This is a genomic window from Chryseobacterium pennipullorum, from assembly GCF_003384725.1.
In the GTDB taxonomy this organism is placed as follows: Bacteria; Bacteroidota; Bacteroidia; order Flavobacteriales; family Weeksellaceae; genus Chryseobacterium; species Chryseobacterium pennipullorum.
In genome coordinates this window covers 1-57,671 of the sequence record NZ_QNVV01000009.1, presented here as the reverse complement: position 1 = coordinate 57,671, position 57,671 = coordinate 1, and the positions used below count along the sequence as shown (strand labels likewise).

55 protein-coding genes and 1 tRNA gene (1 of these 56 running past the window's edge) are annotated in these 57,671 nt (G+C 38.6%); 32 read left to right on the top strand and 24 right to left on the bottom strand.

From position 1 onward, the window contains the following. On the top strand, positions 1-105 hold the 3' portion of the coding sequence (locus DRF67_RS11385) for an NAD(P)H-dependent flavin oxidoreductase (protein WP_228435789.1). The gene continues 885 nt to the left of window position 1, outside the view; only the last 105 of its 990 coding nucleotides appear in the window; its start codon lies off the left edge, out of view; the stop codon is at positions 103-105. Between the two features lie 13 nt (positions 106-118). Further along, positions 119-889 (top strand): alpha/beta fold hydrolase, encoded by a 771-nt coding sequence (locus tag DRF67_RS11380; protein ID WP_115928429.1) that lies wholly within the window; start codon positions 119-121, stop codon positions 887-889. A gap of 36 nt (positions 890-925) precedes the next feature. On the opposite strand, the gene DRF67_RS11375 is transcribed toward DRF67_RS11380, so the two are convergent. From DRF67_RS11375 to DRF67_RS11365, 3 genes are all read right to left on the bottom strand, one after another. Beyond that, positions 926-1,543 (bottom strand): HD domain-containing protein, encoded by a 618-nt coding sequence (locus DRF67_RS11375; RefSeq protein WP_115928428.1) that lies wholly within the window; start codon positions 1,541-1,543, stop codon positions 926-928. A gap of 28 nt (positions 1,544-1,571) precedes the next feature. Beyond that, a complete protein-coding gene (locus DRF67_RS11370; protein ID WP_115928544.1) occupies positions 1,572-1,871 on the bottom strand; it encodes a rhodanese-like domain-containing protein in 300 nt (99 codons plus the stop codon). A gap of 74 nt (positions 1,872-1,945) precedes the next feature. After that, complete coding sequence (locus tag DRF67_RS11365; RefSeq protein WP_115928427.1) at positions 1,946-3,163, bottom strand: porin family protein; 1,218 nt, start codon at positions 3,161-3,163, stop codon at positions 1,946-1,948. A gap of 96 nt (positions 3,164-3,259) precedes the next feature. Here DRF67_RS11365 and queG point away from each other — a divergent pair, with 96 nt between their 5' ends. The 8 genes from queG (at position 3,260) to DRF67_RS11325 (ending at position 12,776) form a co-directional block, all read left to right on the top strand. Next, positions 3,260-4,204, top strand: coding sequence for a tRNA epoxyqueuosine(34) reductase QueG (gene queG, locus DRF67_RS11360; protein ID WP_115928426.1), 945 nt, complete (start codon positions 3,260-3,262; stop codon positions 4,202-4,204). Between the two features lie 353 nt (positions 4,205-4,557). Beyond that, on the top strand, positions 4,558-5,241 hold the full coding sequence (locus DRF67_RS11355) for a TIGR02117 family protein (RefSeq protein ID WP_115928425.1): 684 nt from the start codon (positions 4,558-4,560) through the stop codon (positions 5,239-5,241). 3 nt (positions 5,242-5,244) lie between these two features. Beyond that, the gene (locus DRF67_RS11350) at positions 5,245-5,889 is read left to right on the top strand and encodes a murein L,D-transpeptidase catalytic domain-containing protein (RefSeq protein WP_115928424.1); all 645 of its coding nucleotides are present in this window, start codon (positions 5,245-5,247) and stop codon (positions 5,887-5,889) included. Positions 5,890-6,076: 187 nt separating this feature from the next. Next, on the top strand, positions 6,077-6,529 hold the full coding sequence (locus tag DRF67_RS11345) for an SRPBCC family protein (RefSeq protein WP_115928423.1): 453 nt from the start codon (positions 6,077-6,079) through the stop codon (positions 6,527-6,529). Between the two features lie 168 nt (positions 6,530-6,697). Next, positions 6,698-7,045 carry a hypothetical protein gene (locus DRF67_RS11340; protein ID WP_115928422.1) on the top strand — a complete coding sequence of 116 codons (348 nt, stop codon included), beginning with the start codon at positions 6,698-6,700 and terminating at the stop codon, positions 7,043-7,045. Between the two features lie 59 nt (positions 7,046-7,104). Next, on the top strand, positions 7,105-8,193 hold the full coding sequence (locus DRF67_RS11335) for an efflux RND transporter periplasmic adaptor subunit (protein WP_115928421.1): 1,089 nt from the start codon (positions 7,105-7,107) through the stop codon (positions 8,191-8,193). A 28-nt stretch (positions 8,194-8,221) separates the two neighbouring features. Beyond that, a complete protein-coding gene (locus DRF67_RS11330) occupies positions 8,222-11,344 on the top strand; it encodes an efflux RND transporter permease subunit (RefSeq protein WP_115928420.1) in 3,123 nt (1,040 codons plus the stop codon). Next, positions 11,325-12,776, top strand: coding sequence for a TolC family protein (locus DRF67_RS11325; RefSeq protein ID WP_115928419.1), 1,452 nt, complete (start codon positions 11,325-11,327; stop codon positions 12,774-12,776). The genes DRF67_RS11330 and DRF67_RS11325 overlap by 20 nt, the downstream gene beginning before the upstream one ends. Positions 12,777-13,051: 275 nt before the next feature. On the opposite strand, the gene DRF67_RS11320 is transcribed toward DRF67_RS11325, so the two are convergent. Next, positions 13,052-13,480 (bottom strand): cold shock domain-containing protein, encoded by a 429-nt coding sequence (locus DRF67_RS11320; RefSeq protein WP_115928418.1) that lies wholly within the window; start codon positions 13,478-13,480, stop codon positions 13,052-13,054. Positions 13,481-14,208: 728 nt separating this feature from the next. Between DRF67_RS11320 and DRF67_RS11315 the strand changes: the two genes are divergently transcribed. After that, positions 14,209-14,964 carry an SDR family oxidoreductase gene (locus DRF67_RS11315; protein WP_115928417.1) on the top strand — a complete coding sequence of 252 codons (756 nt, stop codon included), beginning with the start codon at positions 14,209-14,211 and terminating at the stop codon, positions 14,962-14,964. 72 nt (positions 14,965-15,036) lie between these two features. Here DRF67_RS11315 and lgt read toward each other — a convergent pair whose 3' ends face one another. After that, the gene (gene lgt, locus DRF67_RS11310; protein WP_115928416.1) at positions 15,037-15,873 is read right to left on the bottom strand and encodes a prolipoprotein diacylglyceryl transferase; all 837 of its coding nucleotides are present in this window, start codon (positions 15,871-15,873) and stop codon (positions 15,037-15,039) included. Between the two features lie 268 nt (positions 15,874-16,141). Here lgt and DRF67_RS11305 point away from each other — a divergent pair, with 268 nt between their 5' ends. After that, on the top strand, positions 16,142-16,459 hold the full coding sequence (locus tag DRF67_RS11305) for a low affinity iron permease family protein (protein ID WP_115928415.1): 318 nt from the start codon (positions 16,142-16,144) through the stop codon (positions 16,457-16,459). 15 nt (positions 16,460-16,474) lie between these two features. Here the strand turns inward: DRF67_RS11305 and DRF67_RS11300 are convergent, their stop codons facing one another. After that, complete coding sequence (locus DRF67_RS11300) at positions 16,475-17,479, bottom strand: LacI family DNA-binding transcriptional regulator (protein ID WP_115928414.1); 1,005 nt, start codon at positions 17,477-17,479, stop codon at positions 16,475-16,477. A gap of 163 nt (positions 17,480-17,642) precedes the next feature. Here DRF67_RS11300 and DRF67_RS11295 point away from each other — a divergent pair, with 163 nt between their 5' ends. From DRF67_RS11295 to tssD, 9 genes are all read left to right on the top strand, one after another. Next, positions 17,643-19,079: a mannitol dehydrogenase family protein gene (locus tag DRF67_RS11295; RefSeq protein WP_115928543.1), complete on the top strand. Its 1,437-nt coding sequence runs from the start codon at positions 17,643-17,645 to the stop codon at positions 19,077-19,079. Between the two features lie 6 nt (positions 19,080-19,085). Next, a complete protein-coding gene (locus DRF67_RS11290; RefSeq protein ID WP_115928413.1) occupies positions 19,086-20,438 on the top strand; it encodes an MFS transporter in 1,353 nt (450 codons plus the stop codon). A gap of 192 nt (positions 20,439-20,630) precedes the next feature. Further along, entirely contained in the window at positions 20,631-21,551 is a 921-nt protein-coding gene (locus tag DRF67_RS11285) for a carbohydrate kinase family protein (protein ID WP_115928412.1), read from the top strand. A 76-nt stretch (positions 21,552-21,627) separates the two neighbouring features. Continuing rightward, positions 21,628-22,323 (top strand): VIT1/CCC1 transporter family protein, encoded by a 696-nt coding sequence (locus tag DRF67_RS11280; RefSeq protein WP_115928411.1) that lies wholly within the window; start codon positions 21,628-21,630, stop codon positions 22,321-22,323. Positions 22,324-22,523: 200 nt separating this feature from the next. Then, positions 22,524-24,044 (top strand): TonB-dependent siderophore receptor, encoded by a 1,521-nt coding sequence (locus DRF67_RS21940; RefSeq protein WP_115928410.1) that lies wholly within the window; start codon positions 22,524-22,526, stop codon positions 24,042-24,044. Then, on the top strand, positions 24,041-24,688 hold the full coding sequence (locus DRF67_RS21935) for a TonB-dependent siderophore receptor (protein WP_115928409.1): 648 nt from the start codon (positions 24,041-24,043) through the stop codon (positions 24,686-24,688). The genes DRF67_RS21940 and DRF67_RS21935 overlap by 4 nt, the downstream gene beginning before the upstream one ends. A 32-nt stretch (positions 24,689-24,720) precedes the next feature. Then, entirely contained in the window at positions 24,721-25,764 is a 1,044-nt protein-coding gene (locus tag DRF67_RS11265) for an alpha/beta hydrolase (RefSeq protein ID WP_228435788.1), read from the top strand. Between the two features lie 15 nt (positions 25,765-25,779). Continuing rightward, positions 25,780-26,988, top strand: a complete 1,209-nt coding sequence (locus DRF67_RS11260) for a PepSY-associated TM helix domain-containing protein (RefSeq protein WP_228435787.1) — start codon at positions 25,780-25,782, stop codon at positions 26,986-26,988. A gap of 276 nt (positions 26,989-27,264) precedes the next feature. Further along, positions 27,265-27,672 carry a type VI secretion system tube protein TssD gene (tssD, locus tag DRF67_RS11255; protein WP_115928408.1) on the top strand — a complete coding sequence of 136 codons (408 nt, stop codon included), beginning with the start codon at positions 27,265-27,267 and terminating at the stop codon, positions 27,670-27,672. Between the two features lie 67 nt (positions 27,673-27,739). Here tssD and DRF67_RS11250 read toward each other — a convergent pair whose 3' ends face one another. Beyond that, positions 27,740-28,939: a helix-turn-helix domain-containing protein gene (locus DRF67_RS11250; protein WP_115928407.1), complete on the bottom strand. Its 1,200-nt coding sequence runs from the start codon at positions 28,937-28,939 to the stop codon at positions 27,740-27,742. A 255-nt stretch (positions 28,940-29,194) separates the two neighbouring features. Between DRF67_RS11250 and DRF67_RS11245 the strand changes: the two genes are divergently transcribed. After that, positions 29,195-29,419, top strand: coding sequence for a hypothetical protein (locus DRF67_RS11245; RefSeq protein WP_115928406.1), 225 nt, complete (start codon positions 29,195-29,197; stop codon positions 29,417-29,419). Between the two features lie 276 nt (positions 29,420-29,695). Here the strand turns inward: DRF67_RS11245 and DRF67_RS11240 are convergent, their stop codons facing one another. Next, positions 29,696-30,292 (bottom strand): Crp/Fnr family transcriptional regulator, encoded by a 597-nt coding sequence (locus tag DRF67_RS11240; protein ID WP_115928405.1) that lies wholly within the window; start codon positions 30,290-30,292, stop codon positions 29,696-29,698. A 583-nt stretch (positions 30,293-30,875) separates the two neighbouring features. Here DRF67_RS11240 and DRF67_RS11235 point away from each other — a divergent pair. From DRF67_RS11235 to DRF67_RS11210, 5 genes are all read left to right on the top strand, one after another. After that, on the top strand, positions 30,876-31,157 hold the full coding sequence (locus DRF67_RS11235) for a hypothetical protein (protein WP_115928404.1): 282 nt from the start codon (positions 30,876-30,878) through the stop codon (positions 31,155-31,157). A gap of 14 nt (positions 31,158-31,171) precedes the next feature. Continuing rightward, a complete protein-coding gene (locus DRF67_RS11230) occupies positions 31,172-32,494 on the top strand; it encodes a hypothetical protein (protein WP_123912735.1) in 1,323 nt (440 codons plus the stop codon). 922 nt (positions 32,495-33,416) lie between these two features. Further along, positions 33,417-36,479, top strand: coding sequence for a non-ribosomal peptide synthetase (locus DRF67_RS11220; protein ID WP_115928401.1), 3,063 nt, complete (start codon positions 33,417-33,419; stop codon positions 36,477-36,479). 155 nt (positions 36,480-36,634) lie between these two features. Next, the gene (locus DRF67_RS11215) at positions 36,635-38,065 is read left to right on the top strand and encodes a tetratricopeptide repeat protein (protein ID WP_115928400.1); all 1,431 of its coding nucleotides are present in this window, start codon (positions 36,635-36,637) and stop codon (positions 38,063-38,065) included. A 155-nt stretch (positions 38,066-38,220) separates the two neighbouring features. Further along, entirely contained in the window at positions 38,221-38,616 is a 396-nt protein-coding gene (locus DRF67_RS11210; RefSeq protein WP_123912734.1) for a hypothetical protein, read from the top strand. Positions 38,617-38,644: 28 nt separating this feature from the next. Here DRF67_RS11210 and DRF67_RS11205 read toward each other — a convergent pair. Together DRF67_RS11205 and DRF67_RS11200 are read right to left on the bottom strand one after the other, a co-directional pair. After that, positions 38,645-38,724, bottom strand: a tRNA-Leu gene (locus tag DRF67_RS11205). Positions 38,725-38,817: 93 nt separating this feature from the next. Further along, a complete protein-coding gene (locus DRF67_RS11200; RefSeq protein ID WP_115928540.1) occupies positions 38,818-39,585 on the bottom strand; it encodes an MBL fold metallo-hydrolase in 768 nt (255 codons plus the stop codon). Positions 39,586-39,639: 54 nt separating this feature from the next. Here DRF67_RS11200 and DRF67_RS11195 point away from each other — a divergent pair, with 54 nt between their 5' ends. Together DRF67_RS11195 and DRF67_RS11190 are read left to right on the top strand one after the other, a co-directional pair. Next, complete coding sequence (locus DRF67_RS11195) at positions 39,640-41,067, top strand: TonB-dependent receptor (RefSeq protein WP_115928398.1); 1,428 nt, start codon at positions 39,640-39,642, stop codon at positions 41,065-41,067. Positions 41,068-41,078: 11 nt separating this feature from the next. Continuing rightward, positions 41,079-41,528 carry a GAF domain-containing protein gene (locus tag DRF67_RS11190; RefSeq protein WP_115928397.1) on the top strand — a complete coding sequence of 150 codons (450 nt, stop codon included), beginning with the start codon at positions 41,079-41,081 and terminating at the stop codon, positions 41,526-41,528. A gap of 108 nt (positions 41,529-41,636) precedes the next feature. On the opposite strand, the gene DRF67_RS11185 is transcribed toward DRF67_RS11190, so the two are convergent. The 9 genes from DRF67_RS11185 to DRF67_RS11170 all read right to left on the bottom strand — a co-directional run bounded on the left by DRF67_RS11185 (position 41,637) and on the right by DRF67_RS11170 (position 47,223). Beyond that, the gene (locus tag DRF67_RS11185) at positions 41,637-42,104 is read right to left on the bottom strand and encodes a cupin domain-containing protein (protein WP_115928396.1); all 468 of its coding nucleotides are present in this window, start codon (positions 42,102-42,104) and stop codon (positions 41,637-41,639) included. 194 nt (positions 42,105-42,298) lie between these two features. Further along, positions 42,299-43,036, bottom strand: a complete 738-nt coding sequence (locus tag DRF67_RS11180; protein ID WP_115928395.1) for an ABC transporter substrate-binding protein — start codon at positions 43,034-43,036, stop codon at positions 42,299-42,301. Between the two features lie 27 nt (positions 43,037-43,063). After that, the gene (gene mgtE, locus DRF67_RS11175) at positions 43,064-44,386 is read right to left on the bottom strand and encodes a magnesium transporter (protein WP_115928394.1); all 1,323 of its coding nucleotides are present in this window, start codon (positions 44,384-44,386) and stop codon (positions 43,064-43,066) included. Positions 44,387-44,773: 387 nt separating this feature from the next. Next, positions 44,774-44,917 (bottom strand): bacteriocin-like protein, encoded by a 144-nt coding sequence (locus DRF67_RS21565; protein ID WP_165851789.1) that lies wholly within the window; start codon positions 44,915-44,917, stop codon positions 44,774-44,776. 473 nt (positions 44,918-45,390) lie between these two features. Further along, the gene (locus tag DRF67_RS21560) at positions 45,391-45,534 is read right to left on the bottom strand and encodes a bacteriocin-like protein (RefSeq protein ID WP_165851788.1); all 144 of its coding nucleotides are present in this window, start codon (positions 45,532-45,534) and stop codon (positions 45,391-45,393) included. A gap of 183 nt (positions 45,535-45,717) precedes the next feature. Continuing rightward, positions 45,718-45,858 carry a bacteriocin-like protein gene (locus DRF67_RS21555; protein WP_165851787.1) on the bottom strand — a complete coding sequence of 47 codons (141 nt, stop codon included), beginning with the start codon at positions 45,856-45,858 and terminating at the stop codon, positions 45,718-45,720. Between the two features lie 132 nt (positions 45,859-45,990). After that, a complete protein-coding gene (locus DRF67_RS21550) occupies positions 45,991-46,134 on the bottom strand; it encodes a bacteriocin-like protein (RefSeq protein WP_165851786.1) in 144 nt (47 codons plus the stop codon). 145 nt (positions 46,135-46,279) lie between these two features. After that, positions 46,280-46,435, bottom strand: coding sequence for a hypothetical protein (locus DRF67_RS21545; protein WP_165851785.1), 156 nt, complete (start codon positions 46,433-46,435; stop codon positions 46,280-46,282). 239 nt (positions 46,436-46,674) lie between these two features. After that, positions 46,675-47,223 (bottom strand): pyruvate decarboxylase, encoded by a 549-nt coding sequence (locus DRF67_RS11170; RefSeq protein ID WP_115928393.1) that lies wholly within the window; start codon positions 47,221-47,223, stop codon positions 46,675-46,677. A gap of 172 nt (positions 47,224-47,395) precedes the next feature. On the opposite strand from DRF67_RS11170, the gene rpsO reads away from it, so the two are divergent. Then, on the top strand, positions 47,396-47,665 hold the full coding sequence (gene rpsO / locus DRF67_RS11165; RefSeq protein WP_027375047.1) for a 30S ribosomal protein S15: 270 nt from the start codon (positions 47,396-47,398) through the stop codon (positions 47,663-47,665). Between the two features lie 723 nt (positions 47,666-48,388). Here the strand turns inward: rpsO and DRF67_RS11160 are convergent. After that, on the bottom strand, positions 48,389-48,748 hold the full coding sequence (locus DRF67_RS11160; RefSeq protein ID WP_115928539.1) for a DUF4260 domain-containing protein: 360 nt from the start codon (positions 48,746-48,748) through the stop codon (positions 48,389-48,391). Between the two features lie 121 nt (positions 48,749-48,869). Continuing rightward, complete coding sequence (locus DRF67_RS11155; RefSeq protein WP_228435786.1) at positions 48,870-50,288, bottom strand: sugar MFS transporter; 1,419 nt, start codon at positions 50,286-50,288, stop codon at positions 48,870-48,872. A 434-nt stretch (positions 50,289-50,722) separates the two neighbouring features. Between DRF67_RS11155 and DRF67_RS11150 the strand changes: the two genes are divergently transcribed. After that, a complete protein-coding gene (locus DRF67_RS11150) occupies positions 50,723-52,990 on the top strand; it encodes a polyribonucleotide nucleotidyltransferase (RefSeq protein WP_115928391.1) in 2,268 nt (755 codons plus the stop codon). Positions 52,991-53,093: 103 nt separating this feature from the next. Here DRF67_RS11150 and DRF67_RS11145 read toward each other — a convergent pair whose 3' ends face one another. The 3 genes from DRF67_RS11145 to DRF67_RS11135 all read right to left on the bottom strand — a co-directional run bounded on the left by DRF67_RS11145 (position 53,094) and on the right by DRF67_RS11135 (position 57,003). Then, entirely contained in the window at positions 53,094-55,511 is a 2,418-nt protein-coding gene (locus DRF67_RS11145; RefSeq protein ID WP_115928390.1) for a TonB-dependent receptor, read from the bottom strand. Positions 55,512-55,513: 2 nt separating this feature from the next. Next, positions 55,514-55,954: a MarR family winged helix-turn-helix transcriptional regulator gene (locus tag DRF67_RS11140; RefSeq protein ID WP_115928389.1), complete on the bottom strand. Its 441-nt coding sequence runs from the start codon at positions 55,952-55,954 to the stop codon at positions 55,514-55,516. A gap of 101 nt (positions 55,955-56,055) precedes the next feature. After that, positions 56,056-57,003: a M1 family aminopeptidase gene (locus DRF67_RS11135; RefSeq protein WP_115928388.1), complete on the bottom strand. Its 948-nt coding sequence runs from the start codon at positions 57,001-57,003 to the stop codon at positions 56,056-56,058. A gap of 141 nt (positions 57,004-57,144) precedes the next feature. On the opposite strand from DRF67_RS11135, the gene DRF67_RS11130 reads away from it, so the two are divergent. Then, positions 57,145-57,486: a TfoX/Sxy family protein gene (locus DRF67_RS11130; RefSeq protein ID WP_115928387.1), complete on the top strand. Its 342-nt coding sequence runs from the start codon at positions 57,145-57,147 to the stop codon at positions 57,484-57,486. Positions 57,487-57,671 lie beyond the last annotated feature (185 nt).

Sequence of the window (57,671 nt, the reverse complement as noted above, 5' to 3'; positions counted from 1 at the left end):
GAAATCGGACAGGTATCAGCTTTAATTGACGACATTCTTCCCGTGGAAGAAGTTTTTCAAAACTTACTTAAAGAATTCAACGCAGCAAACAATCCGCAATTATAATCATGTAAAGGTAATGGAAGGGAGTATCATCAGTGTAAGTGGTAAAAGACTTTATGTAGAGCAGAGTGATTCATTTGAACATAAACCGACAATTGTATTTTTGCACGATTCTTTAGGTTGCAGTCAGCTCTGGAGGGATTTTCCGGCTAAATTGTCAGGACAAACTGAATGCAATGTTCTGATGTATGACCGTTTAGGATATGGAAAGTCTTTTCCAATGTTTTCTCATCAGAGAGAAAATAACTATATGGAGACCGAGGCGGACATTTTAAATGAAGTACTGAATACGTTAAACATCCAGGAAGTCATTCTTTTCGGTCACAGTGATGGGGGAACAATAGCTCTGCTATTTGCTTCAAAATATCCCGAAAAAGTAAAAGCAATCATCTGTGAAGCAGGACATATTTTTGTGGAAGATGTTACCGTAAAAGGCGTTAAGGATGCTTTGGAGGCATACCATACTACCAACCTTCCGGAACGTCTCCAAAAATATCATGGCGATAAAGTCGAAATGATCGTAAAAGCATGGACAGAAATTTGGCTGAGTGACCGTTTTAAAAGCTGGAATATCGAATATGCATTAAAGAATGTGACAAGTCCCCTGCTTTTTATTCAAGGTGAAAATGATGAATACGGTACTTTGGAACAAATGGAGAAAACCGTTTCTCAGGTGAGTGGTCAATCTGAACAATACATTATTCCCGGTCTGGGACACACCCCACATAAAGAAGCCCCGGAACTGGTGCTGGCAAAAGCGGCTCACTTTATAAATCAGAATCATTAAAATAAGAAAAGACGGCCAGCTGGCTGTCTTTTTCTACTAAAGTTGCTGAAGCTCAGCTTCAATATTCCTTCTTGCCTGGATTTCGTATTTTCCTTTAAAGCTCACGGTCTTAAAGATGCTGTCAAGATCCAGGAAATGTTTCAGGACCCTTTTTCTTCCTGGTTTGTAGAGCATATCAGGATAGATGGAATATTCCTTTCTGATCATTTTGGTGTAGGCAAGGTAGCTTTCAAAATCCTTTCCAAGGATGGAAAGATCGGCATCCAAAAGATAATTGGTGTCTTCATGTTCTGATTTTTGATGAAGCCGGGTTGCCAGAATCTGATCAGAAATATACTGTATGTTATTTTGTGGCAGTCCAAGTGCACTCAGCCTTTCTGCAGCTCTCAAAGCACTTTTTTCTTCGTTGGATTTAGAGGTGGGATTGTAGATGATATCGTGATAAAAGACGGAAAAAGATAAAACTCTGAAATCCGAAATTCTTTCTTTTACGGATTCAAGCTCGAGAAACATATTTTCAAGATGCTCCAGATTGTGATAATGCCTGCCTTTTTCGGTATATTGTTTCTCAATCTCCTTCCACAGACCACCTATTTCCTCATGGTCATTCGTAAAACTGAGACAGAGGTTCTCAAATCGGTTCTTAAGGTTCATGGCCCAAAAAGATATAAAAAAAGGAACTTTAAAAAGTTCCCTGATTTGCTTCCAGAACAGCTTTTAGCTCAGCCCAGCCTCCGCCGTTATAACCATCCTTTAATCCTTGAGAGTTCAGATATTCCAATGCTTTTCCGCTTCTGTTTCCACTTCTGCAGAAAATGATTACCGGTTTTTCTACAGACAGAATCTCTTCTTGTCTGTCTTCCACCTCGCCCAGAGGAATATTCTTGGCCCCGTCAATATTTCCGTCCATTTCGAGCTCCATAGGCTCACGAACGTCGATCAATTCATAGTTTCCGGATTGTATTACTTCTATTAAAGACATATTTGGTATTTTAAACATTAAATTACAGACGAAAGTACGTAATTTTTTTGAAAACCTTCTTCTATAATTACTATTTAAAATAGGGTATACCCCAGTATCAAAGATACGGCCTTGTAATCGGATCCTACACTTACATAATTTCGGGTCAGACCTCTGGCGGTGCCTACTCTCACTTCTGCACTGAATCTGTCATTGTACTTAAACCCGGCTCCAAAGACAAAATTACTTACGGATTTCAGTTCTAATTCCGAGTATCTGAATTTTATAGAGGAATTGATGGCAAAATCCAATACATAGGCAGCATTGATAAAAATTTTAGCCCGGTCATTCAGGAAGAAATTATGTCGCACTCCCAACGGAATCTCTATCGATTTATAATCAGCCGTTGCAGTATACCTGTATTCAAAATACGTATTTTCATCATCAACAATTTCCGTGCTGCCTTTATAATACTGATACGTAGGTTCCACAAAGAGAGCCCATTTATTTTTATTGAAAGGAAGGACGTATTCAAATTCAAGTCCGACTCTGAAGGATGTATAATTTCCAAAATCAATATTCAACGTTTTATTGCCATAATTATAATAATTTGTGGTTTCCAGTGAAGAGGAAGTGACTCCCGGTCTGATGCTCATGTGAAACGGACTTTTCTTTTTACCGTTGTCATCATAGGTGACGGCCTGACTTCCGGAACATGAATTATACTGGGTGAACAATCGGGTAAGATCTTTTTTATTATAATTTGAATTTTGAAGCTGCTTGCTTTCAATACCGCATTTCAGGTGGTCCGCAATTTGTTTTTTGTATTCTTCATTGTAGCCGATACTGCCTTCATCTATATAGTAAGGCTTGTAGATAAGCTGCTGCGGAACAGTATTGTCGGCAGAATAGAAATACCTTCTAATATTACCGTCTTCATAATAAAAAAGCCCGGCCTTTCCTTCTACAACATATTTAAGGAATAGGGTTTCCTCCTTAAAATCAGGAGCTTTGTCATGAGACATCAGATTGAGGTTTTCAGAAGAACGGTCGAGCGGTACGGTGGCCCTGATGTATTTTTCTGCCCCGTCAATACTGAACTCCTGAACATTCTTGATATTTTCTTTATGGATATCCTGGGCATTTTCTAATTTGTATTCAAATTCTACAGGATTGTTTTTCCAGCCTGAATTCTTGATGAGAACTTCTTTTTTTTCACCGGAGTTGTTGATGAAGTAACCTTTTTCAAACTTTATTTGTGCATAATATATACTTGTAGCAAGCAAACCTGCTAAAAGACTTATTTTTCTCATAGTTATTAATATAAATTTATAATTTTTTCATCTTTTGAAAGACAATTCTGTAAACCGCTAATTTATAAAATTATCTTAGTTTTGCAATGTGAAATTATGAATCAAAATGCTGAAAAATATGCTCAACTGATAAAGACCAAGGCCCAAAGTTTTGGATTTCAGAGTTGTGGCATTTCCAAAGCTGATTTTTTAGAAGAAGATGCAAGGCCGCTTGAACAGTGGCTTAAAAATAATTTCAACGGAGAAATGAAATATATGGAAAACCATTTCGACAAAAGGCTTGATCCCAGGCTTTTAGTAGAAGGCTCCAGATCCGTTATTTCGCTTTCCTACAATTACTTTCCGGAAGAGAAGATTTCAGTACTGGAGAATTTCAAAATCTCAAAATATGCCTATGCAGAGGATTATCATGAAGTGATCAAAGAGATTCTTCGGGAAATGGTGGCTGAACTGCAGAAAGAGATCGGAGACTTCGGATTCAGGGTTTTCGTAGATTCTGCACCGGTTCTCGAAAGAAGCTGGGCCAGAAAATCAGGAATCGGATGGGTAGGCAAAAATGCCAACCTGATTACCAAACAAAACGGCTCTTTTTACTTTCTTGCTGAAATCATCTGTGATCTTGAACTGAAAGCCGATCATGAAACGACCGATCACTGCGGGACCTGCAGGAAATGTATTGATGCATGTCCCACGGACGCCATTGTATCGGAAAAAATCATCGATGGCAGCCGCTGTATTTCTTATGCAACCATAGAACTGAAAAATGAAATTCCCGATTACTTTAAGGATAAAATGGAAGACTGGATGTTTGGCTGCGATATCTGTCAGGATGTTTGTCCCTGGAACCGTTTCTCTGCCCCCAATATGCAGAGCCGGTTTACGCCCAATGAAGCTTTAAAAAACTTTAAAAAAGGAGAATGGAAAGAACTGACCCAGGAAATGTTCTCCGAAATCTTCAGAAAATCGCCCGTAAAAAGAACAAAATTCGCAGGACTGAAGAGGAATATTGAATTTCTGGAGAAGTCATCAGAGAAAATTTAACCCAAACTTTTGGTGACAATCCCTGTCCCGGAATTTTTTGAATTTCCGGACTAAAGCTGATAAATGACCATTCCTTAAATTTTTTGTCTTAAGGAAGTAAAGATTTAGAAGGGTAATTTCTTTGAAAAGCCTTTCCTAAAAAGAAAAATTGACTTCTGGGAGATCAGATCTCACCGAAAATCAACGTTTTTTTTGTATTCTTTTTGGAGCCGTTTTTACTCTTACTTTAAATCTTTTTTGGGATTTGGTATTTTTACGCATATTTGTGAATATTTCGTAACTAAATATAGCCATTTTTTCGATTAAAACAAATACTTTTACTAAAAATTAAAGATTAAATTTTCGTAAAAAACATGAATGTGAAAATGATACTGATGTTGACCCTGAAAGTTTTGGGAATTATTTTGGGGATCGTGGTGATCTATGTGATCCTGGGGCTGCTGATCCCGTTTATTCCGGTTTCTGCTAAAGATGACGGACAAAAGAAGGAAATACCTGTCTATATTTACACCAATGGCGTCCACACTGATATCGTGATGCCTGTAAAGAATGACCTTCACGACTGGAGCCTTGCCATACCTTTCGCCAATGTAAAGTCAAAAAGAACAGATTACAAGTATATTGGAATAGGATGGGGGGATAAAGGATTTTACCTCGATACACCTACCTGGGCTGATTTGAAATTTTCTACTGCGGTAAAAGCTGCTTTTTGGCTGAGCGACTCTGCGATGCATTGTACGTATTATCAAACCATGACAGAAGGAGATGACTGTAAAATGATCATGATCAGCAGGGATCAGTATAAAAAGCTGGTAGTGTTTGTTGAAAAGAAATTCGACAGAGATCAGAACGGAAACTTTATGCTGATTCCTACAAATGCGGTGTACGGAGATAATGATGCATTTTATGATGCAAAAGGAACCTACAGTTTCCTGTACACCTGCAATACCTGGAGCAATGACGCCCTGAAAGCAGCAGGACAAAAAGCCGCGCTTTGGACTCCTACTGATTTTGGAATTTTTCAACACTATAAATAAGGAATGAAGACCATTTGTCTTATCTTCCTGGCTTTGTGGCTTTGTTCATGTTCACAGGAAAAAAAGGAACTCATCTCCATTACTGAAACACCTGCTGCTGTCATACGGAAACCGGAAGCAGACCTTTCCAAATTGAAGTTGAAAGCTGAAGAAGCATTGAGATTCTGTACTTCAAAGAATTTAAATACTGATTTCTGTATCCTAATTGACATGAGCCTTCATTCCGGAGTTAACCGTTTTTTTATCTGGGATTTTAAGAATAATGCTGTTGCAGAAAAATATCTCGTAGGCCACGGTTGTGGCTCGAATAGCTGGAGTGGAGACGAATCAAAAGACCATCCGGAATTCAGCAATGAGAATGATAGTCACCTTTCTTCCCTCGGAAAATACAAACTGCAGGGAAGAGGTTACAGTGACTGGGGAATCCATATTAAATATCTGATGCACGGGCTCGAGGAAACGAACAGCAATGCATTAAAAAGATTTATCGTCTTTCATTCCTGGGATCTGATGAGTGATGAAGAGATTTTTCCCAAAGGATCTCCGGAAGGATGGGGATGCCCGACAATTTCCAATAATGCGATGAAAGAAATTGACCCGAAGATTCAGCACTCAGAAAAACCGGTACTGATGTGGATTTACAACTAAAAACAGAAGAAAGTAACGCGCATGAAGTCAATGAAACTGATTGATCCGAAACATCGCAGGAACTCTTAGTCTCCCGTTTTATAGATTGTAGTTCGGAATTTCCTTAATTAGCATAAAATTTGGTGCATTGCTTATAGAAGTTACCTTTCTTTTATTTTAGCAAAAGCAATACACGACTATATCTTATATGAAACATACCCTTTTTCGAGAACAGCAACTCAACTGTGACCTTCCAACTGCCTGGAAGTTCTTTTCTTCTGCCAATAATCTTTCGGAGATTACCCCAAAAGATATGGGCTTCATTGTTCTGACAGAAATGAAAGATGATGAAATCTACGAAGGAATGTTGATTGATTATTACGTCTCCCCATTATTTGGTATTAAAATGAAATGGCAGACTGAGATCATCCATGTCGATTTTCAGAGAAGTTTTATCGATTTTCAGAAGAAAGGTCCATATAAATTATGGCATCACCATCACGAGTTTATTCCCAATGAGCATGGGGTCCTGATGAGGGACAACATAGAATATGAGCTTCCTATGGGATTTTTGGGTGAAGCAGCGCACAAGCTTTTCGTAAAAAAGAAGCTGGAATATATTTTTGATTACCGGTTCCGTGTACTGAGCAAATTATTTTGAGCAGTCCCAGAGGTCTGTATACAGAAAAGTATCTGAACTATTATCTTCTATACCATCAGTAGAGCTGATTTTTGCCCATTGTTTAAGTTTTTTTAACACTATACAGACCATAACTCCACTAAAAAATTCTTATTTTTGCAGGACTATCGTTTTTTTACTAAAAAACTAATGTGTTCTGGTGACATGGCAGGTCTGAGGTCCTTTTTCTTATTCTATATTATACTGGTTTTTTCCCTCTTCAATTCGAATTGGGCAGAAAAATCATTACAGAATATTCCTCATGTTCCGCATGTAACTAATGTTCATCTTCTCGACATCTATGAGGAGGCTGATATGAACACGCATGCACTTCCGGCTGCCTCAAAAATTGTAAAGCATTCGGTCCGTAAAGACGATCATGCCGTTGGTGATTTTTCAGGGATCCTAAAGATTATTCCTAAAATTACTCTTCCGGATATTGCGGTCTCTACGATTTGCGGTGTCAAATCGTTCCTCCATCTCCTTCAGTTGTATTAGATTTAAGTTATTGGAAATCAATTTATTTTAACGAATTTTTATAACTTAAACATTTTAAAATGTATTTTAAAAACGTAATAATTTGCATTCTTGCAACATTATTCGCTGCGTCATGCAGTAAAGACAAGAAAAAAAACAATCAACAGCAAAAAGAAGTTCCTGTACTGGAAATTAAAGAAAAAGATACCTTGGTAAGCAACCAGTTTGTCACCGATATCCAGGCCAAAAAGAATGTGGAAATGCGTTCCAGGATTGGAGGTATCATACAGCATATCTACGTGAATGAAGGGCAGTTTGTCCATCAGGGGCAACCCCTCTTCAAAATCAATGATGCGGAGCTGCAGATGGAGCTTCTGAAAGCGAATGCCACCCTGAAGCAGACAGAAGCGGATGTACGCATTGCTGAAGTGGAACTGAAACAGATCCAAAGCCTGCATGCTAAAAAGTTTGTAGCAAACAACGAGCTGGAGATGGTAAAGGCAAAACTATCATCGGCTAAGGCAAAACATGCCTTCGCTGATGCTGAAAAAAGAACCGTCCTTCAGAAAATAAACTTTACCAGAATTACCGCACCATTTGATGGAGTGATTGATGTAATTCCTCATAAGGACGGTAGCTTAGTGGAAAACGGCACATTACTGACTACTTTATCGCAACTCAATGAAGTGTATGCCTATTTTTCAATTCCCGAAAACCTGTATTTTGAGCTTCTTGCCAACGATAAGATCGGAAATCATCAAAAGATTGAACTGACCTTGCCAAACGGGGTGAACTATCAGTTTAACGGAGCTTTGAAAACGGCCGAGGGTGAGATCGACAGAACCACAGGTTCCATTCGTTATAAAGCATTATTCCCTAATCCCAACCGTCTGATTAAGCACGGTACATCGGGGAAACTGATTATTTCCGAACAGCAGGACAATGCCATTCTTATTCCTCAGAAATCTACATTCTCCATTCAGGATAAGACGTATGCTTTTGTCGTGGATAAGCAGAATAAGGTGAAAATGACGAACATTAAGATCGGTGCTACCCTGAGAGATTCCTATATGGTGGAAAGCGGACTTAAAAAAGGAGATTTAATCATTTACGAAGGCACCCAGTCTTTGAAAGATGGTGATGTTATCAGAATTAAAAAGAAATATTAACCTTTCGTAATCTTTAAATCAACGTATCATGGTAGAAATGTTTATACGACGAAAGGTTCTTTCGTTGGTTATTTCCATAGTATTTGTACTGCTGGGGATCATGGCTTTACTGAAAATGCCCATTACCCAGTTTCCGGATATTGTACCGCCATCTGTAACCGTAACGGCAAAATATACCGGTGCCAATGCAGAAGTATCGGCCAATGCAGTAGCACTTCCTTTGGAACGGGCTATCAACGGGGTTCCGGGGATGACGTATATGTCAACTGTAACCTCTAATGACGGGCTCACGCTCATCCAGGTTTTCTTTGAAGTTGGAACGGATCCCGATGTAGCGGCCGTAAACGTCCAGAACAGGGTAACAACCATTCTTGATGAGCTTCCGGAGGAAGTGATCAGAGCCGGTGTTACTACGGAGAAAGAGGTAAACAGCATGCTGATGTATCTTAATATTACCAGTGCTGATCCCAGCCAGGACGAGCAGTTTATCTACAACTTTACGGATATCAATGTTCTTCAGGAGCTGAAACGTATCGATGGAGTAGGGCGTGCGGAAATTATGGGTCAGAAAGAATACTCGATGAGGGTTTGGCTGGATCCGCAGAAGATGGCTGCTTATCGTATTTCGGCAGATGAGGTAATTATCTCACTCCAAAAGCAGAATATATCAGCGGCACCTGGAAAGGTCGGGGAGACATCCGGGAAAACTTCCAGTCAGTTGCAATATGTAATCAAATACAAAGGTAAATTTTTTGAACCTAAACAATATGAGGAAGTTCCCATCAGGGCAGATGTGGACGGAACGATCTTAAAACTTAAAGATATTGCCAAAGTTGAGTTTGGAGCAATGAACTATGGGATGGTCTCCAAAACGGATGGGCGACCCTCGGCATCAATCATGATGAAACAGCGTCCCGGCTCCAATGCTTCAGAAGTTATTGAAAGCGTAAAAGCTAAAATGGAAGAGCTGAAAGGAACTTCCTTTCCTCCGGGAATGGAATATAATATGGCATATGATGTTTCAAGATTTCTTGATGCCTCCATCAGTGCAGTATTAACCACCCTTATCGAGGCTTTTATCCTCGTAGGAATTGTGGTGTTTATTTTCCTTCAGGACTGGCGTTCCACATTGATTCCGGTGCTGGCGGTACCTGTGGCATTGGTAGGAACCTTCGCTTTTATGAATATGCTGGATTTCTCGGTCAACTTACTTACGCTGTTTGCTTTGGTTCTGGCGATCGGAATTGTCGTAGATAATGCCATTGTCGTCGTAGAAGCGGTCCATGTAAAAATGGAAGAAGGTTTAAATGCACTGGATGCCACCATTACCGCAACCAAAGAGATTGCCGGAGCTGTTGTGGCGATTACCATCGTCATGTCTGCCGTATTCATTCCGGTTGCTTTCCTCGACGGGCCTGTAGGGGTATTTTACAGACAATTTTCATTAACGCTGGCAATCAGTATTGTCATTTCGGGGGTCAATGCCTTGACGCTTACTCCGGCTCTTTGTGCCATTATCTTAAAGCCGCACCATCCTGATAAGAAGAAAACAGTCGTTGACAGATTTTTCCAGAGTTTCAATACAGGTTTTGACCGTCTGACTAATGGTTATGTAGGTATTTTGTCAAAATTTGCGACAAGAACTACTGTTACTTTTGGACTGCTCTTTTTATTTGTCGGGCTAACTTTTGTAACCAGTAAATTCCTGCCGACCGGATTTATTCCGATGGAAGACCAGGGAATGGTCTATGTAAGTGTTACGACTCCTCAGGGAGCTACAGTAGAAAGAACAGAAAAGGTGCTGGACGAAGTAACGGTGATTGCTAAAAAAATAGAAGGAGTGGAAAACGTTACCACACTGGCAGGATATAGTATTGTAACAGAAATTGCAGGCTCGTCCTACGGAATGGCAATGATAAACCTTAAAGACTGGAAACAGAGAAATATCTCTGTCAATGACCTGATCGCAGAGCTTTCTGAAAAAACAAAAGGTATTGCTGATGCCCAGATTGAGATTTTTGCACCCCCAACAGTTCCGGGATTTGGAAATACCAGTGGTTTTGAATTGAGGTTGCTGGACAGAACGGGTGGAAGCATTGAGAATACTGATAAAATCACCAAGGACTTTGTGAAAAAGCTTAATGAATCTCCTGAGCTTCAGAACAGCTTTACCAGCTTTGATGCTACTTTTCCGCAGTATATGATCCATGTGGATTATGATATGGCGGCGAAGAAAGGTATCTCGGTGGATAATGCCATGTCTACCTTACAGACCATGCTGGGATCCTACTATGCCACGAATTTCATCCGGTTTAGCCAGATGTATAAAGTGATGGTTCAGGCAAGCCCTGAACACAGAGATACTCCTGAAAGTATCCTGAATTTATATCTGAAAAATGATAAAGGGGAGATGGTGCCTTTTTCCACCTTCATTACCATTGAAAGAGTATATGGTCCTGAAGTGTTGACGAGGTACAATATGTATATGTCTGCGATGATTAATGGGGAGCCGGCTGATGGATACAGTTCCGGTGACGCGATCGCAGCGGTAGAGCGTATTGCTAAAGAGAGTCTGCCGAGAGGCTTCGATATCGAATGGTCGGGGATGACCAGGGAAGAGATTCTTTCGGGAAACCAGACGGTGTATATTTTCCTGATCTGCTTACTATTTGTCTACCTGTTGCTGGCTGCACAGTATGAAAGTTTCCTGCTTCCGATGCCGGTGCTTTTAAGTCTTCCTACGGGAATCTTCGGATCCTATATCGCACTGGTGCTCGCCGGGTTGGATAATAATATCTATGCTCAGGTTGCTTTGGTGATGCTGATCGGACTTCTGGCAAAGAATGCGATTCTGATTGTAGAATTTGCAGTAGCCAGAAACAAGCAGGGGTTTGATATCGTTCCTGCGGCTATTGAAGGAGCAAGACAGCGTCTGAGGCCTATTTTGATGACCTCTTTTGCATTTGTAGCAGGTCTTATTCCATTATGTATTGCATCAGGGGCAGGTGCTATCGGTAACCGTTCTATCGGAACTGCGGCGGCAGGAGGAATGCTGATCGGAACCATCTTCGGGCTGGTAGTCATTCCGGGGCTGTACATATTCTTTGCGAAACTTGAAAATAAGAAGAAAGATGAAAAAACTGAATTATAAAAATATAGGGTACGTCATCGCAGCACTGAGTCTGATGTCATGTGCTGTCCCGAAAGTAACGGAGCTTAAAAAAGCCCGTACACTGCCAGATGAAGTGATCAGAAAGGAGAAAAATTCGGGAACGGAAGAATTTCAGCAGATCAATCTGAAGGCTTATTTTACGGATCCTGACCTCACGGAACTTTTTGAGAAGGTAATGAAGGCGAATCCTGATTTCCAGATTGCCCAGCAACGGGTGGAAATTGCCAACAGCTTTCTTCAGCGGTCTAAGATGGATCTCCTGCCTTCCCTTGATGTTGGGGTAGAAGCATCCGGAAACCGGTATGGGAAATATACGATGGAAGGGGTGGGGAACTATGATACCAACTTGTCTCCAAATATTGCGGAAAATCAGAAAATCAACAGAGATTTTACCCCCAACTATTGGCTTGGAGCCAGGAGCAGTTGGGAAATTGATGCCTGGGGCAAGCTGAAGAATAAAAAAATTGCGGCCCAGAAAAAATACCTGGCATCTACAGAAGGATTAAGGTTGCTGCAGGTAGAACTTTTTACCGATATCGCGAATCTGTACTATCAGCTGGTGGCTCTGGACAACCGTCTTGCTATTTATCAGAAAAATTATAATCTTCAGCAGCGGGCATTTGAAATTGTTCTTGCACAGCGGGAAGTAGGAAAAGCGACAGAGCTTGCCGTACAGCAGTTTAAAGCTCAGAATAACAACTGGCTGGCAGAAATTGAACATATCAAGGTCGAGATTGTTACCGTAGAACAGGCCATCACCACCCTTACCGGAAGCTATGGCGGAGTGGTAAAACGTGGAAAAACATTAATGCCTACCAATATGGAAATTCTTAATACAGCCATTAATGTAGAAGAGGTTATTCACTCGAGGCCTGATGTAGCAGCAAACTATTATGTCCTGGAAGCATCCCAGGCAGATGCCAAAGCGGCCAGGGCTGCATTCTATCCTAAAATTGATCTGGGTGCCGGATTTGGATTGAATTCTTTTTCCGTGGAGACATTCTTCAAGCCAAGTTCACTTGCAGGACAGCTGCTGGGAGGTCTGATGGTTCCGGTTTTTAATAAAGGGCAATTGAAATACGAATTTAATGTGGCCAGCAAAGAGCAGGAAATTGCCTTTCTGAACTATCAGAAAAGCATAACAACAGCATTTAATGAACTTCAGTCTATCTTGAAGCAGACCAGAATATATGAGCGTGTTCTGAAGCTGAAATCCGAAGAAGTGGGATTTTTGGACCGTGGTGTTGAGGTTTCCAACGATCTTTATCTCACAGGCTATGCCAATTATTTTGAGCTGATCAATTCACAGAAGAGTAAACTTACTGCGGAGCTGGATCTGCTGCAGTTTCAGCATCAGAATACCCGAAATAATGTACTGCTGTTCAAAGCGCTGGGAGGAAAGCTGAATTAAGATCCAGGATTCAATTCACTCAGCAGGATGCAACGCATTTAAAACAGGAAAAAGGTGACTTCCTTATAATGATCGATTGATCTTTATGTAAGGGATGTCACTTTTACCTTATTCTTTCAATGCAATGATTGTCTTACAGGATAACCGGACATTTTACCGGTTTTAGAAACCGGCCATTTTTATTTTTATGATGTACGAAGAAAGCCACCTGAAAAGGTGGCTTTCTGTATGGTCTGAAACAGATATTCTGTACACTACAGATCTCTGTTCGAAAATTATTTAACAATCTGGATATTGACTGCGGAGAATCCTTTAGGAGACTTTTCTTTCTCAAAAGATACTTTATTTCCTTTTTTTACAAGTTCTGCACAGTTGTTATTGTGGAAGAAGATATTTTCTTTCGTACTGTCTTCAGTAATGAAGCCATATCCTTTCTCACTGTGGAAGGTAATAATTCCTGTTTTTCTCGGATCTTCCTCAATAATAGGAGCTGCACCCAGCTGAATTTCTTCAAGGTTTACTTCCTGTCTCTCTTCAGGTGGAGTAGAGGTCAATCTTCCGAATTCATCTACATACATGAATACATCCTCCATGTCCTTCCCTTTGTTGTTGTTCGTTTTACGTTCTTCGCGTCTTAGCGCCTTTTCTTTTTGCTTTTGAATTTTTTTCTTGAAATTTTCCTTTTTAGAAAAAGAATCTGCCATAAATTATTTTTAGTATTAAGTTTCTATATTGTTTTGTTTTCAGTCTGGTCTGTAGAGACCTTACAAAGCCCGTTGATGTTTTCTGTCTTGGATTTCCCAATCATCCAGAGCTTAAAATTCCGACAAGTATTGTTCCTAATAGAAGAATAAAAGTTTAAAATATGGCTGCTCAAAAAGCAAAGACTGAATAAAAAGATATTCGAGCCGTTACAGAAAACAAAGTAGTGACTTGGTTACAATGTACAAATATACAACAATAAAATGAATAATCCCGTTTTAAACAATTGATTATCAGAAATAGTTTCAGGAGAGTTTCTGTAAAAATATGATGATGTAAAAAGACAGTGATGGGAAGTCGTCCTTAAAGCAAAGCGGTAAAAAATCCCCGGCGGGCCGGGGGTTATAAAAAAATATATTATAAAAATGATGTGGTGTAATAATACAGGTGGGGAAGTATCAAATGCTATGCCTAAAATTCACAAATATTAGAGATTTGTTTAATATTTTTAAGGTGAAACAGGAGGTTCATACTCTATCTTGTTGGTAAATAGGATTATAGTGTTAATACTATTTTTGATAAAATTTCACGCGGTATAGCCGGATCTGATTTCCATTGGCATTTATCTGCTGTTTAAATTTTAAAATTGATGCAACTCCCGAAAAATTCACCATATTGAGATGCTTTTTATTATTCATCTTTGTTTCATTAACATTTTAAAATAAGAATCATGTCAACACAAGATGTAAAAGGTAAAGTTGTTTTAATTGCCGGTGGAGGTAAAAACCTTGGCGGATTATTGAGCAGGGATTTTGCTGCAAAAGGAGCAAAGCTGGCTATTCACTACAACAGTGAAAGCTCCAGAGCTGAAAGCGAGAAAACGCTTGCAGAAGTTCAGGCATCAGGAGCAGAAGCATTTCTTTTTCAGGGAGACCTGACCAAGGTAGATCAGATTGCCCGGTTTTTTGATGAAACCATTTCGCGTTTCGGCGGAATTGATATTGCGATCAATACGGTAGGAATGGTACTGAAAAAACCGTTTTCCGAAACCACAGAATCTGAATATGATACGATGTTCAATGTGAATTCCAAGTCTGCCTACTTCTTTTTGCAGGAAGCCGGTAAAAAACTGAATGACCATGGGAAAATCTGTACCATTGTCACATCTTTGCTGGCTGCCTATACCGGACTGTATTCTACGTATGCAGGAGCAAAGGCACCCGTAGAGCATTTCACGAGAGCAGCTTCCAAAGAATTCGGGGCGAGGGGAATTTCTGTAACGGCTGTAGCACCAGGCCCGATGGATACTCCATTCTTTTATGGACAGGAAACCGACGATGCAGTGGCATACCACAAATCTGCTTCAGCACTGGGCGGGCTTACAGATATTAAAGATATCGCTCCATTAGTAGAATTTTTGGTGACTGAAGGATGGTGGATCACGGGGCAGACGATTTTTGCCAACGGTGGATATACCACAAGATAATCCATACTATAACCTATAAAAAAACTCACTGAAAAAGCTTTCAGTGAGTTTTTTTTTAAATAAGTTTCAGAATTAGGAGGTCTTCATTTTCCCTCTTTCCAGTATACTTTTGATGATAAAAAATAATCCCAGAAGGACAAAAGGAATACTCAGAAGCTGGCCCATATTAAGGCTCATACCATGTTCAAATTCAACCTGGTCCACCTTGATAAATTCGATCAGAATCCTCATGATAAAGATGAGTAAGATACTGATGCCGAAGTAAAACCCTTTTCCGATGCTGAAGATGTTTTTTCTGTAGATAAAGTATACCAGCAAAAAGATCACAAGATAAGAAATGGCTTCGTACAACTGGGCAGGATGCCTTGGCAGGTCATCTACCTGTCTGAATACGAAAGCCCAGGGAACATCTGTTGGAATCCCGATGATTTCTGAGTTCATCAGATTGGCAAGCCTGATAAAAGTTCCACCCAGCGGAAGCACGATCGCTATGGCATCCAAAACGGTCATAAACGGAATAGAAAACTTTCTGGAATAGAGCAGGAGCATAATCACCAGCCCGATACCACCCCCGTGGCTCGCAAGACCTGCAAATCCTGTAAAATGATAGATCCCGTCCGGTCCTTTCTGAATAGGTAAGAATATTTCAAGCGGATGCTGAGAGTAGTAATCAAAATCATAAAAAATACAGTGTCCCAGCCTGGCTCCTACCAATATGCCGATCAGTGCATAAGAAAACAGGGCTTCGTGTGCTTGGGAACTCAGATTTTCCTTTTTGTAAATTCTTTTTAAAATATTGAGACACAGGACAAGACCTGCAAGGAATAATAGTCCGTAATATTTTAAGGGAATCCCCAAAATATTGACGATTTCGGGATTAACATCCCAGTTGATGTATAGTAAACTCATTGATATTGTTATCGGATTTTCAGTCTGCAAATATAAGGAATTAGGATTTTCCGGGTATTTACATCCCGTTTTGGTGGTTTATGATCTGAGTCATAAAGTTTTAGCCTGCAATTATTTATATTTGATGATATCCGTCCAAAGACTTTACGGACCATAATTCCGCCATCGCTTACATGATAAAGCGGAGTTACCATTGATCAACTAAAATAATCAGAAATGCCTGTTTTTAGTGGAAAGCATTGAGAAGGACTAACGTAAAAAAACAGTTATGATACACAATATATTCAGCAGATTAGGAGGGAACTGGGCCGATTACTTCAAAGGAAGCGCAGTACTTGGGATTGCCGGATTGGCTGTATTGCTTATACGCAATACACAAAACAGAGATATGAAAGCTCTTCAGATTAAACTCGATGAATTGATCGCTGAGAAGAATACAGTGGACTCGCAATTTGAGGACTTAACAGATGATGAGTTCAATCAGCTTCAGAATTTCTATAAGAATGTTGAAATTCAAAGGATGCGAAACAGGGATAAAAATGATGTTGCTCCAGAACAGGAGATGACCTACTACCGGTATAAATAAACCAGGATAATTTTATCAGGTAGACGCTCTGTAAACCAGTTCTGCATCCATTACAACAGATCTGCTGGAGACTCTGTTGTTTTTGATCTTTTCCAATGCCAGCTCCGCAGCGGCTTCACCCATTTTTTCCAGAGGCTGCTGTACACTCGTCAGCTGAGGATATACCATTGATGACAGCTCTGTACCCGAAAAACTCGCTATTGCCACTTCGTCAGGGACCTTTATCTTTTGTTCGAGAAGAAAATTCATCGCACCCATAGCCAGTGTATCACTGAATGCAAAAATACTGTCAAATCCAATATTATTGTTTAATAGCTGTTTGACTGCCTTTCTCCCATGCTCGAAGCTCATTCCATCGGTTTGTATAATCAGGTTGTCATCAAAAATATTGTATTTCATCATAATACGCTTATAGCCATTGACTCTTTCTACAGCATTTCGGATGGTGGATGGCCCCATAAGATGAACAATTCTTTTTCTTCCGGTCTTAATTAAATATTCCACCATTAAGGAAGCTTTAATGGAATCATCAATGATTACCTTCGATACATCCAGGGACTTATGTGGGATCCTGTCAAAGAATATGAGTGGAATTCCCTGATTCATAATATGCTCGTACAGATCGTTATTATGGGTTTCATGGCAAAGATTGATGATAATGGCATCTACATTAAACTCTTCCATGAGTTGTAAGTTTTTCCTTTCGATAAGGGGATCTTCATCGGATTGGGTGATGATGATCCGGTATCCGAGCGGATAAAGGATATTCTGAATTCCTTTAAGAACTTTTGATGAAAACGGAGTGATCATTTCCGGAACTACAAATCCGATGGTTTTGGATTGTCCCGACTTTAAATTCAAGGCGGTAAGGTTGGGTTTGTAGCCTAATTTTTCCGCAGCCTCCAACACTCTTTTTCTCGTTTCTTCACTTACATTTTTATCATGAAGCAGCGCCCGGGAGATGGTAGAGGTGGATAATGACAAAAATTTGGACAGATCTTTAATCGTAATACGTCTCATCAGCCTTATTTTTTCGCTAAAAATAATAAAAAAATAGGCAATTGGGAACGTTCCCGGACTTTTGGGAACGTTCCCAATTCAAAATGTATAAAAAAAATCTACAGTTAAGTGATTGTTAATTTAGTTTTAACGAATCGGTTAATCTGTTACAAAATTTATGTTTATGAGTATGATTTATTATCATTATGAAGGTCTGGAAATCCGTACGGGGATTTTGCATATCGGAGTGGGAAATTTCCATAGGGCGCATCAGCAATTTTATACCAATCTGGTGTTGAATGACGATGACCAGAAAGATTGGGGAATCTGTGGCGTATGTTTGTTGCCTTCAGATGAAAGGATGGTTACGGGTTTGAGAGCTCAAAATCTTAATTATTCACTCACCGTATGTGGGAGAAGCGGTGAAGATGAGGTCTATAAAATAGGTTCATTACGGGAACTGATCTGGGGAGTGGAAGATCCATCAGCCGTGATAGAAAAAATAGCAGACTGTTCCGTCAGAATCATTAGTTTAACCATCACAGAAGGAGGCTATAATCTGGATAAGGAAACAGGAGAATTTATACTCGATCATGAAAAAATACAACATGATCTGAAAAGACCTGAAGTTCCTGCTACTGTTTTTGGTTTTGTTGCGGAAGGCTTACGCCGGAGAAAAATACAAAACGGGGCTGGTGTTACAATCCTTTCATGCGATAATCTTCAACATAACGGAAATACCGCGAAAAAAGCTTTTATGACTTTTATAGAAGCTCAGGATCAAGAACTGGCAGCATGGGCAGCAGAATACGTTACTTTCCCCAACAGTATGGTGGACCGCATCACACCGGCCACAACTCCGGAAGATGTCGAAAGGCTAAACAAACGCAACGGCACAAATGACCTTGTACCTGTATATTGTGAAGACTTTTCCCAATGGGTCATTGAGGATCAGTTTATTGCGGGAAGACCTGCCTGGGAAAGAGTAGGTGTAGAATTTACCCGGGATGTAACCGCGTTTGAAAATATGAAACTCAGTCTGCTGAATGCTTCTCATACCTTATTGTCTTATCCAGCATTTCTCATGGGATACCGTAAGGTTGATCAGGCTATGAAAGATGAAAATCTTGTGAAATTTATCAGGATTTTTATGGATGTTGATAGTGCGCCATTCGTTCCTGCTCCTGAAAATACAGATCTTGAGAAGTATAAAGAAACCCTTATCGAAAGGTTTGCAAACCCCAGTGTAAGTGATCAGGTAAGCCGTTTGTGCTTTGATGGAATTTCAAAGTTTCCGGTATATATTATTCCCAACCTTGATAAGATGATAAAAGAAGGGAAAGATCTTACCAGGCCTGCGTTTCTTATTGCATCTTACAGGCATTATCTTAAATATAAGAAAGATGACCGTGGCGATATTTTTGAAATAGGAGAGCCCTGGCTGACGGAAAAAGATAAACAGCTCATCAGCAGCGAGGATTCACTGGCCTTTTTGGAACTATCCGCTTTTAAAGGAGTTCGTCTGAAAGATTCGCAAGAATTTATACAACAATACCGCCGGTTTGTAAAGGATATTAAAGAAGTGGGAGTGGATTCCGTGTTAAAATCAATCATACAATAATCAATCATGCAGATACATCCAGGTATAAGCTCCCCGGGCAATAAGACCAATAATGCGATATTGCCGTTTGCAATCATTACGTTTATTTATTTTATCGTAGGTTTTCTGACTACGGTAAACGAACAGCTGCAGGCCCCTTTGAAATTTACTTTTCTGAGCCATGCAGGCAGTCTCAAAAATACACTGACTACGCTGATCTCGTTTTTCTTCTTTTTGGGATATCTCCTGAACGGAACCCTGGGAAGCCGGTGGGTGAATGCCTTTGGATATAAAAATACTATTTTGCGTGGGCTTTTATTTATGATTTCCGGGTTATTCATGTATTTGTGCTCGTCATGGTTTGGAAGCCATTATCCAGATTTGACGTTCAGTATAAAAGATGCGGTCGTCCCTTTTGGGTTTATTATTTTTGTAATAGGATCTTACCTGATGGGAACTGCAGCATCTATTATTCAGGTGGTTGTGAATCCTTATGCAGCGTCCTACCCACTGAGGGGAACGGAGCCGGTACAGCGTCTGAATATTCTTACCGCCATCAATTCGATAGGCACTACCTCTGCACCATTTTTTGTTACGGTAGTGATGTTCAGCGGGATTTCCATTGAAAAGATAGAGATCAGGCAGCTTTTATTTCCCCTTTCTATGCTTATGATTTGTATTGTAGGTGTAATGATCATTACCAAAAGGCTTCACCTTCCGGATCTTGCCGATACCAGACTGGTTGGAGAAGAAAAGCTTGAGCGGAGTATATGGTCATTCAGACATTTCGTGCTGGGAGTTCTGGCTGTATTTTTTTATGTAGGAACTGAAGTAGCTATCGGTGCTAATATTAATTTATATGCTTTTGAACTGATGGATTCCGGTCACCCGATCACATTTTTCGGAAAAACAGATATTATGGTTGGGGGAATGGACCTGGGCATCCATGCTTTATTGTCTACTTTATATTGGGGAGGTTTCCTTGTGGGAAGGGCGGTATCCAGTTTTTTGAGTAAGATTTCCGCAAGAACACAGCTGGTGACAACGACATCAATGGCAGCTATCCTTGCCTTAATATCCATGATGACACAAAATCTATGGTTTCTGGTGGCCATAGGCCTGCTGCATTCGTCGATGTGGAGCTGTATTTATACGCTCTCCATCAAAGGATTGAATAAATACACTTCCAAAGCATCAGGGATTTTCATTTCAGCAGTATTTGGCGGTGCTGTGTTTACCTTAATTCAGGGCGGACTGGCAGATGTCTTAGGGTCATGGAGATGGACGTGGTGGCTTACCGTCATCTGTGAATTGGTGATGCTTGCTTACGCGCTTTTTGGCTCCCGTATAAGAGAAAAAGACATTATTCAATCATCGTAATCATTTTTTAACACTAAGGTTTTGCAAAATTGGATGAGGAAGATGTAAAATTTCCTTAGGCATAAGGGAGTATAAAATTCTCGCAGCAACCGTACGTTTTTTCAGTTTTGTGTACAGGTTTGCTTATTCTGAACAGATAAAATTCAAAATTGAATCTTTTATCAACTCAATACATTTAATTACTTTTATATCATGGAACATATAAAAACCCAAGCCGTTTGTTTCGGAGAGGTTCTCTGGGATATTTTTCCGGGAGAACAGAAGAGAATAGGGGGAGCGCCCTTTAATGTAGCGTATCATCTTTCCAAAATGGGACTGGAGGTCAATATGATAAGCAGTGTCGGTGATGACAAGCCCGGGCATGCGCTGTTGGAGAAAATGAAAGGCTGGAACATTCCTACAGAGCATGTCCAGATCACGACGAGGTATCCTACCAGTACTGTTATAGCTACAGTGGATGAAAATAATGATGCGCATTATGAGATTGTGGAAGACGTAGCATGGGATTTTATTGATGCCACTGCCAAAAACAAGGAAATCCTCACCACCGCAGATGCATTCGTATTCGGAACACTTGCCGCGCGGAACGAAAAATCCAGAAATACATTGTTTCAATTGCTCGACATCGGCAGCTACAACGTTTTTGATATTAATCTCAGAGAGCCGTATTACGAGGTTGGAATGATCAAGGATCTACTGTACAAAACACATCTTGCCAAATTCAACAAAGCAGAAATGCGGATGATGCTGGATTTTTTAGGGAAAGAATATACTACTGAAGAAGATGGTGTCAAATATCTGCAGGACCGGTTTGATCTTCAGGAAATCATTATTTCCAAAGGAAGCAAAGGTGCACTGTATGCCCATGAGGATCATTTGTATAGGTACCCTACGATACCGGTTAAAATAAAAGATACCGTAGGAAGCGGTGATTCTTTTTTAGCGGGTTTTCTTTCCAAAAAACTTGACAAACAAAGTTTTGTACATGAAACCATGGTTCAGGCCGTTTCACTGGGTGCATTTATAACTTCGCAGGAAGGAGCATGTCCGGAATATTCACAGGAAGATTTTAGCAGATTCAAAAATGAACATCCTGTATTGGCGCTGCCATGAGGTGATACAGATATTAATTTAAAACGATTCTTGATGAAATATTGGGTAACTTTAGGCTGCCACCAAATGAAAACTTATGCATTATCAGCTGGAAAAACATTATGTAAACAGGGTAGGCTGGCTTCGGGCAGCGGTATTGGGCGCAAATGACGGCTTATTATCCACCACAAGTATTGTAATAGGAGTTGCCGCTGCCGAACCGGAGCGGCATATCATTATTCTTGCTGCATTGGCAGGGATGATCGCTGGAGCGATGTCTATGGCTGCGGGCGAATATGTTTCCGTAAGCTCTCAGGAAGATACTGAAAAAGCAGACCTGATCCGCGAAAAGCGCGAGCTTGAAGAGATGCCGGAAATAGAGCTCCGGGAACTGGCTAAGGTGTATGAAAACAGAGGCTGCAGCAAAGAAACCGCCATGCAGGTGGCCATTGAGCTGACTGAACATAATGCTTTGGAAGCCCATGCCCGTGATGAACTGGGAATTAATGAAATTACCCAGGCGCAACCTTTACAGGCAGCCATCGCTTCGTTCGGATCATTTGCAGTAGGTGCCCTTTTACCCTTTATCGTTTCGCTGATGGCTCCCATGAAACAAATGGTGTACTTTCAGTACGGCTTCTCTATCTTATTCCTGATGCTTCTGGGCGCTGTGTCTGCCCGGGCTGGAGGTTCCAATATTAAAATTGCCGTTCTAAGAATTTGTTTCTGGGGAACTGTTGCGATGGGAATCACCGCACTCGTAGGACATCTCTTTGGAGTTAGTGTGGCTTAAACAAAAAAAGTCCTTTTCAGGAGCATGCACTTCAGAAAAAATAAAGTCATCATCATAACAAGAGCTTTGGGGTAAGAATTAATAACTCTACTTTCTTTGTCTCTGTATAGGTCTGCAGATAAAATGATGTAAATGATAGAATATTTATTATAATTATTATTTAGAATTAATAAAAATAAATATCTTTGCAGCAAAAAACTATGAAGAAGTTATTGTGCTCAATTTCCTTATTATCAGGAGTATTTGTCTTAGCACAACAAGAAAAGGACACGACTGTTCAGTCAAAACACATTGATGAGATCATTGTTTCCGGGGTGAAAAAATATGCAGAGAAAAAATCTGATTATGTTGCCAAAATGCCTCTTAAAAATCTGGAGAACCCGCAGGTTTACACGGTACTACCCAAAGAACTTATGCAGCAGCAGGTGGCAACCGACCTCCAAAGTTCACTCAATCTACTTCCGGGGGTAAACAATGTATCGGTAAGTGTCGGAAGTGGTGGTGTAGGACTTGGTCTTACCATGCGTGGTTTCAGTTCCAATGCTTCTGCAGGAGCGCTTAGGAATGGGATGGCAACCAATTTTGTTTCGCTGTCCGACCCTGTTAACCTTGAAGCTATTGAGGTCATTAAAGGACCTTCGGGAACATTATTCGGATCTGCTTTATTGGTAGGATATGGCGGATTTGTGAATAGAGTAACCAAAAAACCGCTGCATCAGTTTAAAGGAGAAATAGGATATACAGCAGGGAGCTGGAGCAGTAACCGTGTAACGGTGGATGTAAGCACTCCGCTTAATAAAAGCAAAACTTTTTTAGCCCGTCTCAACGCCGCCTATAATAATGACGGCAGTTTCCAGGACTATGGGAAATCAAAATCAGTGGCTATTGCCCCTTCATTTTCTTTTAAGGTGAACGACCGTTTGGATATCAATCTTGATTTCGAATATTTTGATATCAGCAGGAATACAACCTATATGGGGCTGATCACCGGGAAAGATGTCACTTTTAAGGATAAGAGTATTAACGATTTCAACCTGGATAAAAAGATTTCTTATGCGAGTGATGAGATCCAGAGTAAGGCAAAAATCTTCAATACTTTTGCGACCGCAAATTATAAAATCTCAGACAACTGGGTTTCCCAAACCAGCTTCTCGTCTGCAAAGACAGAGAACGATGCCAATTATCTTTTTCTTAATTTATCCAACAAAGGAACAATACGAAGAGATTATTATCATATTCCCAGCACCTTCAATCTCACCGAGATTCAGCAGAACTTTATTGGTAACTTTAATATCTCCGACAAGATCACGAATAAAATATTAGTCGGAATCGATTATACCACTACAAAAACAACGGACAAGAGGGGAGTAGTATCTGACATTGACCGCAAAATCTATACGATGAAAAGCAAAGACAAAACAGATATTGGTTTTGTTCCTATTGCTTTTAACAATGAAAACTCACCCTACATCTCTCAGGCAGCGTACCAGGAAGTTCTGTGGGAAACAGTCTACAGAGGATACAAGCGTGATTACAGAAACTTCAGTGTGTATGTCTCTGATGTGATCAGTTTCTCAGACCGATTATTTGCCATGGCCTCTTTAAGATTTGATAATTTCAACAGTGTTTCTGATAATTATAGGCAAAATTCCTGGTCTCCCAAATTAGGATTGGTGTATCAGGTGGTAAAAGATAAAGTCTCTTTGTTCGGGATTATATGAATGGCTTTAAAAATATTGCACCAAGCAGTTCCCTTACGGAAGTGAAAACCTACAAACCGGAACAAGCCAATCAATGGGAAGGAGGTGTGAAATATGAGCTTTTGGGTGGAAAATTGTCAGGAACTGTAAGTTATTATGATATACTGGTAAAAGATAAAGTTCGGAGAACACCTACGGAAAATGATCCTACGCTTACCATTCAGGATGGTACCCAAAGAAGCCGCGGGGTAGAAATGGACCTGATTACTTCTCCGTTTCACGGGTTTAATGTGATTTTGGGATATGGCTATAACGACAGTGTTTATGAAAAAGCTGCCGCAGATGTTCAGGGAAGGAGACCTGCAGGACAGGCAAGACATGCAGGGAACTTTTGGATGAGCTATACCCTTCCTTCGGGCAGGTACTCGGGATTCGGGCTTGGAGCGGGTGGAAATGCACAATCCAAGTTTTATCTTGTAGACAGTTCAGATGTTGTATCAAAAGGCTATGCAAAATTTGATGCTTCTGTTTTCTATGACCATTCCTCATACAGAATTGCCCTTAAACTGAATAACATCACCAATGAGACTTATTATCTGGGTGATTCCTGGACTTCGGTTCAGAATCCGCGCCAGCTTTTAGTTTCTTTAAATTATAAATTCTAATCTTACTATTCTACCAGATAATGAACAGATTTATGATCACCAGATTATTATGTATTGTAGTATTCATGACCGGTATAGCGGGTTTCAATGCACAGACTGTACAACAGGAGAATATCAGCATCGGAATCAAAATACCATTGAAATCAGAATTGCTCAACGAGGAAAGATCCATATGGGTATCTCTGCCCGAAGGATATGAGCAATATAAAAAGACCAGATATCCGGTTATTTATGTGTTGGATGCTGAAAATAATTTTAATTACCTCTCCTCAGTATACCACTATCTGAGCAAAGAGCCGTTTGGAGTTTTGCCTCAGGCTATTCTGGTAGCGATAGCCAATACAGACAGAACACGAGATCTTACTCCTACAAAATCTTCTAAGGAAATGACTTTTGCGGGTCAAAAAAAGACCATGTTTGCTGAAAGCGGTGGGAATGTGAGGTTTATGAAGTTTATTAAAAATGAACTGTTCCCTTTTATCGAAGAAAAATACCGGTCAAATGGGTACAAAGTTCTTGTAGGACATTCATTTGGAGGACTTGCTGCCGTTAACAACCTCTTGTCAGAACCTTTTTTTAATGCTTACATCGCGAATGACCCAAGCCTTTGGTGGGATCAGGAACTGATGGTTAAGAAAGCGGAAAACTCAACATCGGATTTTAAAAACATTAAATTTTATCTTGCCCAGGCTAATAATGCTGAAGCAAGGAATGTAAAAGAGGATGAACATGAAATCGCGATTGGGAAATTTAAAAACCTGCTGGAACAACAAAAACTTAAAAACCTGCAGTGGAAATACGGGTTTTACCAGAATGATGATCATGGAACGGTACCGCTTCCGGGAAATAATGATGGATTGCGTTTTATATTCAAATCCAGTAAATGGAATTTCAGAGAGGCTCTGAAAAATCCTGATCTGATCGTTACGCATTATCAGGACCTGTCCCGTGATCTGAATCACCCTTTTAAGCCTACCGAACTGTTTTTCAGAAAAACGATCGATATTGCAAAAGAAAGAGGGACGCCAGAGGCAGTGACGGCATTGGAGAAACTCCAAAAAAAGTATTATCCCTAATCAGAAATAAAACGTATGATGAATACTAACAATAAAGCAAAACTTCCCAGGAAAAAAGGGAAATCTCTCTTCAGTAGGATTGTTGCCTGGCTGCATCTGTGGCCAAGTATTGTTGCCGGAGTAATTTTAGTCGTGGTATCCATTTCGGGAACCGTTATTGTATACTGTGACGAAATCATGGACTTTAGTGCGGGAGAAGCAAAGTACGTACAGGTTCCAGACCATGCACAACGTGTTTCTTCGGATATCCTGAAAGCGAATTTCAGTAAAGCTAATCCCGGGTACGATATTTCGGAATTTGTGTTTTTCAAAGATCCTGGACGCAGTGTACGGATAAGAGCTTTCAATCCCAAGGGACCTAAGCTGGCGATGGTGTATGCAGATCCATATACCGGAAAAATCATCGCAAAGGATGAGTCGCTGCAGTTTTTCTTTGTGATGGCTCATTTTCATGCTTCTTTTCTGGCCGGAAAAACAGGAGGCTGGATTGTTGCCCTCGCTACCATTGTGTTTGTCATCAGTACCATCACCGGGTTGATCCTTTGGTGGCCCAAAAGGTGGAACAAAACCACAAGGCAGGCCAGTTTTACCATCAAATGGAAAGCCCGGTTCAAAAGATTCAATTATGACCTTCACAATGTGTATGGTTTCTATTCTTTGATCGTCTGTTTTATATTGGGGACTACAGGTCTTATCATTTTCTTTGAACCTCTGATGGAGACTACAGTGAAAATGACCAATGGTACCACAGAGCATATGATGGATACCCTGCCTAAACTGGATTCTGCAAAAACGGCTAAAGATATCGTTCCTTTTGCCTATGAAGTGCTTGCTAAAAGCGGGGAAAAAGAAGTGAGCATCTGGAATTTTGAAAGGAAAAAACTGGGCGCTTATATCTTTACTTCCGGAAAAGTGGGGCTTAAAAGTATTGAACATGCGTCTATTGATGTATACGATATGTATACAGGAAAGGAAATTCCAATTGATAAAAAATACTTGCAGCACGAAAAAACGGAAAATGTTGTTTGGCAGCTGCATATGGGACAATGGTGGGGACAGATTGGAAAACTTTCCACATTTCTGGCCGGTATCATTGCCACTTCCTTACCCATCACAGGATTTCTGATCTGGTGGGGGAGAAGGAAGAAACCATCCAAAAAAAAGAAAGAGGTTAAAAACCATCATAAACACAGAACCTCTGTTCATCAAGAACAGACTGTCTGAGGTCTTCACAATTTTTGAACAAAGGTTATCTCTGCTGAGGTAACCTTTTTTAGGGAAAATATCAAGCTTTTTTGAAAGAATGAAGTGCGATGTCTGCCTTCGCGAGTGATCAGTTTTGGATTGATAATGCATTAGTTACCTAACAAGTGTTAGTCGTAAATATACTACACTTTTCCATATTTCTTTTTAAATATTGTTCTGCTATGTTTATTACTTCTATATTTGGTGACATAACAACACTGAATCACAAAATATTAACGAATAAAATTTACAATCATGGCAGAAAGAAATTCAAGAGGAATTCTAAAATTCAACAACGGTGAAGGACAAAAACTATTAAAGCTAAATTATAGCGTAGCAAGATCTACAGACGTTTCCGGGCGTGTAGCATCAGACCCTTCCAATGCATTGATCAAAATTACAGTAGAAGCTACTGAAAAAGCAGATATTCTGGAAAGTCTTCTGAACGGAAAATACAAACCGACAGTAGGGGAAGTGACCTTCAATAAGTCCCATGAAGAAGGAACTTTGACCACATTGAAGTGGAGCAACGGATACGTTATCCAGCACGAAGTAGACTTCGACGCTGTAGACTCAAACAGTATGTACATCAGCTTTGTGATCAGTGCAGAGCAGATTGACCTGGGAGATTCTGCTTATCACGGAGCATGGCCTACGGCATAAGAACGGTCTCTTATAATTAATTATATATAAAGAATGGTATATCCAAAGCGGATATACCATTCTTTGTTCATGATATCAAGGTAGTGCCCGGCTCGGGCTGATAGTTGAGGAAGTATTCTTTTAATTTTACATACCATTCGTATCGGTCATAATACGAGCTTTTCTCATTGTTGGTTTCAATATCCCGGACTAAGGACTCCATCCAGAATCTTCCGTCATCATTCCAGTTATTCACGATGTCCATTGGAAAATAATGATAAGTAGATAATTTTTCAAGCTGATCTTTCGTAATGATCCTGCTTTTCTCCCACCTGGATAGCTTTTTAAAGAAGTACTTCAGCTCTTTAAAAATGTCACCTATTTTATTTTTATCATCATACCAGTCCCAGAAATTGAGATGAGGAACGTATTCTATCATGGCGAGCTTATACTTAGAATGAACTACAATGATAAAAAGGGACATGCTTTCAGGTTCAAGGCAGAAAAATGCATCTTCAATATCTGGATAATAGGTAGTATTCATGATTTTTTCGCTGGCCAGATCTCTGAGCTTCAAACGGGGATATTTTGTACCTCTTCCATGTTTCAGCCAGTCTAAACTGACGCCCATAGAATCTGAAATTTCCTGTAATGTGATCGACGAACATTCAACCTGATTGCTTTCAGTTAAATTTAATTCCCGTTCACTATTGATGTTAACCAGTTCGATAAACTCACTTGGATACAAACCTCTTTCCTCCCGTATTGATTGAAGTCTTTCTCCACAACTGTAATACTTTGTACTTTGGTCTGTTTCTAAAGCGAGATCAAAATGTTTTTTGAGCAGTATAGGATGTTTTACTAGCAAAGAAGTGATCCGGTCAAGAGAGTAAATATCATAATCCCAGCCGAATTCCATAGCTTTCTGTTCGTAAAGAATACGCGAGTCATCCAATGGTGTATTGGTACAGGTGATGACTTTAGATAAGACTTTATTGAAATAACTGGAATGATATAGATCACTGATGTCTTTCAGGACCTTGGCTTTTACATTCCGTTCCTCGGTTACTGTATGATTAAAGGCGATATAAGAGCCGTCTTTTCTTTTAATGTGAGCATCCGGTTTTCCTTTTCTGGTTCCCAGGTTCTTTCTCTGATTGGTTTCCAGGAGGCCTTCCTCGTACAGAAATTCAAGCCTCATGATATCATTCGCTACGGTTTCAAACTCTTTGGATCCCAAATTTCCGACTCTTTCCCTGATTTTATTATGAAACGATAATTCTGCCATAGGTGTGTTTTTTGTTTCAACTAAAATAGAAAAAAAGGAAAACAGATAAAAGACGACGTGTCGGTTTAAGAAAATAAATAAAAGATTAGCCAGTCTTATGATCTGTAACACTTGTAATGCCCTATGCAATGGTATTTTTTAAGACCAGAACGGTACTTTTATGATCATGATCATAATACATTTTTTATTATTTCCCTACGTTTGGATAATAAAACAATACCATGAAATAAGGACAGCATAAAATTATCAATACTTATGATAGACTTATTTTCACTAAAAGGCAAAAGGAAAGATCTTGTTGTTTCATACTTTAAAAAAAAGATGTACAAACTCATTGATGAAGATGGCTCGCTTACTGTCGTGATCAATAAATGGTATAAAACAATGACGATATCGTGTATTATATTACATGGTATAGTTGTTCTCATAATTGTAAAAGCAAGGATTGCTCCCTTTTACGAAAAATATACGGTGCTTTAAATTGTTATTAACTCTGACTTTTATAGAGATAACTATTTGGGAGCTATTTCAGTAAATGGTTAACGGTTAATACGACGCAACAACATACACAGGGAGCAGGTAAAAAAATTGAGGAGAAACGGAATGTTTTTCTATTTATACTTTTGCCTTGAAATTGTAGATGATCTACTTACTCTCCCTAAATGTTATTTCGAGAGATTCAATATAGGATTAAATTGCCTCCCTATAATTTAAGGTAAAGATAGCTCTGCACAATACAAATTATCATGATAGGCTTTAGTAGAATATTTTACTGTTAATCAATTTCAATACATGATCACTTTCCATTTTCTTAATAGCTCTAATCACGGTTTCAATTCGTAAACCTGTGATGGCAGCCATCTGTTTTCTGGTTAAATACACTTCAAATGAGTATTTTCCTTTGTTATTGCTGTAGCTTTTAAAGTAGTCAAGAATACCTAAAAGTCTCACCTCTGGTCTCAATGATAAATTATGCTGCATCATAACAAATTTTTGGTACAATCGTTCGGATATAAACTTGTTGATATCTAAAGATACGTTCGGATGATCAGCAAGTAATTTAAAGAAGTTGCTTTTTGGAATGGTAGTGACTTCACAAGGAGTTAATGTTATCGCATTTACAGGATATTTTTCGGTGATAAAAAGAAGTAACTCACAAACGCTCTGTCCTGAAAACAAAACACTTTGAATAATCTCTTTGCCGTCTTCATCGTAATGATTTAATTTAACTCGTCCCTCTATTATTTGATAGTAACGTTTTGGAGTATCAGCTTCTTGAAATATTGTTTCATGGGCTTTAAACTGTGATGTTTCTGCACCGTATAATTGCAAAAGATTTTGATCGATAATCATAATAATATTGAGTTTTAGAATTAAAGTTAATAGAATATCAAAGATTAAATTTTCCTGATTATACTAAATCTTTTAGCAAGAGAAAGCACAAATGTTTTCTAAAGATACATAAAACCATCAACCTAAAATCTCTTGATTGGATTGATTTACCTAAATTTTTAGATACATATAGGTAAACTTGTTTCATTGACGGATTGAACTTATACTCAACAATAATGCTTACCTAAGATTTACATCTACCAACAAAGACGTAGTTAAATAACGACGATGTCAATTATATAGTAGATACTAAAAAAGGCTTCGTCTCATATTAAAGCTATCTTTTGATACAGCCTTCAATCACTATATTTAATTAGTAGCCTGTCATTTCTTCTTTATCACACTGCATTTACACCTCGCTTAAATTTAAATGTCTGAAAATCAAAACTAAATAAAATGAAGTATAAATGCAGTGCGTATATTTTTTTATAACATAAGTATGTTTGTGATACAATTTTTATTTAAAATCAATTCAACTTGAAGTGTTTTAAATTAAATTGACCAATAAATTAGCTAAACATAAAAGCATAAAATTTATCTTACTATGAGAAAAATAATTAGGCTGTCAGATAGTATTTATCTTTATGCCCTTATGTTTAAAAAAGGTAAGATAGAAAACCAAATATGCAACAGGAGAGATGACCAGAAACATAATCAATTATACCCCGAACTTACTGCATCAGCCCCTCAATTTATTTCAATAGTAGCAGTTCCTGATGGTTCTATTACACACCTGGTGAATAAAGGTATAATTCATAACAATTATGAATTATACCGTTTTTTAACCGACAAATCAGCATTATTAAACACATTTTATATTTATTAATTAAAACATTTATTATGAAGAATTTTTTATTAACCACAGCCTTATTCTTTTCGTCAATGGCTTTTTCCCAAGTAGGAATAAATACTACAACACCAAAATCTACATTGGATGTGAGCGCAAAAAGAAATGCCTCAGGAATTGCAGACAATACGCAGGTATATGGACTAATACCGCCTCGCATTACAAGAGCCGAGCTAACGGATAATACAGCCGTTTATAATGCAGATCAGCGGGGAGCTTTAATTTATGTCGGTGATGTAACAGGAGGGGATACCAACCCGCCTAGAAGTAATGTGAATACTGTGGGTTACTATTATTTTGATGGTACACTTTGGCAGAAAATATCAGCACAATATACAGCAACCAATGGTGTAACGATGTCTGGTAATAATTTGAAGTTGGGAGGAAGTCTTACGGAGCCAACCAGTATATCGGGGGTTACCGGTGTGAATAAACTTACTATCACAGGAGCTGGTGTTGATGCTATTAATTTTGACAGCAATACCTTAAGCATTGATGCATCTAATGATAGAGTTGGTATCGGAACTAATAGTCCATCTGAAAAATTAGATGTTGCAGGTAATATTTCACTTAACACTAATTCGTCAGGCGCAGCTTCATCATTAAAGTTTTATGAAGATACGGCAAACGGAGCTAATTCCATATCAATACAGTCGCCTGCCAGTCTTCCTGCAAATAGAACACTGACACTTCCTTCAAATGCACCAGCCAACGGATATGTCCTTACAACCAATGCTTCTGGAGTAACACAATGGGGAGCAATGAACCCAGCCTCTGCAACCTTAGCCTCTATATCATTGACGAATGAAGCATTAGGCTCTACTAACATCACAAATGGTGGTGTTGACGGCGGGAGCGTAAACCAGAGATTTTTCCAAAAATTTGATACCACAGTTACCGACCCAAATGGACGCTTTAATCTGAGCAACGGAACGTATACAGTAGCACAATCAGGTATTTATTTAATTTCTGCTTATATTATGCCCAATTCTACCCCAGCCAGAAATCTCTCAGGCTTTTTCTATCCTGTAAACCTTGAAATAAGAAAAAACGCAGGTGGAAATGCCTCTGGTGGGACTATTATTATGGATAATGCCACCATAAGATGGGCAACACCTCTACAGGCAGCATTACGATATTCTGTGCTTGTTACCGGAATGGTTTCCTTAAATGCAGGAGACACCCTTAACGCTGTGGTTTACCTTACCGGAGCAAATGCCGCCGCCAGCGCAAGCGGCGGAATTTCATATCCTACTAGTTTTGGCTACGCAAACTTAGCTGAATTTAAGGCATTGTTTAGTGTTACAGCATTATAAGAAAAATCTTGTATAGTATTTCACTAGGATTCATTATAAGACTATACGTCAGTCATTACTAAACTTTAATCTTGTAATCATTTATTTTAAAATAGGATGCAGTATATCATATAGGTAAGTGGAAATTTGACAACAAATGCGGAAAAAAAATCACACTGCGACAGTTGGTCTTTTTTATATTTTTTACAAAGAGTCAGATGATGTGTAGCTAAATGATTAACGAATAAAATAAATATGAAAAAGTCATACTAAGCTTTTTAGTTTTTAAAGAGAATTACTGATAAAATGAAGTTTTTAATTCTTGTTTAATTTGACTTAAACGAATAATCATAGGCAAAGGTTTTTGTATAGCTCTGATCAAGGTTGCAAATTTGCCAAATGGCGTCAACTAAACACAGTTGATGCCATTATTTTGGGAAGGTATAATAGATTTTCAATTACTATCATTCATAAATGTTTCAAGTGGCTTATTACGGATTCGATGTATTGTACAGATAAAAAAAAAGTATTATGATACTACAAAATCTAATAATCTTCATATAGGATTAAGGCTCCTTAACTTATTTAAACTAGAAAGCTTAAAGTATGTTTGAGTTTTGTTATTGATGTATTTTATATTTTGTAATACATTGATTTTATGATTGAAAATAAATAATGTATAGTAACGTATGATTTAAGCCATATTATTGAAATGTTGCCTAATATTATATTTGCTTCATATCAGTATTGATAAATCATATCTCCTCTTAACAAATAGGTAACTATAACAATTTTCGCAGAGAATATCGTCTGATAAATATTTATTAGTTAGGCGCAATCAACTGTATGATTTTCTACCAATCCTAATTTAGAGAGATAGATAATAGTATGACATTTCCGATTAATATTTAAAAATATTTTTAGTAACCCAAAACTTAAACAAATGAAACACCAAATCAATCAAGAAAATCTTTCTACTGATTTTCTCATTCAGAACAATGATTTTAAAAATGTAATTTCAATTTTTAAAGCTGTAAGTAAATCCATTCCCAACAAAACAGCTATAATATCTGAAACCGTAAGTATCTCTTATGGTGAGTTGGACAGACGTTCTGACCTTTTAGCTTCCTACTTGCAAACTCTGGAACTGAAGGCAGGAACCTCTATAGCTGTATGCATGCCACAGTCTGTAGACCGGATTATATCCTTTTTGGCTGTACTTAAAATCGGTGCCGCCTATATTCCATTGGATGGACAGCTGCCCGAAAGCAGAATGAAAATGATGCTTGATAATGCTCATACAGAACTGATTATTACGAGTAGTACTTATATCGATAAAGTTGCTGGAATGGATCTTAAACTCCTCACAATGGATAACCGTGTCTATGAGGCCCTGGAGTACAATAAACAGTTGATACAACCTGATCAGATAGATCCTATGCAAACGGCATATATTATCTATACTTCAGGTAGTACCGGAGTGCCAAAAGGCGTTGAAATCCATCATGAAGCATTTTACACTTTTGTACATTCGTTTACCAATCTTTGGGGATTTTCAGCGAAAGACAGAACGCTTCAGTTTAGTTCAACCGGCTTTGATGTTTCGATCATCGATATATGGATTCCTTTATTTAGCGGAGCCACTATATTTTTATATCCTGATAATAAAATAATAGGAAAACCATTATTGGATTTTATTGTTGATCACAATATTGACGTTGTACCTTATCTTCCTCCGGCTGTATTGAGTACTCTTCCGACAGATGTTCCTATTGGCAGCCTTCACACACTATCAATAGCCGGAGAAGTTCCTTCTGAACAGACCATAAAAAACTGGTGTAAACGTGTACGTCTTATTAATGTATATGGACCAACAGAAACAACAGTAAGTGTTGTGAGCCATCAGTTTAAAGATGATGATACAAATCCCCATATAATAGGTAAGCCACTGGATAGTGCAGATATACATATCCTTAATAAGGATCTTGAGTATGTAGATAGTGGGATCACAGGTGAAATTTATATTGGTGGTAAGCAAGTGGCAAAGGGGTATATAAATAAACCTAATGAGACAGCAGAAGTCTTTATTGAAGCTCCGGAATGGATGAAATCAAAATATGGATCTGACTATCGACTTTATAAATCCGGGGACCGTGGATTCTGGAGGCAAGACGGTAATATAGAGTTTGTCGGAAGGCTTGACGATCAGGTGAAATTAAGAGGATTCAGAATTGAATTAAAAGAAATTGAACATCATATAGCACAACTGGCACAAGTTGCTAATGTAGCAGTAAAAGTTCATCGTCCGCAGATGGGATTACCAATACTTATTGCATTTTTAGAATTGTATGATAATGACAAAGAACGGATTTCACTGGAAGATATCCGCGCGAGGTTAAAACGGAGTTTACCTACCTATATGCTTCCAGAAAAAGTTATTTTATATGATAAACTTCCTTTGACATTGACAGGAAAAATAGATAAAAGCAAGTTGCATGTCCCATTACAGAAGACTGAGAGAAAAGCAAAAGCAAAAGTTGAGGCCGAGGATCTTAAACAAGAATTGACTGAAATATGGATGGATTTGCTGAATCTTGAGCATATAGATGAAAACGATAACTTTTTTGATCTTGGGGGACATTCTTTAATGTTAGCTCAACTGCATGAGCGCTTGCCTATAAATGTGCAGAAAAAAGTTTCGCTTCCAGAATTATATCGTTATCCTACAATCAGTCTTTTTGTAACAGAAGCAGAAAGCAGATTGTATCAAAATGAAGCCAGTCAACAGCAGAAAGCCCGATTTGTAGAGGAGCAGCTATTAAAAGATGCAGAACTACCTTTTGATTTTGAAATAACAGTGCAACCTGACCCACAGATTTTAGCTAATCCCTCTTATATTTTTCTTACAGGAGTTACAGGTTTTGTTGGTTCACACTTATTGGAGGAGCTTCTACCAAAAAATCCTGAAGCCCTGATCTATTGTCTTGTTCGTGCCGAAAATGAAGAATTAGCTTTAGAACGCATTAAAAGTACATTTTTAAAATTCAAATTGGTTTGGGAGATTAAATACGAAAATAGAATTAAGATTATTTTAGGTGACCTGACCGAGCCTAAGTTGGGGATTGACGAAAGTACATATGAAAAACTACTAAAAGATATTGAGGTTATTTATCATATGGCAAGCGATGTAAGTTATGTAAAACCATATGAATATATTAAAAAGCCTAATGTTGATGGAATGGCTAATATACTTCATCTTGCAGTTAATGATAAAACTAAATTTTTGATCATTTCTTCTTCAATGGGTGTGTATAGCTGGGGAAGAAGCTTTACAGGGAAAACCTGGATGACAGAAGATGAGCCTATTGAACAGAATCTGCCTGCTGTCTGTCGTGATATGGGGTATATCCGAAGTAAATGGGTAATGGAAAGTATGGCCTCAAAAGCGCGTGAAAAAGGGCTGCCATTGATCAATTTTCGTTTAGGTTTTGTTGTATGTCATGGAAAAACTGGCGCAACACCTTTAAATCAATGGTGGAGCTCTCTGATGCGATCATGTATTGAGCTGAAAGCATTTCCATTGGTAATGGGTTTAAAAGACGAAGTAGTAACAGTTGATTATGTTTGTAAAGCGATGGCACATATCAGCCGAAAACCCGAAGCTCTAGGACTAAATTTCAATCTGAATCCGCTACCTCAGCATGATTTATCTCTTACCGATTTTTGCGTCCGAATTAGTGATTATTGTGGATTGGAAATGCGAGGTTTGGATTTCCGGAATTGGTTTGAGCAATGGAGGAGAAATCAAGAACTGCCAATTTACTCTTTGCTTTATTTGTTTACCGATGATGTGCATGAAGGTAAATCCCTTGTTGAGGCATATGAAAACACCTATTATTTTAAAAGCAACAATACAGAACACTTTCTAAAAGACACAGATATCAGGCCTGCGGTTTTTAATAAAAATGTAATTGAAGCCTATCTAAGGTTTATGAAAATGATTTAATGTTTTCAAAAAAGATGGCTATTACTGTTTTGTAATAGCCACTTTTTAAGTGGTAAAAAATGTGAAAATAAATTCAAAGCTAGTAGTAATATTGCTTTTATAAAGCCTTGATATAGTTAATAGTATTTAGTAATACGTACTAAAAAAGTGAAACTATGAATATCAAATATTTTTTGGAAAAAGCAGCTTTTTGTCTGCTTCTTTTCTTTGGAGTGTTGAGCAGTGGTAGATCTGCAACATGGGAAGTCGATAGTCTGCGGAAGGAAATACATAATAAATGGCTAAACAAAGGTGATTTTAACAGCATCATTTTAGCAGAAAAAAAACTGATTATTAAATGTAAGAAGCTGGGCTATATACCAGGCGAAATAAAAGGGTATATCAATATTGCCAATGCACTCAGCGGTATAAATAGGAACAAAGAAAGTTTACAATTTCTGGATATCGCCCGAAAAAAGCTCACGAAACTTAATGACGCGGGTCTTGAGGCTCAGATGAATCATGTATATGGAGTAAACTATTTTTCCCTCGGGCTACATAAAAGAGCATTGCAAAGGTTTAATAAAGCTTTGGAAGTGGCCAAAAAAATTTCGCATGAAAAAGAAAAGCAGAGAATACAATACTCTGTTTATGATTGGAAACGTTCTTGTTTTGGTTTTTTAGGGTTGGTAGATTCGGTATACAGTAATGAACGGAAATGTATGAAGTCACCAATGCCGATGCTTTATATAACCATTGCAAATAGACATTTCAAAAACAATAATATAGATTCTGCAGAGTATTATATCAATAAGGCTAACCATTTATTATTGATAAAAAAAATTCCTGTGGAGGGAAAAGCTAATGTACTAAGAGCTTATGGAAGGCTTAATATAGAAAAAAAAGAATATAATAAATCGTTGCAGTATTTATTGGAATCATTAGCTATTACGCATAGGGCTGGGCTCCGAAAAAGAACGTTAGAAACGTATAAGCTTTTGGCAATACTGTACAAACGTCTCAATAATCTGCAAAAAGAAAATGAATATCTAGCAAAATATTCTCGGTTAAATGACAGCTTGCGGGAAAGTGAAAAGGTAGCTTTAAATACATCTGTAGAAGATATATTGGCAAGTCAGGAAGAAGATTTTACAGCCAACAGTAAGAATTTCTATTATGGTTTCGCCAGTATTATTTTAGTGAGCACAGCCATTATTTTGATCATTGATAATGTTCATAAAGTAAGATATAAAAGGCAAGATAAAATGCTAAATGAAAAAAAACATGAAACTGACATTCTCAGAAGAAAACTTGAAAATCTTTATGAGGAAGTTGTTCAGCTTGCTATAAAATCAGACCCGTCTTTTATCCATAAATTTAGGGAAGCTTATTCAGACTTTTACGATAATTTAACAAAAGAAAATCCTGCTCTTACTGCAAATGATATTTTGTTTTGTGCTTATATAAAATTAAATTTTTCCAATAAAGAAATCGCGGAGTATGCGCATCTTTCTATAAGAACTGTAGAATCAAAAAAATACCGTTTAAAGAAAAAACTGGGTATTTCTTCTGAATCGGATTTTAATAAATGGATCACAAAATATTGATATTCCTATTTAATGAAATCTACAATATATTACTGTTATCAATTGTATAATTGTCAAGATTGGTACAAATGCAGTGTCTTACCTTGCGTATCAACAAAGTACATTTGCTGACAATGTTGTAACTCATTCTATCATTACTAATTGTCTGATCTTATTTGAAGGAATACAATCAGATATTGCCGATCAATGAAATCACAAATACTTTTAATTCTCTCAACAGCAAAATAAAAATTGATGATGAAGATTATCTTGAAATTAAGACCGACTGTAAAGGACAAATTGAAAAACTTGAAGCTAAATTAACTAAAGGAAAAGATAATAAGAAAATAGATTTTCAAAAACTACTAGACCAAGCATTATCGAACCTGGTAGACCTTGCGAAAGTCTATACTGACGGGGATATGGACATAAAACGTAAAATCATTGGTTCGATATTCCCTGAAAAACTGCAATTTTTTAAAAATCATTATCGAACCACTCGATCCAATGTTTTGCTCTCTTATATGTGTCAGATAAACAACGAGTTAGGTGCGAAAAAAAACCGGAAATAAAGTGAATTATCACCTCTTTCCGGTCTTGTACCCAGGACCGGGATCGAACCGGTACTCCTAAGAACTGGTGTTTGAGACCAGCGCGTCTACCAATTCCGCCACCTGGGCTTGATGTTGATTCCAAACGTGATGTTTGTTTCAAATTGGTGTGCAAATATATAAACTTTTTTCAAGGTTCAAAAGCTTTTTTGAAGAAAAAAATTAAAAATTAAGTTCCAAACCATCGTAGGCAAGGTGGATGCCGGGCGGAAGCTGCTTATCTTCAATATCATGCAGGCCCAGGTGATGGCTGATGTGGGTCAGAAATAATTTTTTTGGTTGTAACTCTTCAAACAGTCGGATTACATCCGGAAGAATAAAATGGGCGGGGTGGGGATCAAATTTTCGGATGCAGTTTAAGATCAGCACATCGAGATTTTTAAGTTTTTCCTTCTCTGTTTCTGAAATAAAACCGGCGTCTGTGATGTAAGCGAGTTTTTTAAATTTATATCCGAACACGGTAATCTTATAGTGGATCACTTCAACAGGGGTGATTTCTGTGTCCAGAACCTGGAAGGGTTTGTTTTCAATCTCGTGAAGTTCAAAAGCCGGAGCTCCGGGATAGCGGACGTCTGCAAAAGCATAGGGAAAACGATTTTTGATCTCATAAGCTACCCGGTGGTAGCAATAAAGCGGTACATCTTTCCCGCTCTTAAAAATCAGGGGGCGCATATCATCAAGACCTATCACATGATCGTTATGCTCATGGGTAATCAGGGCAATATCCACGGTATGCTCGTTGTTGCTAAGCATTTGCTGCCTGAAATCCGGGCCGCAGTCGATGAGTATCTTTTTATTTTCCTCCGTAGTCACCATCACGGAAGAGCGTAAGCGTTTGTCTTTGGGATTTTCGGAAGTACATACTTCACATGTACAGCCTATAACGGGCACACCTTGCGAAGTACCGGTTCCTAAAAATTTCAACTTCATTTTGTTTTGAGGTTGGTTTAATTTTGGTAAATTTACAAAAAATTTCATGTCCTAATGTATCAGAAACTAACTCCTAAACAAAAAGCATTAACAATTAATCTAGATCCTACTATTTATGGTACTTTCGCAGAAATTGGAGCAGGGCAGGAGACTGTTCGCCACTTTTTTAGAGCAGGGGGAGCTTCCGGTACGATTGCTAAGGCAATGTCTGCTTACGACAAAGATTTTAGTGATGCCATCTACGGAAAAGAAGTAAAAAACAGGTACGTTACCCAAAACAGGCTTCGTAAAATGCTCAGATATGAAGTAGCATTGATCGAAGAGAGAATTTCAAGGGATAATAATCCGGACAGAAAATTCTTTTCGTATGCCAATACGGTAACCACCATCAACTTCGACAAAACAGTAAAAGGCCACGGCTGGGTAGGAATCCGTTTTCAGACCAAAGAAAATGAAGATTATAATGAGATCGTTATCCATGTGAAATTCAAGGAAAATGATGCGACTTTACAACAGGAAACATTAGGGAATCTTGGGGTGAATCTTATCTTCGGAGCTTTCAATTACTTTGACAACCCAAGAACGCTGGTGGAGTCTTTATATGACGACATCGCAAAAGATAATCTGGAAATTGATATGATCGATTTCAGCGGACCGGCCTTTGCCTATGTAGACAACAGGCTGATGTCTCTTCAGCTGGTAAAGAACGGAATGACGGATGCCGTAATCTTCAATTCTGAAGGAAACAATATGCTGCCGGCAGACGTATTATACAAAAAGAATATTTTTGCGGTAAGAGGAAGTTTCAGACCGGTTACCAAAGTAAATATAGATATGCTGAAGAATGGGATGGATATGTTCTTTAAAGATGCCATCTGTACCCATGAGGAAACAGAAGTTCTTATTGAGATCACGATTTCAAACCTGAGGGCAGACGGGGATATTGATGAAAGAGATTTCCTGGACAGGGTAGACATTCTGGGTAAACTGGGGTATACCGTTATCATTTCAAATTTCTCAGAATATTACAGACTAATTGATTATTTTGCCTCTTATACTGGTGGAAATATCGGAGTAGCAATGGGAGTCAACAACCTTCTGATGGTATTTGATGAGAAATATTATAAAAACTTATCCGGAGGAATTCTTGAGGCATTCGGTAAATTTTTCCGAAACGGTATGAGGGTGTATCTGTATCCTTATAAAGATCCTGAAACGCACCAGCTGCTGGATTCTTCCAACCTTAAAGTGGAAGAAAATCTGAAGGAACTCTATAAATATTTCAAACGTAATAACCGTATTGTAGACATTACCAATTATAATCCTGAGTTTCTGGAAATTTACTCAAGAGAAATCCTGAGAAAAATAGCATGTGGCACTAAAGGTTGGGAAACACAGGTTCCTGAAGGAGTTTCAGAAATGATTATAGAACGTGGAATGTTCGGATACAAAGAAGAACTTTCCCTTAAACAATTCTCTTAAAAATAAATAAAATGTCAGAATTAAAGAAAAGACTTTCCTCAATTCTTGAAAGTCCTAAGCATAATACAGAAGAAAAACTTGAGAAAGTTTGTCACCTGCTGGATCAGGAAATTTCGTATTTCAACTGGACAGGATTTTACTTCAAAAACGGAGATAAGGATGAGCTGATCCTGGGACCTTATGTTGGGGCTCCTACCGATCATACGATTATTCCTTACGGAAAAGGAATCTGTGGCCAGGTGGCTGTTTCCAATGAAACATTTGTAGTTCCGGATGTGAAGGAAGAAAGCAATTATCTGAGCTGTTCCATTGATACCAAAGCGGAAATAGTAGTTCCGATTTTTAAAGAGGGTAAAAATATCGGTCAGATTGATATTGACTCCCATACCGTAGATCCTTTCACAGACGAAGACCGTCAGTTGCTGGAGTGGCTGTGCAGTGAGGTTTCAAAGATTCTGTAACGAATATCTGAAGATATTTAAAATATAGACTCCGGCTAAAGCCGGAGTTTTTTTATGGTATTGAAAATCTAAAGCAGGACACGTCAATAAGCATCACTATTAAATTTACTAAGGGGTATTGGTGGTAATCACAAACATGATTAATGGCTCATTTCCGGTGTTTTCAACGGAATGGTAGCCTATGGAGCTGATTGCGGTAATATCTCCCTTTTGAAGCGTTTTTTTACGCTCCGGTCCTTCTGTTCCGGTTCTTTCCCGATATTCTCCGGTCCCGTGTACGACAACATACAGCTCTTCCTCATTTCTTTCATTGTGGGTATGGAATCCCGATTCGTCACCCTTGTTCAATAAAACCATATAAGCAGCCAGTCGGTTATTGGCTAATTCTTTCTGACCAAACATCTGTATCATATATACGGTGCCGTTTCCTCCATACATGTTGTTCCGCTTGTCAATACGTGTAAAGGTTCGTTCTTCTTTTTCAAAGGCCATAACATAAAGGTGGATGTACTTTGAAACTTCCTGGATAACGTGATCAAATTCAGCTCCTTCAGATAAAATAATAGTGTCAGACATGTCTTTTGAATATAAATGATGAACAATGTACCAAAATTATACGATAAGACAAGATTCAATTTTTCCGAATTTTTTTTCCACAGCTGGTAAAAGACAATATTCATATCATCATCAAAGAATTTAGCAGGCAATGAGTAATCACTTTAAAATAACAAAAGTGTTAAAATTTTATGTGCCTTTACGGTTTAGAAAAATCAAAACTGCATCGCATGGATTTCAGAGATGAGTTCCCTGAAGTAATGCTCACATTTTGCAATATGCGTCCCATACCAGGAGAATGCCTCCCCATCCACAATTATTATTTTTTTATCAGGATAAATGGCCCGGAGTTCCTCAATATGTTTTGGTTTGAATGGGAACGGCTCGGAAGACAGTATGATTACCTCTGCCTCCGCAAGATCTTCTGTTGTGATGATGGGATACCGGGTTTTCTTTTGGAAAATATTTTCAAAGCCGATTTCGGTGAGGATCCTGTGTATAAAAGTGTCTGAACCAATGGTCATATACGGATTCTTCCAGATAAGATATGCTGCTTTTACCTTCGTTTCAAGCTTGGCCTGATGAAGAATGTCGTAAATTTTAAGATTGAATAGTTGAGCCCTGTCTTCCTGGCCCAGTAATTTTCCGAGATTTTTCAGCAGGTAATAATTGTCTTCAATAGTTTCAACATTCGTGACCATGACTTTAAAGTCAGCCATTAATGCTTCCACTTGTTCTTTGATGTTTTCCTCCTTATTAGCAAGGATAAGATCGGGTTTTAATGCCCTGATTGTATCAATATGAATGTTTTTGGTACCGCCGATGATCTTTACGTTTTTTACTTTATCCTGAGGGTGAATGCAGAATTTTGTGCGGCCGATTACTTCATTTTCGGTGAGTCCAAGGTCAAATAGAGCCTCTGTAATAGAGGGTACAAGAGATACAATTTTCATATTGGCATGTTAAGATGATGCCTAAAATTACAAAAGTTTTCCCGTTAAGAAAAGTCCGGCTACGGTAAAATAAATGATAAGCCCGGTGACATCCACTAAAGTTGCTACAAATGGAGCAGAAGATGTTGCAGGGTCAAGCTTTAACTTCTTTAAAACGAAAGGAATCATGGAACCCGATAAAGTTCCCCATAATACAATGGCGATAAGGGAGATGGAGACGCTTAGTCCAACATACACCCAGTATTGTCCGTAATCGAAAAGTCCGATTTGCTGCCACAGCATAATCCTGATAAATCCGATGAGACCGAGAATAACCCCGAGGCATATTCCTGAAATAATTTCTTTCCTCATGACATACCACCAGTCTTTCAGTCCGATTTCCTGTAGAGCCATTGCACGGATAATCAGCGTTGCTGCCTGGGACCCGGAATTTCCGCCACTGGAAATAATCAATGGAACAAATAGTGCGAGAACAACAGCTTTTTCAATTTCCTTATCAAAATATCCCATGGCTGAGGCGGTCAGCATTTCGGAAATAAACAAAATGATCAGCCAGGTAGCCCTTTTCTTAATCATTTCTGTCCATGATGTCTGGGTATAGGGAAGATCCAAGGCTTCCAATCCCCCAAATTTCTGAATGTCTTCCGTATTTTGCTGTTCTATTTGATCCAGGATGTCATCAATCGTTACAATGCCTACCAAAACACCAGCCTCTGTAATGATGGGAAGTGCGCCACGGTCATATTTTTCAAAGTAGGTTACCGCATCCTCTTTAGAGGTTGTAGTGGTAATGGCTACAAAATGATTGTCTGTAATATCGGAAACCAGGGTGTCTTCTTCCTCCAGCAATAAAGTTCCGATCGCAAGGTCATCGATCAGGCGGTTTCTTTCATCCACTACATAGAGGTAGTTCATGGTTTCTACTCGTCGTCCTACCTTTTTTATTTGCTGCAGACACCGCTTTACCGTCCATTCCTTACGGATCTGGATATAATAAGGCGTCATCAGACGGGCAATAGACTCAGAATTATACCCTAAGAGTTTTAAGGCAATCCTTCTTTCCTGTGGATTAAGATGATTGATCGAGTATTTGATAAGCTCATCCGGAAAATCCTCGAAAAGGGCTGTTCTGTCATCCGGAGTCATGGCATTCAGAATTTCAGAAACTTCATCGCTTCCGATACTTCTGATGGTATCTTCCTGGAAATCAGGATCGAGATGAGAAAAAACCTCTGCTTTGTACTCTTTTGGAACTTTCAAAAACGCGAGCAGTCGCTCATCAGCAGGAAGTTCGCTGAGAGTTTCGGCAATATCGGCGGGATTGAAAATAAGTTCGTCTCTGGAGTTCAAATTGTGTGATTTTTTGATATGCAAAAATAATTCAAATTTTTAAGACTGACCAATGCCGGAGAAGATTTAAGGATAATTTAAAATGCAGTGATGCTTTATGGTGCAGATAATAAGAACGTTAGCGTGTGAAACAAAAAAACATCCGCGTCAACGGATGTCTGGAAACTAAAAGTTCATCTTTTATTCAAGAATTGGCCCACAGATAGGGTAGGGAGAGCGAATACAGGATCCTCCGCTGCAGCATTCTCCAAGATTACATTGGTTTTCATCTAAACATTTTCTTGGTCCGCCGCCATGAATACTTTTTTGCGCTTGTCTGTCAAGCTTTTTAAAATTTGAATTTTTCATACTGATTCAGGTATTATTGGTTAAACACACTTGAAGTCCTTAGTCTTCAATGCATGCGGAGGGTGTACATGCTCCTCTGCAGCACCACGAAAATCTACATTGGGAATGGCTGGTACATCGTTGTAAGGACCCTCCCTGAATTGTTTTCTGCTGATTTCGGTTAAGCTTCTTTAGATTTTTCATAATACTTTGTTTTTAAGGTGTTGGAATTTGTTGAGTGATTCGGGACAAAGGTTGTAGAATCTTTCTGTATAAAAAACCGGGAATGATGATTTTTTATAAAAAATTCTGATACTATTTATAAAAAGTAGGTGATACAAGCATTGTGAATCTATACCATTAGTGGTGTAGACTGCTGGAACATGATCTTGAAGCAGGTGATAAAAAAACATCCGCCGAAGCGGATGTCTAAAAAATTAAATTTTAAAATGTATGCAGGTCTATTCTAAAAAAATAGGCTCACATTCTATAATGGGAGAGGGTAAGCAAAAACCTCCAGTGCAGCATTCTCCCGGATCACATTTAGGTTGTGTGCTCCTGCATTTTCTAGCCTGCAGGCTTCCCTTAATTTCCTTTTGCACATTTCTGCTCAATTTCTTAAAATTTGAAGTTTTCATGGCTATTGATTTTAATAATTAAGTTGAATAATTTTTTACTTAATCTTCAAAACATGCATATTCCATACAAACTCCTTTACAGCACATTCCGTAAATACACTGTGAATGTTCTGTACATTTTTTAAGCCCTCCGCCTTTAATTTGTTTGGTTGCTTCTCTCGTGAGTTTCTTTAAATTTTTCATAGGATTTAGATTTTAATGTGTGACTAAAATAGTAAAAAAAATCACATTATTCAATTATGAGTGAAAATATTTTACTGATTGTCAGTGTTTTGTTTTAATAATTACATTTTTGATGCATCGTTTCGGATGAGTTCATCAGCTTTAATATCCCGTTTTTATGGAATTATTGCGCTGAGTATGATCTTATTCAAGACAAATAAAAGGCGAACAGATCCCATTACAACACCAGCCCACCGGGCAGGGATTGGTTTCGCTGCATCGGTCAGATGATCCGCCGTTGATTTGCTTAGCTTTTTCTCTACTGAGTTTCTTTACATTTTTCATAGGATTTAGGTTTTAGTGTTAATAAAATAATAAATAGTTCAATGACTTACTTGTTAATCAATGGGTTGTACTATTTATTTTAATAAAAAAGCATCTGTATAATAACAGATGCTGAAAAACATATTGTTCTTCTTAGTCGATTCGGCAGATCTGCGGGCTGCATACACCATCACAACACCATCCTACCGTGCATGGTCTTGTATTGCTGCATCTTGCTATGGCTCCGCCATTGATGTGTTTTGCTGCTTCTCTTGAGATTTTCTTTAAATTTTTCATAGGATTTAGATTTTAATGTTCCACTAAAATAATAAAATATTTTATATTATTCCTATATTGGTGAAAATATTTAATTGGTAATCAAGTGATTGTGCTGTGTTTTTTTATCGGACTATCAAAAATGTGAAGCAGTACATAAGAATAATTATACTTCCGGACAGGCGTAATACACACATACTTTTCCACAACATGATCCCCCGGGACACTCAAAAGAATAATTACATTTTTGAAGTCCTCTGTTTCCTGCAGAGATTTTTTTCTGGCTGTTTCTGCTCAGCTTCCTTACGTTTGAATTTTTCATAATGATCTGGATTTAAATGTCAAACTAAGGTACTGAAAGAGGGGATATCCCATCCGTAATTAGGGATGTATAGCGCGGAAGTGTCTATGAAAATTTATAATGAATAGTCAGGAGAAAATTATATACTGAGAAAATAGATATAACTTACATTGTAGTACCGTGATGCTGTAAAGAACCTGATCCTTGACATTGGGGACTTGGTGATATTTTAAAATGCGGGTCTTATCTTCAGTTCACATCTAAAGCTCTGCCTCCATAGGTTTCAATTTCCGGAGCTTCTTGATGATTCCTTTGATGGCGCCTTCGGTTCCTAATTTTACAGAGTTCACCGTAGAGCCTAATAGACGCATATTTTTCCGGTAGGTATCATGATCTGTTTCCGTCACCAGATTGCCGTCGGCACCAAAAAGCTTCATGCTTACCACCACCTGGTTGGAAAATACATACTTGCCTAATCCTACTTTGAAATATCTTACCTTAGAGACAATGGCAAAATCAGCATCGTTATTTACACAGTAATCCATAATGGTCTGCTTATCTATGCTATCAAAGGGAACCTGAACCTCTGCTCGCAGCATTTTGTTTCTTCTGCCGCCGAAATTGTCGGAAACAGCATCAAAAAAAGCATGATTGGTAGGTTCTTTTATTTCGTCAATATCAGGCTCTACCTCTGGATTGAAGTACAAAACTTTTTTTATTTTATCATCAGCATTTTTCTGAGCTTTTACCGAAGTAATGCCGATCATTAAAAAAGTAGTCACTGCTGTAAAGAATATAATTTTTCTCATTTGTAATCGAATGCAAAATTACTGCCTTTTCGTTGGATTGCCTCAAATTAATTAAGAAATTTTTAACATTTTTTTCTATCAAATTTGATTTATGAAATCAATAATGTTTGCAGAATCAAAAAATAGTCGTAATTTTGCACCCGTTACATAATAATCATTAAACAATATTGGAATGTACTTAACAACAGACAAAAAGCAGGAAATTTTCGCAAAACACGGAAAATCTGCACAAGACACAGGGAGTGCTGAAGGACAAATCGCTCTTTTCACTTTCAGAATCAACCACCTTTCTGCTCACTTAAAGAGTAACCACAAAGATTTCGCAACTGAAAAATCTTTGGTGAAATTGGTAGGTAAAAGAAAAAGATTACTAGATTACCTTAAGAATAAAGATATCGCAAGATATAGAGCAATTATTGCTGAACTAGGTTTAAGAAAATAATCTATAAAGATTTTCAAATAAAAAGCAACTTCGAAAGAGGTTGCTTTTTTTGCCATCTTGTTGAACGGACTTTACAATCACGACAAGTTATAGGATCAGGTACAAAAGTTGTGGGGCGCAGGCAAAAGCTTGAGTTAATGTGAATAGAAAAAATACTATTGGGATTGTATACCAATCACTGTTTGACTCCGTAGAAATAACATTCATCTACTGAAGGGAGATCATCTTCGATTTTAGCGCATAAGTAAAAAAAATTAACCGCAGATTGCACAGATTTCCACAGATGTTTAAGTATATTTTTCAGATTTTTTTTCTAAACGGCTCAACCAAATAAGAACTATGGAAAATAGGTGTAAGTATTCTTTAATCGACCTAGGAATCAGGAGCGTTAAAAAAAATTGATCTTGAATCCGTTAAAAAATTTCCAGTGTCTGAGCAGGGCCACCCTATTGAGTCGAAGAACCAATGTAGAATCCATGCGAGTTTGGAAATTTTAGGAGGCAAGGTCAATTTTTAGCGGATGATTCCAGTCTTGAATTTTTGTATACTTTTGTTTGACTCCGTCGAATCTTCGATTTCAAGGCAAAAGTATAAATAGAAAAATACTTAGTTTCTCCCCACAACTTTTGTACTAGATCCAGGTTATATTAATCTCCCAAATGAAGATGCGATGCGCTTCCTTCCACAAAGAGGTGTTGGAAATTCAAGGATTTTTCCAAGGTGTTAATCTCTCTTCTTTCCAATTTTCCCCAGATGCGTATTCTGAAAACTATCCGGATATTTCAATCCATACCCTAAAATTCTGTCAAAAGCAGAATGTGAAAACAGAATGGCTCCAATCATCTGAAGATAAGGTAAAGACAGTATAATCCCGGCAAGATAAACCACAACAGCCACTCCAAAATGATGGAACAGATTATAACAAAAAGCACCCACCTTGTTATTGAGGGTATAGCCCAGCATCGAAATATCAGGAGCCAGGAAAAGCGCAGCAAACCACCACCAGGAATATTCTGTGCGTGCAAAAGCAAGGATTCCCAGAATCAAAAATGCAATATATTCAAACTTTAACTGTAGTTTCATAGATGATGCTTCTGTTAGATAGGTGCCACTTTCCGGAAGAAAGTTACAGAATTCAATCCACAAAAAGAAAAACGGAATATCCAGGACATTCCGTTTTTAGTATATTTTCAGTACACAAGTATTAGTGGCCTGATTTGGCTTCAGTGCTTTCCACATGTCCCAGATACTTAGTGCAGTACGCTCCGAATATCAGAATGATCACATAGCAGAATACAGGAATAATAAATGAGTGCTGTACTCCAAACTGGTCAGCGAGGTACCCCTGGAAAATAGGAACAATAGCCCCTCCCAAAATGGCCATTACCACCAATGAAGATCCCTGGCTGGTATATTTACCCAAGCCTGAAATGGCTAACGTATAAATATTGGAGAACATAATAGAATTAAAAATTCCGATTCCTAAAATACTGTACATGGCCAGCTCTCCATGATTGACCATCGCGGAGATCAGTAATACAACGTTGATTGCTGCAAAAATGGATAAGGTTCTTGCCGGAGCTGCTCTACCCACAAAAAAGGCAACAAAGTTAAGAGCGATGAAGACCAGGAAAAAACTGATCTGGGAAAAGCTGAGATTAACAATGCTGAAGATAACCAGGAATACTGCTCCCGCTGCTCCAAGCATATACAGTGCTTTTTTACCCTGGCTTAACGACTGGTTCAGAGATATCGCACCGAGAAAACGCCCGATCATGGCTCCGCCCCAATAGAGGGCAAGGTAGTTTTTACTGATGATTTCATTGAAGCCCATAATCTGAGGCTGCTCCAGAAAACTGATAATAAAGCTTCCTACCGCCACTTCTCCGCCCACATAGCAGAACATGGCAAAAACACCAAATTTTAAGTGACTGAACTCAAGGGCACCCAGCCCTTTTTCAATTTCTTCCTCCTGGGTCTGGAAAGAAGGGAGTTTCACTCTTGAAATAAGTAAAGCTACCAGTAAAAGAATCCCTGCAAAGATCAGATATGGGATTCTGGTTGCTACGGCACTGAACGAGCCGTCCGCTGCAGAGAAAAATTCAAATATAAGGTGTCCGCCCAATACAGGTGCAATCGTAGTTCCGAAGGCATTGAATGCCTGGGTCATATTCAAACGGCTGGAAGCCGATTCTTCACTCCCCAGCAGAGAAACATACGCATTGGCCGTAATCTGTAATACAGTAAAACCCAGTCCCAGGATGAATAAGGCACCTAAAAACAGCGGATAGTAAGAAAAAGTAGCCGCCGGGTAAAACAGAATACAGCCAAAAGCTGCCAGAAAGATCCCGAACAGAATCCCTTTTTTATATCCTGCTTTATTGATAGGATCTCCGCTGGTAATGGAAATCAGAAAATAGATCAGCGATCCGATAAAGTAGGCCCCGAAGAAACAGAACTGTACCAGCATGGATTCGAAAAAGGTAAGATTGAAAAGTTGTTTCAGATAGGGGATCAGGATGTCATTCATACAGGTAATGAATCCCCACATAAAAAACAGCAGGGTGATGGTAATCAATGGAACCGTATAATTCCTGCTTTGTGGTTGTACTTCTTTATTCATAAACATTTATTTATCTGTGTAAGGATGATGAGGTCCTTATCTTTTTTGCTGCTGCATGGCATTTTGTGAAGTAGGGCAAATATAGGAATCAACCCATGTTTCTGCAAGATTTTTATCGTGAAATATAGTCTTTGTTTAATTCAGAATTTTATTTCCATTTTTTGAGACAATAATACAAAAACAACAGGATGTTTCAATGCAATATCTGCAAAAAAACAGTTTTTTCATTTCACAAATAAATGAATGCGTTGAGATTGCCATCGCAAATTTTTAAATCTTTCATCTATTGATAGCCAAAATTTTGTATTTTGACAGGTTATTAATGCAATTGAAAAATTTAATATATCATTATTATATAGTACCTTTGCAAACGAAAATTTAAAGAGTTTAAATATTAATTCATACTCAATACGGAGTATTAAGAAGACAAATTTATGAGTATACCTCAAGCGTTTACAGAGTTGATTACTCTTGCTGATGGCAGAGAAATCACTATTGAAACAGGGAAATTAGCTAAGCAGGCTGATGGATCTGTGGTAGTAAAAATGGGTGGAACAATGCTTTTAGCAACTGTTGTAGCCAATAAAGAAGCAAATCCTGGTGTAGATTTTTTACCATTAACGGTAGATTACAGAGAAAAATTCTACGCAGGTGGAAGAATTCCTGGTAACTTCTTCCGTAGAGAAGCAAGACCTTCAGATCAGGAAATTTTAACCATGCGTTTGGTAGACAGAGTGCTACGTCCGCTTTTCCCTGAAGATTTCCATGCTGAAGTTCAGGTCATGATTTCTTTAATTTCTTATGATGGAAAAACAATTCCTGATGATTTAGCTGGTTTAGCTGCTTCTGCTGCTATTGCTATCACTGATATTCCTTTCAACGGACCTATGTCTGAAGTAAGAGTAGTAAGATTCGACGGAAAACTTTCTATCAATCCAAGTTATGACGAACTGAAGAGTTCTGAGCTGGATATTATGGTGGGAGCTACTAAAGATTCCATCGTAATGGTAGAAGGGGAGATGAAGGAAATCTCTGAGCAGGAAATGTTGGAAGCTATTAATTTTGGTCATGCTGAAATTAAAAAACAAATTGAAGCTCAGGAAAGATTAGCAGAAAAAGTTGGAAAAGCTTACCCAAAAAGAGAATATTCTCACGAAGATCACGATGAAGAAATTCGTGAAAAAGTTTGGAAAGAAACTTATGATAAAGTATATGAAGTAGCAAGAACTCCATCTGGTAAAGAAGAAAGAGGAGAAAAATTCAAAGCAGTTCGTGAAGAATTCCTTGCTCAATATGCAGATAATGCAGAAGAACTGGAAAGGGTAACCCCTTTCGTAAAAGTATATTACCATGACGTAGAGAAAGAAGCCATGCGTCAGATGATCCTTGAAGACAATATCCGTCTTGATGGTCGTGATCCTCAGACGATCCGTCCGATCTGGTCAGAAATTGACTACCTTCCGGGAGCTCACGGTTCTGCAGTGTTTACAAGAGGTGAAACCCAATCTTTGACAGCTGTAACTTTAGGTTCTGTAAAAGATGCCAACATGGTAGACAGCGTAATCACGCAACACGACGAAAAATTCTTTTTACATTATAACTTCCCTCCGTTCTCTACAGGTGAAGCAAGACCTCTAAGAGGAACTTCAAGAAGAGAAGTTGGACACGGTAACCTTGCTCAGAGAGCATTACAGGCAGTTATTCCTGAAGAAAATCCATATACCATCAGAATTGTGTCTGATATTTTAGAATCAAACGGTTCGTCTTCAATGGCAACGGTTTGTGCTGGAACATTGGCATTAATGGATGCAGGTGTAAAGATCACTAAGCCAGTTTCCGGTATTGCAATGGGATTGATCACTGATGCAAAATCAGGGAAATTTACCGTACTTTCTGATATCTTGGGAGATGAAGATCACCTGGGAGATATGGACTTCAAAGTAACAGGGACTGCAGACGGTATCACTGCTTGTCAGATGGATATCAAAATTCAGGGACTTTCTATGGACATCATGGAAAAGGCTTTGATGCAGGCTAAAGACGGTAGATTACATATCTTAAATAAAATCACGGAAACGATTGCTGAGCCGAGAGCAGATGTGAAGCCTCACGCTCCGAAAATGGTGGTAATGGAGATCTCCAAAGACTTCATTGGTGCTGTAATCGGGCCTGGTGGAAAAATTATTCAGCAGATGCAGAAAGATACAGATACAGTTATTGCTATCGAAGAAATCGGAGAAATCGGACGTATCGAGATTGCAGGAACAGATAGAGAGAAAATCAATGCTGCTGTTGCTAAAATCAACGAGATTACTTTCGTACCGGTTATAGGTGAAGTATACAACGGAAAAGTAGTGAAAGTAATGGATTTCGGAGCTTTTGTAGCGATTGCCAAAGGTACTGAAGGACTTCTTCACATTTCTGAAATCGAGTGGGCTCGTTTGGATAAAGTTCCATATGCAGAAGGAGATGAAGTGGAAGTGAAGTTCATGGGTTACGATGACCGCAAGAAAATGAAACTTTCCCGTAAAGTTCTTTTGCCAAGACCTCCTAGACCTGAAGGTAAACCAAGACCAGAAGGACAGGGAAGACCGGAAGGACAGAGAAGACCTGAAGGACAAGGAAGACCTGAAAGACCGGAAGGACAAAAGCCACAAGGTGAAAAACCTGCGGAAAATCCAACGCCTTCCAACGAAGCTTAATAAGATATTTCTTAAATATAAAAATCCCTCAGTTTTCTGAGGGATTTTGCTTTACACGCAGATCACAACCAGCGTAATTCTCAATGTGCATGTTCTTTATAAATTAAGCTCCGATTCTCTGCTTCAGATCATCCGCACCACCGGTTTTTCGGGGTTGCCCGTTTTTAGAAGAACCAAAATTATACGTATAGGAAAGTGTCACGACACGGGAGTCCCTTTTTACTGCAAAATTTTCGATATAGTCATTGTAAACAGTCTGACCTTTGATGTTGCTGGTAAAGAATACATCGTTAAAGGAAAGTTTCAGCGTGCTGTTGTTTTTGAATTTTTTCTGTGCCCCGATGTTCAGATACCAGTTAGAACTTACATTGAGGTAGGCATACACCTCTTTTGCTTTATAGTTCCCGGTCAGTTCAGCTGTAAAGCCATTTCCCAGTTTAAAAGAATTAATGCTGTTGATATTGTAGGTGAAATTTCCTTTATTATTGATTTGGGTATCGGAGATATTTCCTGTATAAGATCCGTAATAAAAATTCGCACTGTTGTTCATATCCCACCATGGCGTTACTTTTACAGGGGCAATCAGGTAGAGCCCAACGTAAGAAACCGAACTCAGGTTTTCAATCGTTTGTACAGTTACATTCTGCCCGTTATCCACTACAGGCTTTAGGATATCTGTAATGTTGTCGGACGTTTTACTATAGCTTAATGTTGCAAAATAGGTATTGTTCAGGCTGTATGTGAGTTCATAATTCATGGTAGTCTGAGGATTGAGATCCGGATTTCCTGCTTTTAAGGTGGTGGGATCAAGATAGAACTTAAAGGGATTGAGCTGGTTATAGCTCGGCCTTGTAATCCTTCTGCTCACATTCACTTCAAGGTTGCTCTTTTCCGTCAGGTCATAGGATAGAACGGCACTGGGAAACAGCTGAGTATAATTTCTTTTATTGACCTGCTGAGTCGTCACCTGGATGCCTTTTACATTGGTGTTTTCAAGCCTCAGGCCGGCGACTACTTTGAATTTTTCCCATTTTTTTGAGACATTTCCGTACAGGGCATTGATGTTTTCTTCATAGATAAAGTGATTCGTTTTGCTGAGGTCCGGCAAAGATATGCCCGTGCTCGCATTGAAGAACTTAAGGTCATTGTCGGTTTTTACGAAGCTTGTTTTCACACCACTTTCCAATTTCCATTCATCTTTAAAATTCTTGGTAAGGTCTGACTTTAAAGAAAAGATATTGAGCCTTCCGTTCATATCCCCTTTCTGGATATCCAGATCATCACTATTGCTGGCTATCTGATGGGTTCTTGTTTCAAAGTTCTGTAAAGAAGAATTGGAATAGTTGATGTAATCAAAATCGGTTGATATCTCCGACCCAAGAGAATCGATGGTGTATTTATGATTGACATTAACGGATACGTTGGTCCAGTGGTCATTCGTTGTGTTCTGGGTGTCGAATGTGCTTTCAGGAAGATAATTACTGCCCAGAGTCAGGTTGGAATTATCCCCGTTCACATTGAATTTGTTGGTGATCAATCCTACTGAAAAACCTAGGATATTTTTATCATTCAGGTAATAATCCATTCCAGCTTTGGCGATATGATTATTGAATCGGAACTTCAGGAAATTATCCTGGATATAGGCTTTTCTGAAATGGCCGGCATCATAGAAATTTCTGTCCAGGACGAGCCCGTTATATGCTTCCCTGTATGCAAAGCTGTAATTCCCGAATACGTTTATTTTTTTATTTCGGTGATTGATGCTGAAGCTGTTGTTATTTTTCACATACCTGCCTGTCCCCAGGGAGGTGGAAATACTGCCGTTGGTACCTTTTCTCTGCTCTTTTTTGAGTCTTATGTTGATGATAGAAGATCCTGCCGCATCATATTTTGACGAAGGATTCGTAATAAACTCTATCTTTTCAATAGTAGATGAAGGCATTCCTTTAAGATAATTGGCAAGATCACTGCCGGTCATTGGCGTATTTTTTCCGTCAATCTGAATCAGCAGATTTCCTTTTCCGCGCAGGCTGATATTGTCATTGTTGTCAATAGTGATTCCCGGGGCTTTTTCCAGAACCTCAAAAGCTGAATTTCCTGTGCTGGCAATACTGTTTTCAACATTCATGATCATCTTGCCATCCTGTCTTTCAATCAGTGGCTTTGTTTTCGTGATCGTTACTCCTTCTATCGATTTGATGTCCGGATCGATGGGAGATAGCGTTTTATTTTCCACCATTGAAATGTTGTCTGTATGGTATATTTCAGACCCGTTCCGGGTAATCTTCAGGTGATAGGTTCCTGCTTTAAGGTCATTAAAACTGAACTTTCCGCCTGCATCTGCAATTTCTGTTTTGATCAATTTCTGATCCGCATCAAGGAGGTGAATTTCCATTTGTTCCACCTGTCCGGATCTGATATTTCCGGAGAGGGAAAAAGACGGTGCCGTCTGTGCAGAAAGCATACTGCTGAAGAAGCTGAGCAGCCAGATCAACAGGATTAAAAATATTCTGGTCATCATGTTTATTTTTTAGGATTAAGACAGTTTTCCGAAATCTTCAGTAAAGCAGAATACATGACTTCCAGTTCTTCATTGCTGATTCCGTTTAATGCTGTTTTTCGGTTCTTTTCAACAATATTCTGAACTTCCCTGATGATTGTTTTTCCGGATTCAGTCACTTCCAGATTGGTTTTTCTACGGTCATCAGGATGAGTATGGCGTGTGACATATTCAGACTTTACCATTAAATCAATTATTCTCGTTATAGAGGCATTGTCTTTAAAAACAAGATCACCAATTTCATTCTGGGTAATTCCCGGGTTTTCCAGAATAGCCTTGATGATCAGCCACTGATCAATGGTAATGGTAAAACCATTGGCCTTCAGCTGCCGTTGTGCATAGTTCCTGTAAGATCTGATTGCCTTGTCTATATTGTAGAATATAATTGAGTTTAATTTTTCCATGTTTCAAATTTAAAATGATGTATCAATTATTGATATATCAATTAATTTGTTGAATACATTTTTATTTTGTTACAAAATCCTGAAAAATATTTTACCAAAAATTAAAAGCTGCCGATTGGTTCTTTGGGATTGGATGTATTCAACGGCTTTTCTGAACCGGAAGTAATCTCAATATCGTCTGTTGATTTAAACAATCTGTCAATCCGTTTTCGGGTTCCTGTGTCCGGAGATGCCTTGTAAAATTCATGGATCAGATCCAGGGAAGTTGGTTTCTTCGGATAAAAATTATTCATGAGAAAACTTTTCAACGCCGTGTTCAGATTCTTTTCACCCAGCAAACGGTTGAGTTCTACCATGGCCACAGCGCCCTTGGAGTACGAAATATGAGGGACCTCTCCGGTTGCTCTATAGATCGGAAGATTTTCATACAATCCTTTTTCATTCTCAAAGATCTGTTGGTGTACCTGTATTCTTTCCAACATTTTTTCCTGGCCATGCATTTTTTTGTAGAGCATCATTTCGGTATACATCGCCAATGTTTCCGTGAGCATTACCGAACCTTCTCGGTCATCGGGATTGATCTGGCTGTTTCCCCACCACAGATGAGACAGTTCGTGTCCTGCAAGCTCGTTGATAACATCCTGTTTCCGGTCTGCATTGATGTTGGCATGAAAAATCATATCCTCGGGCATAAAGATAGCGGATGGATAAGCGGTAGCAGCAAAACCTCTTGAAAATGAAGAAACTTCAGCAAAATTGACCGTTTTAAAAGGATATTTTCCAAAATTCTGCTGGCAGTAATCCAGGCTAAGCTTAGCATTCTCAAGGAGATGATCTGTATTTTCAGAATGATTCGGATGATAGAGAAGGTTGACCGTGATACCTTTATAAACGATACTTTTAACCGCATATCTGGCAGAAGAAACTGCAAATCTGAACGGAATCCGTTCTGCCTTATACAGAAAATAGCTCCTTGCTCCTGCAGTCCATTTTTTTAGCAGATCGCCGGTGCCAACAGCAGTCTGATCTTTTTCTGTGGAAACAGTCATAGACAAATTGATAAAATCCTTTCTAAATAATTAATTTAAATAAAATTTTATTTTTTGAAATTGTAATTTTCCAGAATTCTAAATAAAACAGTGTGGTAATCAATGTTTTTAATTAATTTTAAATTATAAAAAATTGAAATCATGGCTTACAGTACTGAACTTGCCGACCGTGTACGTGAAAGGCTTTCAATGGTAGAAAATATTGAGGTTGAAGAGAAGAAAATGTTCAGCGGGCTGTCTTTTCTTGTGAACGGGAAGATGTGCATCAACATCAGTCACGATAATCTGATGTGCCGCTATAATCCCGAACTGGAAGATGAGGTTTCGGAAAAGAAGGGCTTTCTGCCAATGATCATGAAAGGAAAGCAGTTAAATGGTTATTGCTATGTAGAGCCTGTTGGTTTCCAAAAGTCAGCGGATTTTGAATACTGGATCACAATCTGCCTTGATTATAACCCGATGGCGAAGGCTTCGAAGAAGTGATTTTTGTAAAGTTTGAGGGTAAGAGTGTTTGAGTGTAAGAGTAAGAGAGTGGGAGTGGCGGAGTTCAACAGTCCCACTATTCATAAGACACTATCCCGTAAAGTGTGTAAGTTAAAAAGTTAGGGCTTAGATTTTATAATCTGAGCCTTTTTTCAAAAATAAGCATAAATTGGTTGAGTACAATA

What these genes read in the sequence shown, in the direction of transcription:
- DRF67_RS11260 (WP_228435787.1), top strand. Translation starts at nt 25,780, where the DNA reads ATGATGAATACTAACAATAAAGCAAAACTTCCCAGGAAAAAAGGGAAA.
- DRF67_RS11140 (WP_115928389.1), bottom strand. Translation starts at nt 55,954, where the DNA reads ATGGAAAAATTAAACTCAATTATATTCTACAATATAGACAAGGCAATC.
- DRF67_RS11320 (WP_115928418.1), bottom strand. Translation starts at nt 13,480, where the DNA reads ATGGCAGATTCTTTTTCTAAAAAGGAAAATTTCAAGAAAAAAATTCAA.
- DRF67_RS11240 (WP_115928405.1), bottom strand. Translation starts at nt 30,292, where the DNA reads ATGATTATCGATCAAAATCTTTTGCAATTATACGGTGCAGAAACATCA.
- DRF67_RS11280 (WP_115928411.1), top strand. Translation starts at nt 21,628, where the DNA reads ATGCATTATCAGCTGGAAAAACATTATGTAAACAGGGTAGGCTGGCTT.
- DRF67_RS11215 (WP_115928400.1), top strand. Translation starts at nt 36,635, where the DNA reads ATGAATATCAAATATTTTTTGGAAAAAGCAGCTTTTTGTCTGCTTCTT.
- DRF67_RS11370 (WP_115928544.1), bottom strand. Translation starts at nt 1,871, where the DNA reads ATGTCTTTAATAGAAGTAATACAATCCGGAAACTATGAATTGATCGAC.
- DRF67_RS11245 (WP_115928406.1), top strand. Translation starts at nt 29,195, where the DNA reads ATGATAGACTTATTTTCACTAAAAGGCAAAAGGAAAGATCTTGTTGTT.
- DRF67_RS11295 (WP_115928543.1), top strand. Translation starts at nt 17,643, where the DNA reads ATGAGTATGATTTATTATCATTATGAAGGTCTGGAAATCCGTACGGGG.
- DRF67_RS21935 (WP_115928409.1), top strand. Translation starts at nt 24,041, where the DNA reads ATGAATGGCTTTAAAAATATTGCACCAAGCAGTTCCCTTACGGAAGTG.
- DRF67_RS21555 (WP_165851787.1), bottom strand. Translation starts at nt 45,858, where the DNA reads ATGAAAAATGTAAAGAAACTCAGTAGAGAAAAAGCTAAGCAAATCAAC.
- DRF67_RS11325 (WP_115928419.1), top strand. Translation starts at nt 11,325, where the DNA reads ATGAAAAAACTGAATTATAAAAATATAGGGTACGTCATCGCAGCACTG.
- DRF67_RS11345 (WP_115928423.1), top strand. Translation starts at nt 6,077, where the DNA reads ATGAAACATACCCTTTTTCGAGAACAGCAACTCAACTGTGACCTTCCA.
- DRF67_RS11155 (WP_228435786.1), bottom strand. Translation starts at nt 50,288, where the DNA reads ATGAATAAAGAAGTACAACCACAAAGCAGGAATTATACGGTTCCATTG.
- DRF67_RS11335 (WP_115928421.1), top strand. Translation starts at nt 7,105, where the DNA reads ATGTATTTTAAAAACGTAATAATTTGCATTCTTGCAACATTATTCGCT.
- rpsO (WP_027375047.1), top strand. Translation starts at nt 47,396, where the DNA reads ATGTACTTAACAACAGACAAAAAGCAGGAAATTTTCGCAAAACACGGA.
- DRF67_RS11180 (WP_115928395.1), bottom strand. Translation starts at nt 43,036, where the DNA reads ATGAAAATTGTATCTCTTGTACCCTCTATTACAGAGGCTCTATTTGAC.
- DRF67_RS11190 (WP_115928397.1), top strand. Translation starts at nt 41,079, where the DNA reads ATGTCAGAATTAAAGAAAAGACTTTCCTCAATTCTTGAAAGTCCTAAG.
- DRF67_RS11305 (WP_115928415.1), top strand. Translation starts at nt 16,142, where the DNA reads ATGATACACAATATATTCAGCAGATTAGGAGGGAACTGGGCCGATTAC.
- DRF67_RS11375 (WP_115928428.1), bottom strand. Translation starts at nt 1,543, where the DNA reads ATGAACCTTAAGAACCGATTTGAGAACCTCTGTCTCAGTTTTACGAAT.
- DRF67_RS11230 (WP_123912735.1), top strand. Translation starts at nt 31,172, where the DNA reads ATGAAGAATTTTTTATTAACCACAGCCTTATTCTTTTCGTCAATGGCT.
- DRF67_RS11195 (WP_115928398.1), top strand. Translation starts at nt 39,640, where the DNA reads ATGTATCAGAAACTAACTCCTAAACAAAAAGCATTAACAATTAATCTA.
- queG (WP_115928426.1), top strand. Translation starts at nt 3,260, where the DNA reads ATGAATCAAAATGCTGAAAAATATGCTCAACTGATAAAGACCAAGGCC.
- DRF67_RS11150 (WP_115928391.1), top strand. Translation starts at nt 50,723, where the DNA reads ATGAGTATACCTCAAGCGTTTACAGAGTTGATTACTCTTGCTGATGGC.
- DRF67_RS11330 (WP_115928420.1), top strand. Translation starts at nt 8,222, where the DNA reads ATGGTAGAAATGTTTATACGACGAAAGGTTCTTTCGTTGGTTATTTCC.
- DRF67_RS11130 (WP_115928387.1), top strand. Translation starts at nt 57,145, where the DNA reads ATGGCTTACAGTACTGAACTTGCCGACCGTGTACGTGAAAGGCTTTCA.
- DRF67_RS11145 (WP_115928390.1), bottom strand. Translation starts at nt 55,511, where the DNA reads ATGATGACCAGAATATTTTTAATCCTGTTGATCTGGCTGCTCAGCTTC.
- DRF67_RS11250 (WP_115928407.1), bottom strand. Translation starts at nt 28,939, where the DNA reads ATGGCAGAATTATCGTTTCATAATAAAATCAGGGAAAGAGTCGGAAAT.
- DRF67_RS11170 (WP_115928393.1), bottom strand. Translation starts at nt 47,223, where the DNA reads ATGAGAAAAATTATATTCTTTACAGCAGTGACTACTTTTTTAATGATC.
- DRF67_RS11290 (WP_115928413.1), top strand. Translation starts at nt 19,086, where the DNA reads ATGCAGATACATCCAGGTATAAGCTCCCCGGGCAATAAGACCAATAAT.
- lgt (WP_115928416.1), bottom strand. Translation starts at nt 15,873, where the DNA reads ATGAGTTTACTATACATCAACTGGGATGTTAATCCCGAAATCGTCAAT.
- DRF67_RS11265 (WP_228435788.1), top strand. Translation starts at nt 24,721, where the DNA reads ATGATCACCAGATTATTATGTATTGTAGTATTCATGACCGGTATAGCG.
- DRF67_RS21560 (WP_165851788.1), bottom strand. Translation starts at nt 45,534, where the DNA reads ATGAAAAATTTAAAGAAACTCACGAGAGAAGCAACCAAACAAATTAAA.
- DRF67_RS11160 (WP_115928539.1), bottom strand. Translation starts at nt 48,748, where the DNA reads ATGAAACTACAGTTAAAGTTTGAATATATTGCATTTTTGATTCTGGGA.
- DRF67_RS11185 (WP_115928396.1), bottom strand. Translation starts at nt 42,104, where the DNA reads ATGTCTGACACTATTATTTTATCTGAAGGAGCTGAATTTGATCACGTT.
- DRF67_RS21940 (WP_115928410.1), top strand. Translation starts at nt 22,524, where the DNA reads ATGAAGAAGTTATTGTGCTCAATTTCCTTATTATCAGGAGTATTTGTC.
- DRF67_RS21565 (WP_165851789.1), bottom strand. Translation starts at nt 44,917, where the DNA reads ATGAAAAATCTAAAGAAGCTTAACCGAAATCAGCAGAAAACAATTCAG.
- DRF67_RS11365 (WP_115928427.1), bottom strand. Translation starts at nt 3,163, where the DNA reads ATGAGAAAAATAAGTCTTTTAGCAGGTTTGCTTGCTACAAGTATATAT.
- DRF67_RS11220 (WP_115928401.1), top strand. Translation starts at nt 33,417, where the DNA reads ATGAAACACCAAATCAATCAAGAAAATCTTTCTACTGATTTTCTCATT.
- DRF67_RS21550 (WP_165851786.1), bottom strand. Translation starts at nt 46,134, where the DNA reads ATGAAAAATTTAAAGAAAATCTCAAGAGAAGCAGCAAAACACATCAAT.
- DRF67_RS21545 (WP_165851785.1), bottom strand. Translation starts at nt 46,435, where the DNA reads ATGAAAAATTCAAACGTAAGGAAGCTGAGCAGAAACAGCCAGAAAAAA.
- DRF67_RS11135 (WP_115928388.1), bottom strand. Translation starts at nt 57,003, where the DNA reads ATGACTGTTTCCACAGAAAAAGATCAGACTGCTGTTGGCACCGGCGAT.
- DRF67_RS11285 (WP_115928412.1), top strand. Translation starts at nt 20,631, where the DNA reads ATGGAACATATAAAAACCCAAGCCGTTTGTTTCGGAGAGGTTCTCTGG.
- DRF67_RS11340 (WP_115928422.1), top strand. Translation starts at nt 6,698, where the DNA reads ATGTGTTCTGGTGACATGGCAGGTCTGAGGTCCTTTTTCTTATTCTAT.
- DRF67_RS11300 (WP_115928414.1), bottom strand. Translation starts at nt 17,479, where the DNA reads ATGAGACGTATTACGATTAAAGATCTGTCCAAATTTTTGTCATTATCC.
- DRF67_RS11355 (WP_115928425.1), top strand. Translation starts at nt 4,558, where the DNA reads ATGAATGTGAAAATGATACTGATGTTGACCCTGAAAGTTTTGGGAATT.
- tssD (WP_115928408.1), top strand. Translation starts at nt 27,265, where the DNA reads ATGGCAGAAAGAAATTCAAGAGGAATTCTAAAATTCAACAACGGTGAA.
- DRF67_RS11350 (WP_115928424.1), top strand. Translation starts at nt 5,245, where the DNA reads ATGAAGACCATTTGTCTTATCTTCCTGGCTTTGTGGCTTTGTTCATGT.
- DRF67_RS11315 (WP_115928417.1), top strand. Translation starts at nt 14,209, where the DNA reads ATGTCAACACAAGATGTAAAAGGTAAAGTTGTTTTAATTGCCGGTGGA.
- DRF67_RS11380 (WP_115928429.1), top strand. Translation starts at nt 119, where the DNA reads ATGGAAGGGAGTATCATCAGTGTAAGTGGTAAAAGACTTTATGTAGAG.
- DRF67_RS11200 (WP_115928540.1), bottom strand. Translation starts at nt 39,585, where the DNA reads ATGAAGTTGAAATTTTTAGGAACCGGTACTTCGCAAGGTGTGCCCGTT.
- DRF67_RS11235 (WP_115928404.1), top strand. Translation starts at nt 30,876, where the DNA reads ATGAGAAAAATAATTAGGCTGTCAGATAGTATTTATCTTTATGCCCTT.